This is a genomic window from Paraburkholderia atlantica (assembly GCF_000092885.1).
Classification (GTDB): Bacteria; Pseudomonadota; Gammaproteobacteria; order Burkholderiales; family Burkholderiaceae; genus Paraburkholderia; species Paraburkholderia atlantica.
Genome location: NC_014118.1, coordinates 227,152 through 283,553 on the forward strand (window position 1 = coordinate 227,152; position 56,402 = coordinate 283,553).

55 protein-coding genes and 2 pseudogenes (2 of these 57 only partly in view) are annotated in these 56,402 nt (G+C 64.4%); 37 read left to right on the forward strand and 20 right to left on the reverse strand.

Going from position 1 to position 56,402, the window contains the following annotated elements:
* From BC1002_RS17030 to hyfB, 7 genes are all read right to left on the reverse strand, one after another.
* On the reverse strand, positions 1-702 hold the 5' portion of the coding sequence (locus tag BC1002_RS17030) for a 2Fe-2S iron-sulfur cluster-binding protein (protein WP_041734892.1). Its footprint begins 15 nt before the window's first position; only the first 702 of its 717 coding nucleotides appear in the window; the start codon lies at positions 700-702; its stop codon lies beyond the left edge, outside the window.
* A 275-nt stretch (positions 703-977) separates the two neighbouring features.
* Entirely contained in the window at positions 978-1,487 is a 510-nt protein-coding gene (locus BC1002_RS17035) for an NADH-quinone oxidoreductase subunit B family protein (RefSeq protein ID WP_013091239.1), read from the reverse strand.
* Entirely contained in the window at positions 1,487-3,049 is a 1,563-nt protein-coding gene (locus BC1002_RS17040; RefSeq protein ID WP_013091240.1) for a hydrogenase large subunit, read from the reverse strand. Before BC1002_RS17040 ends, BC1002_RS17035 begins: the two co-directional genes overlap by 1 nt.
* A gap of 3 nt (positions 3,050-3,052) precedes the next feature.
* Positions 3,053-4,516 carry a hydrogenase 4 subunit F gene (locus tag BC1002_RS17045; RefSeq protein WP_013091241.1) on the reverse strand — a complete coding sequence of 488 codons (1,464 nt, stop codon included), beginning with the start codon at positions 4,514-4,516 and terminating at the stop codon, positions 3,053-3,055.
* The gene (locus tag BC1002_RS17050) at positions 4,509-5,168 is read right to left on the reverse strand and encodes a formate hydrogenlyase (RefSeq protein WP_013091242.1); all 660 of its coding nucleotides are present in this window, start codon (positions 5,166-5,168) and stop codon (positions 4,509-4,511) included. Before BC1002_RS17050 ends, BC1002_RS17045 begins: the two co-directional genes overlap by 8 nt.
* Positions 5,169-6,119, reverse strand: coding sequence for a respiratory chain complex I subunit 1 family protein (locus BC1002_RS17055; protein ID WP_013091243.1), 951 nt, complete (start codon positions 6,117-6,119; stop codon positions 5,169-5,171).
* Positions 6,113-8,119, reverse strand: a complete 2,007-nt coding sequence (gene hyfB, locus BC1002_RS17060) for a hydrogenase 4 subunit B (RefSeq protein ID WP_013091244.1) — start codon at positions 8,117-8,119, stop codon at positions 6,113-6,115. Before hyfB ends, BC1002_RS17055 begins: the two co-directional genes overlap by 7 nt.
* 189 nt (positions 8,120-8,308) lie before the next feature.
* On the opposite strand from hyfB, the gene BC1002_RS17065 reads away from it, so the two are divergent.
* Together BC1002_RS17065 and BC1002_RS17070 are read left to right on the forward strand one after the other, a co-directional pair.
* On the forward strand, positions 8,309-9,076 hold the full coding sequence (locus tag BC1002_RS17065; RefSeq protein ID WP_013091245.1) for a YoaK family protein: 768 nt from the start codon (positions 8,309-8,311) through the stop codon (positions 9,074-9,076).
* Positions 9,077-9,184: 108 nt separating this feature from the next.
* On the forward strand, positions 9,185-9,370 hold the full coding sequence (locus BC1002_RS17070; RefSeq protein ID WP_013091246.1) for a CopG family transcriptional regulator: 186 nt from the start codon (positions 9,185-9,187) through the stop codon (positions 9,368-9,370).
* A 23-nt stretch (positions 9,371-9,393) separates the two neighbouring features.
* Here BC1002_RS17070 and BC1002_RS17075 read toward each other — a convergent pair whose 3' ends face one another.
* Both BC1002_RS17075 and BC1002_RS17080 read right to left on the reverse strand, forming a co-directional pair.
* Positions 9,394-10,230, reverse strand: coding sequence for a spermine/spermidine synthase domain-containing protein (locus BC1002_RS17075; protein WP_013091247.1), 837 nt, complete (start codon positions 10,228-10,230; stop codon positions 9,394-9,396).
* A gap of 89 nt (positions 10,231-10,319) precedes the next feature.
* On the reverse strand, positions 10,320-10,664 hold the full coding sequence (locus BC1002_RS17080) for a zinc ribbon domain-containing protein YjdM (protein WP_013091248.1): 345 nt from the start codon (positions 10,662-10,664) through the stop codon (positions 10,320-10,322).
* 298 nt (positions 10,665-10,962) lie between these two features.
* Here BC1002_RS17080 and xth point away from each other — a divergent pair, with 298 nt between their 5' ends.
* Positions 10,963-11,772, forward strand: coding sequence for an exodeoxyribonuclease III (gene xth, locus BC1002_RS17085; RefSeq protein ID WP_013091249.1), 810 nt, complete (start codon positions 10,963-10,965; stop codon positions 11,770-11,772).
* A 98-nt stretch (positions 11,773-11,870) separates the two neighbouring features.
* Here the strand turns inward: xth and BC1002_RS17090 are convergent, their stop codons facing one another.
* The 4 genes and pseudogenes from BC1002_RS17090 to BC1002_RS36365 form a co-directional block, all read right to left on the reverse strand.
* Positions 11,871-12,137, reverse strand: coding sequence for a CsbD family protein (locus BC1002_RS17090; RefSeq protein WP_013091250.1), 267 nt, complete (start codon positions 12,135-12,137; stop codon positions 11,871-11,873).
* 181 nt (positions 12,138-12,318) lie between these two features.
* On the reverse strand, positions 12,319-13,002 hold the full coding sequence (locus BC1002_RS17095) for a Pr6Pr family membrane protein (protein WP_013091251.1): 684 nt from the start codon (positions 13,000-13,002) through the stop codon (positions 12,319-12,321).
* 76 nt (positions 13,003-13,078) lie between these two features.
* On the reverse strand, positions 13,079-14,113 hold the full coding sequence (gene motB, locus BC1002_RS17100; protein WP_013091252.1) for a flagellar motor protein MotB: 1,035 nt from the start codon (positions 14,111-14,113) through the stop codon (positions 13,079-13,081).
* Between the two features lie 14 nt (positions 14,114-14,127).
* Positions 14,128-14,510, reverse strand: a pseudogene (locus BC1002_RS36365) (MotA/TolQ/ExbB proton channel family protein); the annotation flags it as partial.
* Positions 14,511-14,832: 322 nt separating this feature from the next.
* Here BC1002_RS36365 and BC1002_RS38905 point away from each other — a divergent pair.
* A pseudogene (locus tag BC1002_RS38905) lies at positions 14,833-14,974 on the forward strand (DUF2252 domain-containing protein); the annotation flags it as partial.
* Between the two features lie 70 nt (positions 14,975-15,044).
* Here the strand turns inward: BC1002_RS38905 and BC1002_RS17120 are convergent.
* Entirely contained in the window at positions 15,045-15,878 is an 834-nt protein-coding gene (locus BC1002_RS17120) for a polysaccharide deacetylase family protein (RefSeq protein ID WP_013091253.1), read from the reverse strand.
* Positions 15,879-16,153: 275 nt separating this feature from the next.
* Here BC1002_RS17120 and BC1002_RS17125 point away from each other — a divergent pair, with 275 nt between their 5' ends.
* The 7 genes from BC1002_RS17125 (at position 16,154) to BC1002_RS17155 (ending at position 21,798) form a co-directional block, all read left to right on the forward strand.
* Complete coding sequence (locus BC1002_RS17125) at positions 16,154-16,918, forward strand: SDR family oxidoreductase (RefSeq protein ID WP_013091254.1); 765 nt, start codon at positions 16,154-16,156, stop codon at positions 16,916-16,918.
* A 94-nt stretch (positions 16,919-17,012) separates the two neighbouring features.
* The gene (locus BC1002_RS17130; protein ID WP_018437135.1) at positions 17,013-17,297 is read left to right on the forward strand and encodes an oxidoreductase-like domain-containing protein; all 285 of its coding nucleotides are present in this window, start codon (positions 17,013-17,015) and stop codon (positions 17,295-17,297) included.
* 28 nt (positions 17,298-17,325) lie between these two features.
* Positions 17,326-18,195, forward strand: a complete 870-nt coding sequence (locus tag BC1002_RS17135; RefSeq protein WP_013091256.1) for an NAD-dependent protein deacetylase — start codon at positions 17,326-17,328, stop codon at positions 18,193-18,195.
* Between the two features lie 46 nt (positions 18,196-18,241).
* Entirely contained in the window at positions 18,242-18,859 is a 618-nt protein-coding gene (locus BC1002_RS17140; protein ID WP_013091257.1) for a pyridoxamine 5'-phosphate oxidase family protein, read from the forward strand.
* Between the two features lie 34 nt (positions 18,860-18,893).
* Complete coding sequence (locus BC1002_RS17145; protein ID WP_013091258.1) at positions 18,894-19,502, forward strand: DUF938 domain-containing protein; 609 nt, start codon at positions 18,894-18,896, stop codon at positions 19,500-19,502.
* 276 nt (positions 19,503-19,778) lie between these two features.
* The gene (gndA, locus tag BC1002_RS17150) at positions 19,779-21,188 is read left to right on the forward strand and encodes an NADP-dependent phosphogluconate dehydrogenase (RefSeq protein WP_013091259.1); all 1,410 of its coding nucleotides are present in this window, start codon (positions 19,779-19,781) and stop codon (positions 21,186-21,188) included.
* Positions 21,189-21,462: 274 nt separating this feature from the next.
* Entirely contained in the window at positions 21,463-21,798 is a 336-nt protein-coding gene (locus BC1002_RS17155) for a DUF4148 domain-containing protein (protein ID WP_013091260.1), read from the forward strand.
* Positions 21,799-21,959: 161 nt separating this feature from the next.
* Here BC1002_RS17155 and BC1002_RS17160 read toward each other — a convergent pair whose 3' ends face one another.
* Positions 21,960-22,280 (reverse strand): hypothetical protein, encoded by a 321-nt coding sequence (locus tag BC1002_RS17160; protein WP_013091261.1) that lies wholly within the window; start codon positions 22,278-22,280, stop codon positions 21,960-21,962.
* A gap of 229 nt (positions 22,281-22,509) precedes the next feature.
* On the opposite strand from BC1002_RS17160, the gene BC1002_RS17165 reads away from it, so the two are divergent.
* The 3 genes from BC1002_RS17165 to ltaE all read left to right on the forward strand — a co-directional run bounded on the left by BC1002_RS17165 (position 22,510) and on the right by ltaE (position 25,000).
* Positions 22,510-22,821, forward strand: a complete 312-nt coding sequence (locus BC1002_RS17165) for a cupin domain-containing protein (protein ID WP_013091262.1) — start codon at positions 22,510-22,512, stop codon at positions 22,819-22,821.
* Positions 22,822-22,985: 164 nt separating this feature from the next.
* Positions 22,986-23,789, forward strand: coding sequence for a peptidoglycan DD-metalloendopeptidase family protein (locus BC1002_RS17170; RefSeq protein WP_013091263.1), 804 nt, complete (start codon positions 22,986-22,988; stop codon positions 23,787-23,789).
* Positions 23,790-23,992: 203 nt separating this feature from the next.
* Positions 23,993-25,000, forward strand: coding sequence for a low-specificity L-threonine aldolase (ltaE, locus tag BC1002_RS17175; protein WP_041734904.1), 1,008 nt, complete (start codon positions 23,993-23,995; stop codon positions 24,998-25,000).
* Between the two features lie 143 nt (positions 25,001-25,143).
* Here the strand turns inward: ltaE and BC1002_RS17180 are convergent, their stop codons facing one another.
* A complete protein-coding gene (locus BC1002_RS17180; RefSeq protein ID WP_193373056.1) occupies positions 25,144-26,514 on the reverse strand; it encodes an MFS transporter in 1,371 nt (456 codons plus the stop codon).
* A gap of 711 nt (positions 26,515-27,225) precedes the next feature.
* Here BC1002_RS17180 and BC1002_RS17190 point away from each other — a divergent pair.
* Positions 27,226-29,679, forward strand: coding sequence for a glycogen/starch/alpha-glucan phosphorylase (locus BC1002_RS17190; RefSeq protein WP_013091266.1), 2,454 nt, complete (start codon positions 27,226-27,228; stop codon positions 29,677-29,679).
* Positions 29,680-29,753: 74 nt separating this feature from the next.
* On the opposite strand, the gene BC1002_RS17195 is transcribed toward BC1002_RS17190, so the two are convergent.
* Positions 29,754-30,143 (reverse strand): DUF6232 family protein, encoded by a 390-nt coding sequence (locus BC1002_RS17195; protein WP_013091267.1) that lies wholly within the window; start codon positions 30,141-30,143, stop codon positions 29,754-29,756.
* Positions 30,144-30,298: 155 nt separating this feature from the next.
* Here BC1002_RS17195 and gltS point away from each other — a divergent pair, with 155 nt between their 5' ends.
* From gltS to phaC, 9 genes are all read left to right on the forward strand, one after another.
* Entirely contained in the window at positions 30,299-31,501 is a 1,203-nt protein-coding gene (gene gltS, locus BC1002_RS17200) for a sodium/glutamate symporter (protein WP_013091268.1), read from the forward strand.
* A 15-nt stretch (positions 31,502-31,516) separates the two neighbouring features.
* Positions 31,517-32,377 carry a class I SAM-dependent methyltransferase gene (locus BC1002_RS17205; RefSeq protein WP_013091269.1) on the forward strand — a complete coding sequence of 287 codons (861 nt, stop codon included), beginning with the start codon at positions 31,517-31,519 and terminating at the stop codon, positions 32,375-32,377.
* An 83-nt stretch (positions 32,378-32,460) separates the two neighbouring features.
* Positions 32,461-32,922, forward strand: coding sequence for a hypothetical protein (locus BC1002_RS17210; RefSeq protein ID WP_013091270.1), 462 nt, complete (start codon positions 32,461-32,463; stop codon positions 32,920-32,922).
* Between the two features lie 123 nt (positions 32,923-33,045).
* Entirely contained in the window at positions 33,046-34,050 is a 1,005-nt protein-coding gene (locus BC1002_RS17215) for an AraC family transcriptional regulator (RefSeq protein ID WP_013091271.1), read from the forward strand.
* Between the two features lie 212 nt (positions 34,051-34,262).
* A complete protein-coding gene (locus BC1002_RS17220) occupies positions 34,263-36,065 on the forward strand; it encodes an acyl-CoA dehydrogenase (protein ID WP_013091272.1) in 1,803 nt (600 codons plus the stop codon).
* A gap of 69 nt (positions 36,066-36,134) precedes the next feature.
* On the forward strand, positions 36,135-36,884 hold the full coding sequence (locus BC1002_RS17225) for an electron transfer flavoprotein subunit beta/FixA family protein (RefSeq protein WP_013091273.1): 750 nt from the start codon (positions 36,135-36,137) through the stop codon (positions 36,882-36,884).
* Between the two features lie 13 nt (positions 36,885-36,897).
* Positions 36,898-37,845 (forward strand): electron transfer flavoprotein subunit alpha/FixB family protein, encoded by a 948-nt coding sequence (locus BC1002_RS17230; protein ID WP_013091274.1) that lies wholly within the window; start codon positions 36,898-36,900, stop codon positions 37,843-37,845.
* Between the two features lie 24 nt (positions 37,846-37,869).
* The gene (locus BC1002_RS17235) at positions 37,870-38,340 is read left to right on the forward strand and encodes a MaoC family dehydratase (RefSeq protein WP_013091275.1); all 471 of its coding nucleotides are present in this window, start codon (positions 37,870-37,872) and stop codon (positions 38,338-38,340) included.
* A gap of 14 nt (positions 38,341-38,354) precedes the next feature.
* Positions 38,355-40,097 carry a class I poly(R)-hydroxyalkanoic acid synthase gene (gene phaC / locus BC1002_RS17240; protein ID WP_013091276.1) on the forward strand — a complete coding sequence of 581 codons (1,743 nt, stop codon included), beginning with the start codon at positions 38,355-38,357 and terminating at the stop codon, positions 40,095-40,097.
* 73 nt (positions 40,098-40,170) lie between these two features.
* Here the strand turns inward: phaC and BC1002_RS17245 are convergent, their stop codons facing one another.
* Positions 40,171-41,172 (reverse strand): AraC family transcriptional regulator, encoded by a 1,002-nt coding sequence (locus BC1002_RS17245; protein WP_013091277.1) that lies wholly within the window; start codon positions 41,170-41,172, stop codon positions 40,171-40,173.
* Positions 41,173-41,415: 243 nt separating this feature from the next.
* On the opposite strand from BC1002_RS17245, the gene BC1002_RS17250 reads away from it, so the two are divergent.
* The 9 genes from BC1002_RS17250 to BC1002_RS17290 all read left to right on the forward strand — a co-directional run bounded on the left by BC1002_RS17250 (position 41,416) and on the right by BC1002_RS17290 (position 50,237).
* Positions 41,416-42,471 (forward strand): beta-keto acid cleavage family enzyme, encoded by a 1,056-nt coding sequence (locus tag BC1002_RS17250; protein ID WP_013091278.1) that lies wholly within the window; start codon positions 41,416-41,418, stop codon positions 42,469-42,471.
* A gap of 153 nt (positions 42,472-42,624) precedes the next feature.
* Entirely contained in the window at positions 42,625-43,947 is a 1,323-nt protein-coding gene (locus BC1002_RS17255; RefSeq protein ID WP_013091279.1) for an MFS transporter, read from the forward strand.
* Between the two features lie 106 nt (positions 43,948-44,053).
* Complete coding sequence (locus tag BC1002_RS17260) at positions 44,054-45,034, forward strand: quinone oxidoreductase family protein (RefSeq protein WP_013091280.1); 981 nt, start codon at positions 44,054-44,056, stop codon at positions 45,032-45,034.
* 10 nt (positions 45,035-45,044) lie between these two features.
* Positions 45,045-45,893 carry a TauD/TfdA dioxygenase family protein gene (locus BC1002_RS17265; protein WP_013091281.1) on the forward strand — a complete coding sequence of 283 codons (849 nt, stop codon included), beginning with the start codon at positions 45,045-45,047 and terminating at the stop codon, positions 45,891-45,893.
* 18 nt (positions 45,894-45,911) lie between these two features.
* Positions 45,912-46,478: an RBBP9/YdeN family alpha/beta hydrolase gene (locus BC1002_RS17270; protein WP_013091282.1), complete on the forward strand. Its 567-nt coding sequence runs from the start codon at positions 45,912-45,914 to the stop codon at positions 46,476-46,478.
* A 32-nt stretch (positions 46,479-46,510) separates the two neighbouring features.
* Complete coding sequence (locus BC1002_RS17275) at positions 46,511-46,867, forward strand: Rieske (2Fe-2S) protein (protein WP_013091283.1); 357 nt, start codon at positions 46,511-46,513, stop codon at positions 46,865-46,867.
* A gap of 49 nt (positions 46,868-46,916) precedes the next feature.
* Positions 46,917-48,542 (forward strand): 3-(methylthio)propionyl-CoA ligase, encoded by a 1,626-nt coding sequence (locus BC1002_RS17280; protein ID WP_013091284.1) that lies wholly within the window; start codon positions 46,917-46,919, stop codon positions 48,540-48,542.
* A 138-nt stretch (positions 48,543-48,680) separates the two neighbouring features.
* A complete protein-coding gene (locus BC1002_RS17285) occupies positions 48,681-49,826 on the forward strand; it encodes a porin (protein WP_013091285.1) in 1,146 nt (381 codons plus the stop codon).
* Positions 49,827-49,856: 30 nt separating this feature from the next.
* Positions 49,857-50,237: a BON domain-containing protein gene (locus BC1002_RS17290; RefSeq protein WP_013091286.1), complete on the forward strand. Its 381-nt coding sequence runs from the start codon at positions 49,857-49,859 to the stop codon at positions 50,235-50,237.
* Between the two features lie 55 nt (positions 50,238-50,292).
* On the opposite strand, the gene BC1002_RS17295 is transcribed toward BC1002_RS17290, so the two are convergent.
* Entirely contained in the window at positions 50,293-50,736 is a 444-nt protein-coding gene (locus tag BC1002_RS17295) for a VOC family protein (RefSeq protein WP_013091287.1), read from the reverse strand.
* Positions 50,737-50,976: 240 nt separating this feature from the next.
* Between BC1002_RS17295 and BC1002_RS17300 the strand changes: the two genes are divergently transcribed.
* From BC1002_RS17300 to BC1002_RS17315, 4 genes are all read left to right on the forward strand, one after another.
* Positions 50,977-51,768 carry a DUF899 domain-containing protein gene (locus BC1002_RS17300; protein WP_013091288.1) on the forward strand — a complete coding sequence of 264 codons (792 nt, stop codon included), beginning with the start codon at positions 50,977-50,979 and terminating at the stop codon, positions 51,766-51,768.
* A gap of 146 nt (positions 51,769-51,914) precedes the next feature.
* Entirely contained in the window at positions 51,915-52,769 is an 855-nt protein-coding gene (locus BC1002_RS17305; RefSeq protein WP_013091289.1) for a CPBP family intramembrane glutamic endopeptidase, read from the forward strand.
* Positions 52,770-52,890: 121 nt separating this feature from the next.
* Entirely contained in the window at positions 52,891-53,316 is a 426-nt protein-coding gene (locus tag BC1002_RS17310) for a DUF1801 domain-containing protein (protein WP_013091290.1), read from the forward strand.
* Between the two features lie 225 nt (positions 53,317-53,541).
* Positions 53,542-55,275 carry an IlvD/Edd family dehydratase gene (locus BC1002_RS17315; protein WP_041734913.1) on the forward strand — a complete coding sequence of 578 codons (1,734 nt, stop codon included), beginning with the start codon at positions 53,542-53,544 and terminating at the stop codon, positions 55,273-55,275.
* 134 nt (positions 55,276-55,409) lie between these two features.
* Here BC1002_RS17315 and BC1002_RS17320 read toward each other — a convergent pair whose 3' ends face one another.
* Positions 55,410-56,402, reverse strand: partial view of a serine hydrolase domain-containing protein gene (locus BC1002_RS17320; protein WP_013091292.1) — the 3' portion only. 60 nt of this gene lie beyond the right edge of the window; the window shows 993 of its 1,053 coding nt (coding positions 61-1,053); its start codon lies off the right edge, out of view; the stop codon is at positions 55,410-55,412.

Sequence of the window (56,402 nt, forward strand, 5' to 3'; positions counted from 1 at the left end):
CGCGGCGCGCACCGCGGCAACGATGTTCACGTACGCGCCGCAGCGGCAGATGTTGCCGCTCATGCGCTCGCGGATTTCGTCGTCGGTGAGCGCGGCGGGACGCGCGCGCACATCGGCAGTCACGGTGCTCGCCGTGCCGTTGCGGAACTCGCCGAGCAGGGCGGTCGCCGAGCACAACTGCCCGGGCGTGCAGTAGCCGCACTGGAACGCATCGTGTTCGATGAACGCGGCCTGCACCGGACTCAACGTGCCGTTGCTCGCGAGTCCTTCGACGGTCGTGATGTTCTCGCCTTCATGCATCACGGCGAGCGTCAGACACGAGTTGATGCGGCGGCCATCGACGAGCACCGTGCAGGCGCCGCATTGACCACGGTCGCAGCCTTTCTTCGTGCCCATCAATCCCGCGTATTCGCGCAATGCGTCGAGCAGCGTCACCCGCGGTTCGAGCTGTAGCGCGTATGCGCGGCCGTTGACGGTCAATGTGACGGCGTGCGGCGGCACTACAGGGTTGCTTTGCGGCGCGGTTGAGGCGGGTGCCTGCTCTTGCGCGCGCAGATGCGGCGCCGCGCCGATCGTCGCGGCGGCCGCCGCCGATTGCAGGAAGCGGCGGCGCGACGGTTGGGAAGGAGTGGTGTTGGGCTCGGCGGTCGACTCCGAAGCGGGGGTGTCCCCGCAATGCTGACATTCTGTAGGCGTGGTCATGACGATCTGTTGACTCCACTGAAAGGTCAATGCAGGCTGACGACGCGTCGATGTCCAACGCATCGCGTTGACACAAAACCATTGAGCAGCAATTTAAGTGCCGTTGCAGGCGCAGCTACAACGGTATTAAAAACTCGCTGCAAGCGCAAAGCCGATCTGCGCAATAAAGGCAGGCCAATATGCGCAATGACCAGGAAGGAGCCGGGCTGGAGTCGCGCAAACACGTGCGAAATTGCAGGTTTTGCGCCTGGAAAAAAGCGAAATCGACCTGCGGCTCAACGCGCCCGGCAGGCTGTGAGGATGCCTCGCAGCAAATCGATCGGCGGCGGCGGACATCCGGGGATCGTCACGTCGACCGGCAAGATCGACGAAACCGGGCCGCACACCGCGTAACTATTGGCAAAAATGCCGCCCGTGCACGCGCATTCGCCGGCGGCAACGACGAGTTTCGGAGCGGGGGTCGCGTCGTACGCGGCGAGCAGGGCCGCGCGCATATTCAGCGTCACCGGCCCGGTCACGAGCAGCAGGTCCGCATGCCGCGGACTCGCGACGAATTTGATGCCGAGCCCTTCGATGTTGTAGTACGGGTTGTTCAGCGCGTGGATCTCCAGTTCACAACCATTGCATGAACCCGCATCGATCTGCCGGATGCATAGCGCCCGCCCGAGCAGATCGAGTATGTCCTCGCGAATGCGTCGCTCCTCGTGAAGCCACGCGTCTTCTGCCGCCGGCGCAGGTTCGCCGGGAAAATCGGTGCGCGCGAATTGCCGGATCAGTTGCCACATCAGAGATCGTGCCCCGCGTAGTTCAGGTTGAACGACTTGTTGATCAGCGGGAAATCAGGAACGATGTTGCCGATGATCGCGTGTTCGAGCGCCGGCCAGTTCTGCCATGACGGATCGTGGCAATGGCATCGGCCGATGACGTCGCCCGGGGCGAGATCGAGTGCGACGAATACGTCCCCCCGCCAACCTTCCACCCAGCCTACTCCTTGCGCGGGGGCCGTTGCAGGCCTCATGGCGACGACCGCGGGACCGTCATCGGGAAGATTGGTCAGCAGCGTGCGGATCAGGCGCAGCGATTCATCGATTTCGGCGAAGCGCACGGCGACGCGTGCGGCCACGTCGCCGCGCGCATCACCGATCGCATTGACCGCGATGTCGTCATACGGAGCAGCGCGCAGGTTCGCACGAACGTCGAAGATTCGGCCGCTGGCGCGGGCGGCCATGCCACGCACGCCGAAATGCTCGACGACAGCGGGCGTCAATCGGCCCGTGCCGAGGAATCGATCCTGCAGTCCGGACTGGTCCTCGTAGACTTTGCGCATCACGTGAACCTCGCGTTCGATGCGTTCGCATTGCCGCGTCAGCACCGCCGCGTCGTCGCCGCGAACGTCGACCGATACTCCGCCCGGTACGATCCGATCCATCAGGTAACGATGTCCGAACAGGCGGGCGTTCGTCCGTATCCAGTCCTCCTTTAGCCGCGAGAATTGCGCGAGTCCGAAGCCGAACCCGGCGTCATTGCCCAGCGCGCCGAGGTCGCCCAGGTGGTTGGCGACGCGTTCTCGTTCGAGCAGAAGCGCACGCAGATACAGTGCGCGCTTCGACAGTTGCGTGCCGCTGGCTTGCTCGAGCGCCATGCTAAAGGCCCACGCGAACGCGACGGTCGAGTCGCCCGCAATCCTGGCCGCAACCCGATGACCGTGCGACGCGGGAGTGCGTTCAAACAGACGCTCGACGCCGCGGTGCACATAGCCGAGACGTTCTTCGAGGCGCAACACCTTCTCGCCGACGACCGAGAAGCGGAAATGCCCCGGCTCGATAGTGCCGGCATGAATTGGCCCGACAGCGATCTCGTGCACGCCATCGCCCGCAACCTGCACGAATGGGTAATCCGCCTCGCTCGATTCGAAGGCTTCGACTCCGCTCGCCTGCCGTTGCAGCGGGAAATAATCGTCGGGCCAGTTGCCGTGATTGAGCCACGGGCGCGTGTCCTGGGCGCCACGCGCGCGCAGGCCGGTCAGATCGAAGATCGCCCGTTGCATGCGAGTCGCACACGGGAAAACAGTGGCGAGATCGGGATAGTCTCCACCGGCCTTCTGCTTACGCCCGATCGGCAGGCGCACCCACACTATGCCGTCATCGCATTCGTACGCGGCGTTCACCGAGAAACCCTCTTCGGCTGCTTCGCTGCCCCACATCGCAACGAGGCGCCCCTGCTCCGATCGCGCGGTGCGCGCAAGCCCGAGCCACGCTGATTCATCGGCGCTCACCACGGCTGCTGGAATCTGGCCCGCACGATGTGTGAGGCGAGTGGCGGCAAGTTGCATCGATTCGAGTCGCATCGGTCACCCCGCCAACATCGTTGCAGCCTGGCGATACCACGTCGCCAGGTACGGTGGCACATAGAGCCCCAGCATCAACCCCAGACCCAGATGCACGAAGACCGGCAGCGGCGCGGGACGATGCTCGAGCGGTTTTGCCGTCGTCGTCTCACCGAACACCATGCGCTGCACGCGCGCGAAGATCGCCGCGAATGCAACGGCGAGGCCGAGCAGCAACAGCGGCGCTGTCCACGGCAGCGTGTTCATCGCGGTCGTCAGGATCAGGAACTCGCTTGCAAACACGCCGAACGGCGGCAGGCCGAGAATCGCGAGCGCGCCGAGCATCATGCTCCAGCCGACGGTCGGGCTGACCTGCAGCAGCCCGCGAATGCCTTCGATCGCCTGCGTACCCGTCTTTTGCGCCGCGTGGCCCACCGCAAAAAAGATCGCCGACTTGACCAGAGAATGGACGGTCATATGCAGCAGACCGGCGAACGTCGCGACCGGGCCGCCGAGGCCGAACGCGAACGTCATCAGTCCCATGTGCTCGATCGACGAATACGAGAACAGCCGCTTGACGTCCTTCTGCCGAAACAGCGAGAACGACGCGATCAGCACCGACACGAGCCCGAACCCGACCAGCAATCGTCCCGGCAGGCCATTGCCGAGCGCGCCGTCCGCCAGCACCTTGCAGCGCAGCACCGCGTACAGCGCGACGTTCAGCAGCAGCCCGGACAGCACCGCTGAAATCGGTGTCGGGCCTTCGGCGTGCGCGTCCGGCAGCCAGTTGTGCATCGGCACGAGGCCGACTTTCGTGCCGTAGCCGACCAGCAGGAACACGAAGGCGATCGACACGATGGACGGGTCGAGGTGCGTCCTGACGGCGGCAAGGCTCGTCCACAGCAGCGCGTCGCCGTCGCTCAGTTGCCGGCTCGCGGCGAGGTACAGCAGAATCGTGCCGAACAAGGCCTGCGCGATGCCGACGCCGCACAGGATGAAGTACTTCCAGGCGGCCTCGAGGCTCGCGGCGGTCCGATAGACGCTGACGAGCAGCACGGTCGCGAGCGTGGCACCCTCCATCGCGACCCACAGCACGCCCAGGTTATTGGTCAGCAGCGCGAGCAGCATCGCGAACATGAACAACTGGTACATGCTGTGATAGAGGCGCATGCGCGGCGCGGTCATCCGCCCGCGCGCCTCTTCGATCTGCATGTACGGCCGCGAAAACAGCGACGTCGTCCAGCCGACGAAGGCAGTCAACGCGACGAGGTACACGTTCAGGGGATCGACGAAGAATGCACGGTCGAACGCGAACGACGGTCCGTGTTCGACGGTGCGCGCGGCGAGCACGAGCGTCGCCGCGAACGTCACGAAGCTGAAGCCGGCGTTCAGGTTGCGCGCCACCCCAGCAGGACGCACGGCCGCGAGAGACGCGGCCGCCACCAGCGGAATGCCCAGCACGGCGAGCACGACGTGGGCGTCATTCATCTTTGAGTTTCTCGAGGTGATGGATGTCCAGGCTGTCGAACTGCTCGCGAATCTGGAACATGAACACGCCCAGAATCAGAATCCCGACCAGCACGTCGAGCCCGATACCGAGTTCCACGATCATCGGCATGCCATTGGTGGCGGCCGTGGCGGCAAAGAACAGCCCGTTCTCCATCGACAGGAAGCCGATCACCTGGGGAACCGCCTTCGCGCGCGTGATCATCGCCATGAACGACAACAGCACGCACGCCAGTGCGATCCCGAGCGTGCCGCGCGCGGCCGACGTCGCAAGCTGGCTGATCGGCGACGCGACGTTGAACGCGATGATCACGAGCACGATGCCGATCAGCAGCGTCGTCGGAATGTTGATCAGCGGCTCGACGTCGGCCTGAATGTCGAGCCTGCGCACGAGCCGATACAGAATCCACGGAATCACGCCGACCTTCAGCACGAGCGTCAGTCCGGCCGACACGTACAGGTGCGCATCACCCGTCACGAATCCGAGGATCAGGATTGCCAGCACCAGCGCGACACCCTGCAACGTATAGAGATGAATCAGCGACAGGATGCGGCGCTGGCTCAGCATCGCGAACGACAGCATCAGCAGCACGGCCGCGAGGAAGTTGATCAGTTGCGTCGCGTAGGCGTGCATTCAGGCTCCCAGCAGCAGATGGACGAGCATGCCGATCACGGCGAGCAGGAAGGCGGTCGCAAGGAACTCCGGAACCCGGAAAATCCGCATCTTCGCGTTGGCGGTCTCGACCACGGCCAGCGCGGCGCCGCCCACCATCAGCTTGACGAACAGTGCCGGCACCGCGAACACCAGCGCGAGCGGATTACCCGCCGCGGCGATCCCCCACGGCATGAACAACGCAATACCGATGCACGAGTAGGCGAACAGTTTGAGACTGGCTGCCCATTCCATCAGCGCGAGGTGCCGCCCCGAATATTCGAGGATCAGCGCCTCGTGGATCATCGTCAGCTCGAGGTGGGTGGTCGGGTTGTCGACGGGCAGCCGCGCATTCTCGGCGAGCGACACCAGCGTGAACGCTATGCCGGCAAACGCCAGGCTCGGGTAGATCGTCAGCTCGCTGTGTCCGAGCGTCGCGACGATGCTCGTGAGCAGCGTCGACTGCGTGATCAGCGAGGCCGACAGCAGCACCATCAGCAAGGCCGGCTCCGCGAGGAAACCGACCAGCATCTCGCGGCGGGCGCCGAGCGTGCCGAACGCCGTGCCGACATCCATCGCCGCGAGCGATAGCGCGACGCGCGCGAACGCGAACAGGCCGACGAGCGCGATCGCATCCGCGGCGGGAGACAGCGGCAATTCGGTCGACAGCGTCGGCACGACTGCGCAGGCGAGCGTCATCGCTGCCCACACGACATAGGGCGCGCCACGGAACACCGGACTCGCGCCATGAGCGACGACCGACTCCTTGTTGAACAGCTTGTGGAGCATCCGGTACGGCTGCCAGATGCTGGGCGCGCGCCGGTTCTGCAGCCACGCGCGGCACTGGTTGACCCAGCCCGTGAGCAGTGGCGCGGCGGCAAGCGCCACGATGATCTCGAGGCTTTGCGATAGCACGCCGGATAGGGTCACCATCGTCTCACCAGCATCAGGAGCAGGATCAGCACGGCGAAGCTGTAGGTCAGGTACACGGCGATCCTGCCCGTCTGCAGCCGGCCGGCCCATTCCGCCGCACGTTGCGTGAGTGCCGCGATACGGTCATAGAGAATCGACCACGTGCGGTCGGCGACCGAGACCCGGTAGGCCGGCTGTGCGTCGAACGGCGACGGCAATTGCCGCTCGATGCGCAGCAGCGGCGCGAAGATCTCCCGGATCGGCTGCCCGAAGCCTTCCGCCGTGTCCTGCATCCGCGCGGTCGTGAACGGGAAGCCGCAACTCCACGGCGCGGCCCGTCGCAGCCGACCGTGGTAGAAGCGCCGTACCAGCACCCACGCAAGGCCGCAGCAGGCGACGAAAAACAGCATGAACACGACGGGCATATAGCTCGCCCGCGCGCTCGATACCGGCACGAAGATCAGCCAGCCATGATTCTCCGCGCCGATTCCGGCACCGACGAGCACGCGCGTGACCCGGTCCAGCACCTTGACGAACTGCGTGGGCATCAGTCCGAGCAGCACACCGGCCACCGCGAACCAGCAGAACGCGAGCCGTTCCCATCTGTTCGCGTCGTATGCGCGACTCAGTTTCGCTTCTCTCGGCTGCCCGAGGAAGACGATGCCGAAGAACTTGACCATCGTGTAGCCGGCCAGCGCTGCCGTCATCGCGACGAGCGCGGCCGCGATCGGCACCGTCATCGCCAGCACGGAGTTCTGCAGACCGGGCGTGAACAGGAAGCTTTGCAGCAGCAGCCATTCCGCAACGAAGCCGCTCATCGGAGGCAAGCCGGCGCTGGCCGCGACGCCTGTCAGCACGGCCCAGGCGGTCCACGGCATCACACGGATCAGGCCGCCGAGCTTGCCGAGATTGCGCTCTCCGGTGGCGTGCAGCACGGCCCCGGTGCCGAGGAACAGCAGGCTCTTGAAGGCCGCATGCGCGACGATCTGGTAGAGCATCGCGGTCAACGCCAGCGCGGACAGCTCCGTCATTCCGTACGCGCGAAACAGCACCGCGAGCCCGAGCGCAACGATCATCAGGCCGACGTTGTCGATCGACGAATACGCGAGCAGACGCTTCATGTCGACCTGGATCGTACTGAACACCACGCCGAGCAGCGCGGTGCCGATACCCAGCACGAGCAGCAGCGCGCCCCACCAGGCGATCGGCAGATGCAGCAGGTCGAACACGGTTCGGATCAGGCCATACAGACCGACCTTCAGCACGAACCCGCTGAGCAGCGCCGATACGGGGGATGGCGCCGCGGGATGGGCGTCCGGCAGCCACACGTGCAACGGGAACACGCCTGCCTTGGCGCCGAATCCGACCAGCGCGAACAGGAAGGCGAGCGAAGCCCAGAACGCGTCGGGCGACTGCGCGCGCAGGTTGGCAAACGTGTAGTCTCCGGTGCGCGCCTGCAGGATGCCGAAGCAAAGCAGCAGCGCGAGCGCGCCGACGTGGGAGATCAGGAAGTACAGGTAACCCGCGCGGCGGATCTCGGCGATCCGATGGTTGGTCATCACGAGGAACGTCGCGGATAGCGTCAGCGTTTCCCAGGCGACCATGAACCCATACGCGTCGTCGGCGATCAGCACGAGCGCGATGCTCGCGATGCAAACGTGGTACTCGAAACAGATCAGTCCGGGCGCCGACCCTTCGCCCTTGCGGAAATAACCGGCGGAGAAGGCGCCGATCCCCGCGCTGACGACACCGAGCACGAACAGGAAATAGCCGGATAGCGCATCGACGCGCAGATGGAACGGCAACCCGGGCAGGCCGATCGGCAGCACCGCGATGGTTGGTTCGGTGAAGATGCCGGCGAGTCCCGCCGCACCCAGCAGCAGCCCTCCCAGCGCGCCGAGCGGAAACAGCCCGTGTGCGACGAATCGCGTGCGATGCAGAACTCCGAGACCCAGCGTGCCGACCGCGAGCCAGGCGGCTGCGACCAGCAGGACGAAATGGACGACCGGGAAGGGTGCCATCCGGAATGTCTCCAGTACGCTCGGATTGGACGAGGAGCATGGAATGAGCTCCGGCTTGCCGGCCTCACTCGAAGCGCATTATGACATCAGAAACCAATCTGGATAACAGGATATGATAATGTAATTATCATGTGAGCCACATGTCCGCCACGTATTTGCTGTTGTTTCAAGCGATTGAGTGAAGATCCTATGCCTGCGCAGTACTTTCGAAGCCTGACGGGAAAACACCGCAGCACGAGCGCGAACCGTCAGCTCGGGTTTTCTCTTGCCTTCGTCGCCGGTGCCACCAATGCCGGCGGCTTCCTTGCGGTCAGGCAATACACGTCGCATATGAGCGGGATCGTGTCGGCGATCGCGGATCAGGCGGCGCTCGGGGACCTCCGGCTGGTGCTGGCCGGCATCGGTTCGCTGGCATCGTTTCTGGTCGGAGCGGGGTGCTCGGCCGTGCTCGTCAATTGGGGGCGCCGCCGCAGCCTGCAAAGCCAGTACGTGCTGCCGCTGGTGGTCGAGGCCGCGCTGCTGCTGCTGTTCGGTCTGCTCGGCAGCCACCTCGCGCTACGCGAAGCGTTCTTCGTCCCTCTGACCGTGATCCTGCTGTGCTTCATCATGGGGCTGCAGAATGCGATGATCACCAAGCTGTCGGGCGCGGAGATCCGGACGACGCACATGACCGGTATCGTCACGGACCTCGGTATCGAGTTGGGTAAGCTTTTTTACTGGAATCGGTCGGTGCTCGTCGACGACGAGCACGCGGTCATCGCAAACCGCGCGAAGCTGAGGATCCACGGCACGATGCTAGCGGCGTTCTTCGTGGGCGGCCTGCTCGGCGCAATAGGTTTCAAGCATGTGGGCTACGTGTCGACCGTGCCGCTCGCTGGCGTACTCGTCACGCTCGCGATCGTGCCCGTCGTCGATGATCTGCTGACCTATCTCTGCCGGTTCGAGCGCAGGCACTGAGCTCCCGCGAGGCGGGGAGAATGCTGGCCGGAAATGCCGGTTACCGTCGTGCCGTCGCAAGCAAATGCATTATAATTTGGTTAGCATATTTGCCGACCCGTCCTCGCAATGGAAACGAAAACCGCACGCCTGACCGTCCTGATCGACCCTGCCAAGAAAGAGGCATTTGAAATGCTCTGCTCGGCGCAGGATCTGACGCCGTCACAAGTCGTCCGCCAACTGATCCGCGAGTATCTCGAGCGTCACGGCGTGACCTACAAGACCAAGAGCCCGCTCGCCAAGCGTGGCCGCTGACGCCCGGGTTGACCTCGCGCCGGTCAACCGCCGATTTCCCAATGCCCTTGTCCTTGCTCACGCCAGACCAGCCGCTTCGGATCGAGGCGCTCGCCCTCTTTCAGATGGCGAGCAGTGGCGGACAGTTTGAGTTCGTCCGCAAAGGCAAACGAAAGGGCGCGCTCGAATAGCACTTGCCTGGGCGGCAAACGCTGCCCGCTTTTCCAGGCGAACGCGACGAAGTTGCTGTCGTCGCCGCACCGAGCGATCGCATAGCAAACGCCAAATACGGATCTCAGCCACTCGAGGTGCTGCGGTATGGCCGGATCGTCGTCCGTCAAGTTGATGACGAGGACGCCCGTTTCGGTCAAGCGCTCGCGACAGGCGGCGAAGAATGCGAGGTTCGCACAACGGCTCGCCATCCCTTCCGCGACAAACGCATCGAGCAGGATCACGTCCGTGCGAATGTCATCCTGCATCAGGTAGTCCGCGCCATCGGCGCAAATCACCTTGAAACGCGCGTCGTCCGCGGGAATCCTGAATACGTCACGCAGCGCGATCACCTCGGGGCTGATCTCGACTGCGTCGATCGCGACCTCAGGCAGGTGCCGATAGCAATATTTCGCCAGCGATCCCCCACCTAGTCCGATCATGCAGATGTGCGTGGGGGCGGGCCGCAGCAACAGAAATCCCATCATCGCGCGGGTATAGCCGAGCGTGAGCTTCTCCGGGTTCCTGAGCGACATGAAGCTCTGAGTGGCGAAGTGATCGAAGTGTAGCGACACCGCGTGCTGCGTCTCCAGCACGAACGGTTGCCCATCACTGATTGGCGTGGACATGAATTTGACGAACGCGTCGTACGAGGTTCGATCCTCAGCCATTCTCGGTATGCTCGGGTAGCCAACCAGTCGATTGAATCATGCAGTGCGGACTGCGCCTCGGAGCGGGGCCGCCAACGGCGAACGGCCCCTCAGACCTTCTTCAGAAAGCAGGCCTTGAGCATGAAGCTGCCGGCGTCGGTCTTGCAGTCGATTTCGTGATCGCCGCCGACGATCCGGATGCTCTTCACCTTGGTGCCCATCTTCAGCGTGATCGACGAACCCTTGACGCGCAAATCCTTGATCAGCACGACCGAATCACCGTCGGCCAGCACGTTGCCGTTCGCATCCTTGACGACGCTGCCCGTGGGTTCGTCGCTCGCGTCGGCACCAGCGTTCGCCGACCATTCGTGACCGCAGTCCGCGCACACGTACAGCGTGCCGTCAGGGTAGGTGTTTTCCATTGCGCATTGCGGGCATGCGGGGGCAGCGTTCATTGCAGCTTCCATTGAAACGGTTTCAAGTCAGTCAGTAAAAAAGGCGGGCAACCCGCCTCGCCGGAGTCGGCGTCGTGCCGGCGGCTCATCGGCGCACAAGATTATAATGCAATACACATGCCGTTACCGTCCGATTAGCAGCTGCTTTCGGCGCCATTGATCAGACGTGCTGGTAGCTTCGCAGCGGATGTCGACAGGTTCGAGCTGGATGGAAATTTGCGGGTGATAAATTTGGAACGGGCCAACCGGGCCAAAATGGGGTCGGTGCTCGCGGTGCCATAGCGACGGAGGGACGATCATGGCGAAGCTGCGCATTGCGACGTTCAATATCAACGGAATCCGCTCTCGGCAGGCGGCGCTATTGCAATGGCTCGAGCGCGAGGCGCCGGACGTCGTGTGTCTGCAGGAACTGAAGGCGGTGGATAGCGCGTTTCCCGTCGACGCATTGCGCGAAGCCGGCTATGGCTCCGTGTGGCAAGGCCAGAGCGCGTGGAACGGCGTGGCGATTCTGGCGAAAGGCGACGCGCCGCTCGAACGGCGGCGCGGTTTGCCCGGTTTCGAAGACGACACGCATAGCCGTTACATCGAGGCTGCGGTCGGCGGCGTGCTGATCGTGTGTCTGTATCTGCCGAACGGCAATCCGCAGCCGGGCCCCAAGTTCGACTACAAGCTCGCGTGGTTCGATCATCTAATCGCGCATGCGGCGCAACTCTACGAGAGCGGCCACCCGGTCGTGATCGCAGGCGACTTCAACGTCGTGCCGACCGACGAAGACATCTACAACCCGCGCTCGTGGCTAAAGGACGCGCTGTTGCAGCCGGAGAGCCGCGAGCGCTATCGCAAGCTGCTCGCGCAAGGCTGGACCGATGCGCTGCGCACGCATTTCGGCGACGAGCGCGTCTACACGTTCTGGGATTATTTCCGCCGTCATTGGGACACGAATTCGGGGCTGCGCATCGATCATTTGCTGCTGAGCGCCGATCTCGCGCCGCGTCTGCGCAACGCGGGTGTCGACCGCTGGGTGTGCGGCGAACCGCACGCCAGCGACCACGCGCCGACGTGGATCGAACTGGAGATGGGCGCCGGCCGCAAGAAGAAGAGCGGCTAGTAAAGCAGCGGGCGATCCGCTTGTAGCGGAGCGCCCGCTTGGGTGCGACTGCTTCGCACTGTCGATCGGCGTTTAAGATCCGGTGCGCCGTCCCTGCTTTAGTCGTAGTCGCGCCCGCCGCGCGACCACAGCGCGCCCATCACGAACCCGGCGAGTGCGACGACGGCTAGCGTCGTGAACGGGTTTTCGGCCGTCGTGTCGCGCACGAGGCTCGTCGTGTTCGCGCATAACTGCTGCGCTTTGCCGCTCAACTCGCGAGCCTTGCCCGCCACCTGCGCGCTGGTGTCGCCGACTGCGTCGCCGACCGCGCTTTGCACCTTGCCGGCGACTTCCTTTACCGCGCCTGCCGCTGAATTCGTGTCCATATGCATCGCTCCTGTAGTCATATTTACGTGCGGGCCCGCTGCAATTGCAACACGCCTGCACAAGGGCGCCGCGCAAGCCGCGCCAGTGCGGCGTCAGCCTGCGTCAGTGACGAAAGGGGTGCAAGAAGTGCGCCCGGCAACGCGGCGCAACGCATCCGGCCAGATGGAATGAGCTGGAACATCATCGTCGGCGCCTGGAATTGATGCCGACGAACACCGCCAGCAGCATCAGAAAACCGCCGAACAGCAGCGCGGAATTGACGAGCACCTGGCGCAGCCCGAGCGTTTCGACGTCGATGAACGGATACGGATAGAAATCCGACAGGCTGCCGCGCCAGAACGTGATGCCGAGATAGGCGAGCGGATAGACGAGCCATAGCAGGCAGTGGCGCAAGCGCAGATGGAAGCGCGGCACGAACAGCACCCAGTAGAGCGCGGCGAGCATCGGCAGCACGCTGTGCAGCGACTCGTTGAGCAGGAGCCGGTAGGGCGACAGCGGCCACAGTCCGCGCAACAGCACGTTGTATGCGATGCCGACGAACACCATGTACGCGACCACCGCGGTCACGACGGTCGGTTGCCGGAAAAAGCGCACGAGCGGCGAGCTGTGCTTCCACAGCGCGACGCAGGTGAAGCAGAATGCGCTGGCGAGCACGGTCAGATTGGTCAGGTAGCTGCTCATGCGCGCGAGCGCATCGAACACGGTAAGACCGCGCGCGAGCGTGCGATCGATCGTCAGGTCGGCCTGCGCGAGGATCGCCATCCACGCGATCAGCGCAATGACCGCCGCCAACATCAGCGACGACACACTAGGCGTATGCAGCGGCAGCTCGGACTCGCGCTGCGGAACGAGGGTAGGGCGCATGCGCTCGATTCTACGCGCGGTGCGCCCGCGGTCGCATATGCTTTCGCGCGCATGCGAGCCGGCGGTTGCGAAAATACTACGGGGTACTACGCGTGGCGATGACGGGTTGGACAGCAGGCTGCGAAGCGGGTTGTAAAGCGGGTCGCGAACCCGGTAGCAGCCGCGCCGACCGGGCCGGAAGCGCTGCGCCCACCGGCGACGATTCATCGAGCGTGGCGCGGCCGCCGTCGTGGAAGAACGCCTGCTCCGCGGCCTTGTTCAGCACGAGGATGCTGATGCGCCGGTTGGTCGGCTCGTCGGCGACGTGGCTGTTCAGCGGCAGCACGTCGGCGAGGCCGCGCATCTGCAGCAGCTTGTCGCCGTGCATGCCACCGGCAACCAGCGCGCGCCGCGCGGCATTCGCGCGCTCGGACGACAGCTCCCAGTTCGAGTAGCCTTCGGGGCCGGCTGTGTAGGGCACCGCGTCGGTGTGGCCCGCGATCGAAATGCGGTTGTCCACGTCGTTCAGCGCGGCGCCGATCTGCGTGAGGATCGTCACCGCGTACGGCTGCAGCTTCGAGCTGCCGGACGCGAACATCGGCCGGTTCTGCGAATCGACGATCTCGATGCGCAGGCCCTCGTTCGTGATCGAGATGCGAATCTGGTCCTTGAACGCGTTCAGCACGGAGCTCTGCTCGATCAGTGCGCTGAGTTTCGCCTTCAACTGCTGCAAGCGCTTCGCATCCATCGGCGTGACCGCGGGCATCGCGGCGCGCGGCGGCGTCGGCTCGGTCTGGCTCTTCGTGCCGACGCCGGGCCGCGTATCGGAGATGTCGCGCCCGCCGCCCTGCACGACGCTCGGCCGCGCCGCTGCGGTGCCTTCATTGCCGCCGAGCAGACTCGACAGCGGCGTGTTGAAGTAATCCTCGATGCCCTGCTTGTCGTATTTCGACGTCGAGCCGAGCAGCCACATCAGCAGGAAAAACGCCATCATCGCGGTGACGAAGTCGGCGTAGGCGATCTTCCATGCGCCGCCGTGATGCGCGCCGTGCTCGTCGCCCTTCCTCGAACGGCGCACGATTACCGGCGCGGGCGCTTCTACCTGCGCCGCGCGCGATCTTCTTTCTCTCACGTTGCCGCCCGGGGTCAGGCCGACTTCGGCATCTTCGTCGCGCGCACCGCGTCGTCGAGTTCCTGGAAGCTCGGGCGGTCGGCGGTGAACAGGACCTTGCGGCCGAATTCCACCGCGACCGGCGGCGCGTAGCCGGACAGCGATGCGAGCAACACCGCCTTCACGCATTGATATGGCTTGGCTTCGGCGCCATTTCGTGCACGTTGACGTTGCCGCCCGAGATCATGCGCAGATAATCGACGATGAAATCGAGCAGATGATGATCCTCCAGCACTTGCGAGTACTTCTGGAAAATCACGCTCTCTTCCGGGCTGGTGACGTCGCTTTCGAGCGCCATCATCCCTTCCTTGCGTGCCTTTTGCAGCAGTTGGTACAGCAGCGCGATCAGCTGCAGATACGCACGTTAGGGAACAGTGCGGAACGCGCCCTTTTTCAAGGGCTATCGTGCGTCGCCAAATCCTGCAGGGATGGGTATACGGCGCGCTTCGCGTTTGCTGAAGTGCATGGCGCGACGAACAACGAAATTTTCACCAGACGGTGAGTTCGGCCCAAAGAACCTCGGTAAGTTTGTCCGCTTTTGCGTGCGATTCCAGCCAGCGTGGTGCGGGAAAAGCGCCAGAACATTTTTACCGATGCGGTTTTTCGGACCCGTTATGAGCGCGCGTGCAGCTCTCGGTTTTAACGACGCCATGTGCGGCAAAGCAAAACGGAGAGAAAGCATGAAAGCCAGCACCATTGCCGAACGGGAAGCGCGCGGCCGCGCCGCGCGCGAGCATTCGAAACGCTCGTGCCATCGGGCGGTCGGCGAGTTGCACCGCGATCCGATCGAGTTGCTGAAGCAAAGCAGCGCGCAGCGCGTACGGACGAGGATATGGCGGCGGATTTTCGCGTGTAGCGTCGCATCCACGCGATGTCACTTCAAGGGCGTGGGTTACGCATCGACGCGCGCTTCACGCAGCGTGACGAACCGCAGATGCCGCTCGCGCGCCGCTTCGATCACGCTCGGCAGCACCGCGAGAATCAGCGGCTGTCCTTCGATCGTCAGCGCGGCGTTGCCATCGTGCAGCAACAGGATGTCGCGCGCGGCGAGGCCATCGAGCAGCCGCCGCGCGACCACGTGCGGGTTGCGCTCGCGCGTATCGTAGCCGCGCCGTGTCCACGCCGCGAGACGCAGATCGAGCTTGCGCAGCACCGGCTCCAGAAAGAGGTTGCGCAGCCCGGCGGGCGCGCGGAAGAACATCGGCCGAGCGCCGCTGACGGTTTCGAGCGTGCGTTGCGCGGCGGCTATCTCGCGCGTCAACGCGTGCGGGAACGTGACCGAAAACGTATGCACGTGCATCTGCGAATGATTTTCGAGCGCATGTCCGCGCGCGACGATCTCACGCGCGAGCTGCGGATAGCGCTCGACCTTCGAGCCGATGCAGAAGAACGTCGCGCGCACGTCGAACGCGTCGAGCAGATCGAGTACTTGCGGTGTGACGACGGGATCGGGGCCGTCGTCGATGGTCAGCGCGATCGCATCCGCGTTGCGCGGGCTCGCGGGCAGGCGGGTCCAGTTCGGTCCGAGCAGCGTCGTGCGGGGCAATAGTCCGGTGACCGTAAACAGCGCGTGGTTCGCGACGATCGCGGCGAGCCACCATGGCCACGCGGCCGGTGCGACGGCCACGCCGATCAACACGATCACGTGCCAACCGATCGTGCCGTTCAGCAGTGCGGAGTTGCGGCTACGCGGCCAGCGGCGCCGCGGGTTCGGGCATTCATTCATCAAACGTGCTTCCAGTACGCCTTCGTCCGTCCACGGAAGGCTGTGAATCTTGCGCGCGATGCGCAACCGCGAACGATACCACTGTTGCGCGCGCCGACGTGCCGCGTTCGGCGGCCACGTACCCGGTGAAAGGGGGCTCAAAGACGTGGGGCGGTTTGCGATCGCCGATTCACTGTTGTATGGTGCGGAGCGAAAAGAGCCGCGCGTGTGTAGGGCGATCGGAGCGATTGCCGCAAAAAGCGCGCACCGCAAGCGAACACAACAGGAGAAGCGCGATGTGGCAATCAGGAAACAGCAAAGTGGCGCTGGTGACGGGCGCGGGCAGCGGCATCGGCCGCGCGTGCGCCTTGACGCTTGCGAAGCACGGCTATAGCGTGGTGCTCGCCGGACGCCGCCAGGCCGCGCTCGATGCGGTCGCGCAGGAAGCGCGGGCGCAACACGGCGACGCGCTCGCGGTGTCGTGCGACGTGACCGAACCCGACAGCGTCGCCGCGCTGTTCGACACGATCCGGGCGCGCTTCGGCCGGCTCGACGTGCTGTTCAACAACGCGGGACGCAACGGCTCGCCCGTCGAGCTCGATGAAGTGAGCATCGACGAATGGCGCTCGATCGTCGACACCAACCTGAACGGCGTATTCCTTTGCACGCGCGCGGCGTTCGGGCTGATGAAGACGCAGAATCCGCGCGGTGGCCGCATCATCAACAACGGCTCGATTTCCGCGCATGCGCCGCGTCCGAACAGCGCCGCCTATACGGCGACCAAACACGCGATTACCGGGCTCACGAAAGCGGTGTCGCTCGACGGCCGCAAACACGACATCGTGTGCGGACAGATCGACATCGGCAACGCGGGAACCGAGATGGCCGCGCGGATGGCGCGCGGCGTGCCGCAAGCGAACGGTGAGATCGCGGTCGAGCCGCTGATGGACGTGCAGCACGTCGCCGACGCGGTGCTGCATATGGCGAGCCTGCCGCTGTCGGCGAACGTGCAGTTCATGACGATCATGGCGAGCAAGATGCCGTTCGTCGGGCGCGGCTGAGCGGCGCGCAGCACCATCTTGCAACCCGGAGCGGCGCGTGCGCGTTCAACTTATACTGGGCGCTCCGCCGTCTCTCCGAGCAAAGCCACGCGCCGTGCCCCGCGCCACACCCAGCGACGACCCGCCGCCGCAGCCGCCCGTGCGGCCCGATCTCGACGACTGCTGTCACAGCGGCTGCACGCAGTGCGTATTCGATCTCTACGACGAAGCACTGGAGCGCTACGAGATCGCGCTGGCTGCGTGGCACAAGCGGCAGGCGCACAAAGCGCGGCCGGCGCGGCGGCCGGAGGCGCAGGGCGCGCAGGGCGCGAAGTCGAAGCCGCAGGCGGACGCGCGTCGCTCGACAGCCAGGCGCGGCAAACCGAACTCACACCGCTGATGCGCGCAAGCAACTCCAGATCCCCGTCATGACCGACCTTCAGCTCACGCCGACCGAATCCCTCGCCGACCCGCACACGCTCGACGATCTGCATCGCTTCGTGCAGCGTCATCCCCGCCTGTTCGTGCTGACCGGCGCGGGCATCAGCACCGACTCCGGCATCCCCGGCTATCGCGACGACAACGGCGCATGGAAGCGCTCGCCGCCGATCACGCTGCAGGAGTTCCTCGGCACGCTGGCGATGCGTCAGCGCTACTGGGCGCGCAGCATGGTCGGCTGGCCGCTGGTCGCGCGCGCACGGCCCAATGCCGCGCACGTCGCGCTCGCGCGCCTCGAAGCGGCCGGTCACGTGCCGACGCTGGTCACGCAGAACGTCGACGGCTTGCATCAGCGCGCGGGCAGCCGCGACGTGATCGAGCTGCATGGCGGCATCGACGGCGTCAGTTGTCTCGACTGCGGCATGCAGCATTCGCGCGCGGCGATCCAGCAGACGCTCGAAGCCGACAACCCTGCACTGCTCGACGTCACGGCCGAAGCCGCCGCCGATGGCGACGCGCATCTCGAGTGGCACGATCTCGGCGGTTTTCGCGTGCCGGCATGCTCGAACTGCGGCGGGCTGCTGAAGCCGTCGGTGGTGTTCTTCGGCGAGAACGTGCCGAAGGCGCGCGTCGAAGCGGCGTCGCATGCGCTCGATGCGGCCGATGCGGTGCTGGTGGCCGGCTCGTCGCTGATGGTGTATTCGGGCTACCGCTTCTGCGTCTGGGCGCAGCGCCAGGGCAAGCCGGTCGCGGCGATCAATCTTGGCCGCACGCGCGCCGATCCACTGCTATCGCTGAAGGTGGCCGCGCCGTGCGGTGATACCTTGAGCGCGCTCGCCGGGTTGCTGGCGGGCGATTGAAAACGAGTACGTTCCGCGAATCACAACTAAAACCCGAGGACACTGCATGCTGACGACGATCGAACAACTCGAAGCTCTCTATGCACAGCCAGCCGAGCGCTCGCTGCGCAAAGAGATCCCATATGTCAACGACGACTATCGCGCGTTCGTCGCGGCCGCGCCGTTCGCGGTGCTCGCGACGAGCGGCCCGGATGGTCTCGACTGCTCGCCGCGCGGCGATGCACCGGGCTTCGTGCGCGTCGTCGACGAACGCACGCTCGCGCTGCCAGACCGCCCCGGCAACAACCGGCTCGACAGCTTGCGCAACGTCATCGCCGATCCGCGCCTCGCGCTGCTGTTCGTGATCCCCGGTGTCGGCGAGACGTTGCGCGTGAACGGCCGCGGCCGCATCTCGAACGACGCGGCGCTGCTGGACAGTTTCGCCGTCGACGGTAAAGTGCCGCGCACGGTGCTGCTGATCGACGTCGACGCCGTGTACTTTCATTGCTCGAAGGCGATCGTGCGCTCGCAGCTGTGGGACCCGGCGCGTCACATCGAGCGCTCGCAACTGCCTGGCACGGGCGAGATCCTGCAACACATCTTCGCCGCGAGCGACGGCGAACGATTCGACGCGGCCGCCTACGATCGCGAGCTTCCCGAACGCGTGCGCGCCACGCTGTACTAACCTGACACGCGAAACTAAAAATGCAAGGCCGACCATGACCGACGCCCGGCAACATTCGCCATCCGCCGAACGCAATCGCGAACCGATCCTCGCCGTGCTGCGCGATGCGCTGCCGGCCCGCGGGCGCGTGCTCGAAATCGCGAGCGGCACCGGTGAGCACGCGATCTGGTTCGCCGCCGCGCTGCCCGGTCTCGACTGGCAGCCGAGCGATGCCGACGAAGAAGCACGCGAGTCGATTGCCGCGTGGACCGCGCATGCGGGGCTCGCAAACGTGCGCGCGCCGCTTGCGCTCGACGTGCATCAGCCGGACTGGGGCGTCGATGCGCTCGACGCGGTGGTCTGCATCAACATGATCCACATCTCGCCGTGGAGCGCGGCGCGGGCACTCATCGACGGCGCGGGGCGGCGGCTCGTCGACGGCGGCGTGCTCTATCTGTACGGTCCTTACCGGCGCGGCGGCGCGCATACGGCGCCGAGCAACGAAGCGTTCGAGCAATGGCTGAAGAGTCGCGATCCCGAATGGGGCGTGCGCGATTTGGAAGCGGTCGTCGCGCTCGGCGACGCGGCGGGGCTCACGTGCGAACGCGTGGTCGCGATGCCGGCGAACAACTTCAGTCTGGTGTTCAGGAAGCGGGCGGGGTAGCGGGTAGATCGGCGGGCCGTGCATTCGTCATGCGGTCCGCCAAACCTCGGTCCGATCCCAAACCGGACCCGCCGCCCAAACCCGGACGCGCGCACAATATCTGTCGTTACGCCCAAGCTGGAGCACGGCAGGAGCACCGCAGCAGCACGAGCAACTGGCGTGCTTGCCCGCCATCAAGCGGCAAGCGCGCATTTCTTTTATCCTTTCACCCTCGACGCCGCACCGGTGTTTTTGCGCCGCGGCGCCACGACATTTATTGGACTCTGGAGAATTCAAATGAGCAAACAGGCAATCGGCGTGGTGGGGCTGGCGGTGATGGGCCGCAATCTGGCGCTCAACATCGAGAGCCGCGGCCACGCGGTGTCGGTCTACAACCGTAGCCGCGCGAAAACCGACGAACTCATCGCCGAATATCCGGACCGCAAACTGGTGCCGGCTTTCACGCTGGAAGAGTTCGTCGACTCGCTCGAAAAGCCGCGCCGCATTCTGATGATGGTCAAGGCCGGCGAGCCGACCGACGCGACCATTGCCTCGCTCAAGCCGCTGCTCGAAAAGGGCGACATCCTGATCGACGGCGGCAACACGCCTTTCACCGACACGATCCGCCGCAACCAGGAACTCGCGAAGGCGGGTCTGCATTTCATCGGCACCGGCGTGTCGGGCGGCGAGGAAGGCGCGCTCAAAGGCCCGTCGATCATGCCGGGCGGCCAACGCGACGCGTACGACCTCGTCGCGCCGATCCTCACCGAGATCGCCGCGAAGGCGCCGGACGGCGAACCCTGCGTCGCGTACATGGGACCGGACGGCGCGGGCCACTTCGTGAAGATGGTGCACAACGGCATCGAGTACGGCGACATGCAGCTGATCGCCGAAAGCTATGCGGTGTTGAAGCAGGTCGTCGGTCTGTCGAACGAGGAACTCGGCAAGGTCTATACCGAGTGGAACCAGGGCGAGCTCGACAGCTATCTGATCGAAATCACGTCGAAGATCTTCAGCAAGAAGGACGACGAAACCGGCAAGGACCTGGTCGACGTGATCCTCGACCGTGCCGCTCAGAAGGGCACCGGCAAGTGGACCAGCCAGAACGCGCTCGATCTCGGCGCGCCGCTGCCGCTGATCACCGAGGCGGTGTTCGCGCGCGTGCTGTCGTCGCTGAAGACGCAGCGCGTGGCCGCGAGCAAGGTGCTCGAAGGGCCGCAGGCCAAACCGCTCGAAGGCGCGAAAGAGGCGTTCATCGAATCGGTGCGTCGTGCGTTGTACTTCAGCAAGGTGATCTCGTACGCGCAGGGCTTCGCGCAGTTGCGTGCCGCGTCGGAAGAGTACAAGTGGGATCTCGACTACGGCACGATCGCGAAGATCTTCCGCGCGGGCTGCATCATCCGCGCGCGCTTTCTGCAGAAGATCACCGACGCCTACACGAAGGACAAGGCGCTCGCGAACCTGCTGCTCGATCCGTACTTCCGCGACATCGCGAAGAACTACCAGGCGGCGCTGCGCGAAGTCGTGGTAGCGGCAGTCAATGCGGGTGTGCCGGTACCGGCGTTCGCGTCGGCGATCGCGTATTTCGACGCGTACCGCTCAGAGCGGCTGCCTGCGAACCTCGTGCAGGCGCAGCGCGACTTCTTCGGCGCGCATACGTTCGAACGCATCGACAAGCCGGGCAGCTTCCACGCACAGTGGAGCTGATCGGTTGAGAAAACGGCCCGGCGCGCGAACGGTGACAGCGCGCCGGGCCGTTGTTCCATCTGGATCAGCAACCAGACACCGCATTATTACCAAATGTATCGTGGGTTAACTGTAAGCATTAAACAATGCGAAATGATTATTGCGATGGTAGCAATAGAGTTTCGCTTACTTAAGGGTTTACCCTAGATCGTGACGCCTCTAAACTTGTTTTCAATCGCTGAGGGAAAAGAGAAACCCCGAAGCGCACAACACAACAGTCGTTTGGAGGTTAATCATGAAGACCCTGATTTCCGCAGTTGCGATCGCCGCCGCCCTCGTTGTTCCGGTCGCTTCGTTCGCTCAAGCCAACCAGCCGGTGACCCGCGCTCAGGTTCGCGCTGAACTGGTTCAACTCGAAAAGGCCGGCTACAACCCGAACACCAGCGACGTCGACTATCCGGCCGACATCCAGGCAGCGCAAGCACGCGTCGATGCGCAGCGCGGCACGGCCGTCGCAGCCAACCGCGCGGACACCAGCGGCTACGGCGCTCCGGCTGTCGGCACGTCGCAAGCCGGCCACGCCGACCTTCCGGCGAAGGCCAACCGTAACTCGGTGTACTTCGGCAACTAATCGCAGTAGAAGTGTGCAGGTGCAGTTGTAGTTGGTAGCTGTAGTCCGCTGTAGACGCCGCTTCGTGGAGTAGCGCGAGCGCGGCGGGCAAGAAAAAACGCCATCCAGTTCGATCGGATGGCGTTTTGTCGTTTACCGCGCCGTGATTCGGCGGGTTCGCGTCAATGCAGCGTTCGCTGCCGCCGGCCGATGTCATCGAACAGCGCGCGGCTCGGCTCCAGCGCGAGCAACCACGATTCGTCGTAGCCGCTCAGATTGTCGAGCGCTTCGCGCAGCCGTTCGATCGCCACCGCGGGCAGCTCGACGCTCGCCTCGACCCCGCTCGACAGCCGCGCGACGCTCGCCAGTTGCACGAGCGCATCGGCGGCCTCGGCGACGTCGGCGGCGAAGATCAGATGCGTGTTCAGCAGTTCGACGAGGCCGGCAGACGCCGCCACATCGTCGACGTTGAGTTGCACGGCCAGAAAGGTGGCTTTGTTCATCCTCGATTCCTCCCAGAATCCCAACGTTGTCGTGAACTGCTCCGCGCGGCTTGACTGAGTATAGGCGATGGTCGATTGCCCGCAACGATCGGACGAACCGGCCGTGGCCGCTTGCTCGCCGAGACGCGCGGGCCATGCGACCTATAATAGGGCCAGCCGCGCAAGCGCCTTCGCCGTGGGCGGACGGCGCGCCCGCGGGGTTTGCGCGTTTGCCAATTGCTCATCCACCATGAAAATCATCCGCAGTAAAAGCTTTACCGCGCCGCGTGCCTGGGGTGCGCTCGACATCGCGAACATGAACGGCATCACCACACGTCTGCATTGGACCGACCAGCCTTACAAGTGGCACGTGAACGACGGCGAGGAAGTCTTCGCCGTGCTCGACGGGCGCGTCGAGATGCGCTATCGCGAAGACGGCGTCGAACGTTCGACGGTGCTCGAAACCGGCGACGTGTTCTACGCGGCGGTCGGCACCGAGCACGTCGCGCATCCGCTCGGCGCGGCACGCGTGCTCGTCGTCGAAACGCAGGGAAGCGTCTGAACAACACGGCAGTTTGACGGCGCGCGCCAGCGCGGCGTGCGTCTGGCGGTCGCGCATAATGTCCAGGCGGCAGCAGACTGCCGCGACCTTACGCAAGCGTGGCGGCACGGCAATTGCTATGGCGTCGATTGAATCGGAATGGGACACACGTCGAGGAAAATCAGATGACACAACAAGGGCAACCGACGACGATCCGCCTGCTGATGGCGGTGGCGCTCGGCGTGGCGATCGCCGGCTGCACGACGATGCCGTGGGAAAGCACGCCGTTCTACAACAACGCGCCGTCGGCCACGACCACCCTCGCGACCGTCCCGGTGCCCGCCGGCTACTATCGCGTCAATCCGGGCGACACGCTGGCCGGCATCGCTTCGGCTTATGGACGCAAGCCACAGGAAATCGCGGCTTGGAACGGCTTGCCGGTCAACGCAGCGGTCGCGCCAGGCCAGGTGCTGCGCGTTTCCCCGCCGATGGCCTCGGGCAGCGTGGTCACACCGCCGGCTGCGGTGGCACCGGGTGCGCCGGCCGCGCCGGGCGCGACGGCGAACGTGCCGCCGGGCGCGGTACCCGGTGCGCCGGCCCCAGCGGCCGGGCCGCAGCAGGGCGTGCTGCAATGGCCGTTGCACGGGCCGATCCTGCGTGCGTTCGCGCCGGGCAAATCCAACGGCATCGTGATCGGCGGGCAACCCGGCGATCCGGTCAAGGCCGCGGCGACCGGCCGCGTGGTCTACGCGGGCACCGGCATCGAAGCCTATGGCCCGCTCATCATCATCAAGCACAACGACTCGCTGATCACCGCGTATGGCCAGAACAGCCAGCTGCTCGTCAAGGAAGGCGACGCGGTCGCGCAAGGGCAGACGATCGGCGAGGTCGGGGTCGATAGCCGCGGTGCCGCGTCGATCCAGTTCGAAGTGCGCCAGAACGGCCAGCCGGTCGATCCGCTCCAGTGGCTGCCGAAGCCTGGCGGCTGAGCGTTCCCGTCGCGTCTACTGATTTAGCGTCTGTTAATTCCTCGCAGCCGGATCGGCGCGCCTTGCGGGGCCGTGCCGATTTTCAGCGTCGCCTGAATTGAATACACTGTATGGCTCGTTTGCCGGCGCGTACGCGTTCCTCCCCGAATGCATGCGCGGCCGGCTGCCGTAGGTTGTCATCCATGGACGCACAGGGACACACAATGATCGATTTGCGCAGCGATACCGTTACCCGCCCGACTCCGCCGATGCTCGCGGCGATGTCGGCGGCCGAAGTCGGCGACGACGTCTGGGGCGACGACCCCACCGTGCTGCGTCTGCAGGCCACGCTGGCCGAGCGCACCGGCAAGGAAGCGGGGCTGTTCTTCCCGAGCGGCACGCAAAGCAACCTCGCCGCATTGATGGCGCACTGCGCGCGCGGCGACGAATACATCGTCGGCCAACTCGCGCATACCTACAAATACGAGGGCGGTGGCGCGGCGGTGCTCGGCAGCATCCAGCCGCAACCGCTCGAAAACGCCGCCGACGGCTCGATCCCGCTCGACAAGATCGCCGCCGCGATCAAGCCGATCGACGATCACTTCGCGCGCACGCGGCTGCTCGCGCTGGAAAACACGATAGGCGGCAGAGTGCTGCCGGCTCGGTACGTCGCCGACGCGACGCAGCTCGCGCGCGAGCGCGGCCTTGCGACCCACCTCGACGGTGCGCGCGTATTCAACGCGGCGGTCGCGTCGCGTAAGCCGGTTGCGGCGCTCACCGAGCCGTTCGATTCGGTGTCGATCTGTTTTTCGAAGGGACTGGGCGCGCCGGTCGGCTCGGTGCTGGTCGGCAGCCGCGCGCTGATCGATGTCGCGCACCGCTGGCGCAAGGTGCTCGGCGGCGGCATGCGCCAGGCTGGCGTGCTCGCGGCGGCCTGCCTGTACGCGCTCGATCACAACGTCGAGCGTCTTGCCGACGACCATGCGAACGCCGCGCATCTGGCGGCGGGGCTGGAGACGATCGAGCAGGTGAAGGTGCAGTCGGTCGCGACGAACATGGTGTTCGCACAGTTTCCGCAGCAGCATTGCGCGCCGCTCGAGGCGTGGCTCAAGGAGCGCGGCATCCTCACGCAGATGCTGTATGCGTCGCGCTTCGTCACGCACAGGGATGTTTCGCGCGACGATATCGACACGTTCATTGGCGCGGTGAAGGACTACTTCGTGGCACGTTGATGGCGCCGCATTGGTCGTGAGCGAGGCGGCTCGCGTGGTTGCCGCCTCGTCTTTCCGTATCGGTTCCAACTGTCATGCGCGCTCGTTCGAGCCGCGTTTCATTCAGGCTTTATCCCCGTCTCACGCGCCGTCCGGCGCACCTCTCACTTGACCGCCGCCTTCGCCTGCACGCCTGCGCGATGCGACGGCGCGAGCAGCCGCAAGCCGCTCGCAAGGCTCGCCGCGCCGGCGAAGAAAGCGCCGAGGCCGAGCGCGAGCGTCGGTCCATGCTGGCGGCCGGCGATGCCGAAGCACAGCGCGACCAACGCCGCGCCGGTCGCCTGGCCGAGCAGCCGCGCGGTCGCGACGATGCCGCTCGCGCCGCCGCTGCGCTCCGGCGGCGCGCTCGCCATCAGCGCCTTCAGGTTCGGCGACTGGAAAAAGCCGAAGCCCGCGCCGCAAATCGCCATGCGGATGCCGATGTCGAGCACGTGCGGATGGGCGGGCAGCATCGCCAGCGAGGCCATCCCCGCCGACAGCACCGCGAGCCCGATCGCGCCGAGCAGCCCCGGCGGGTAGCGATCCGACAGACCGCCCGCGAGCGGCGCGGCAAGCGCGACCACGACAGGCCACGGCGTCATCAGGAAGCCGGTTTCGACCTGGCTGCGCAGCAGCACGTCCTCGAAATAGAACGGCAGCGACACGAACGCGAGGCCCTGCGCGGCGAACGAGCAGACGGCCGTCACCGCCGACAGCGCGAATACCGGCCGCTTGAACAGATCGACGGGCAGCATCGGCGCGGGGTGGCCCGCTTCGCGGCGGATCAGCAGCAGCCCGAACACGACTGCGATCGCCGTGGCGCTGAGCACGATCTGCATCGAGACGCGTTGCGCAGCCTCGCCGAGCGCGAAGATCAGCGCGGCGAACGTGACCACGTTGAGCAGCGCCGCCACCGGATCGAACTGATGCCGGCCCTGCGCGGTATGCGGCAGCGCAGGCATCGCGAAGCTCAGCGCGAGCACGCCGAGCGGCACGTTGACCGCGAACAGCCACGGCCACGTCGCGACCGACAGAATCAGCGACGCCACCGTCGGCCCGACCGCGAACGACACGCCGACGATCAGCGCATTGGTGCCGAGCCCTCGACCGAGCCGATGCGGCGGGTACAGATAGCGGATCAGCGCGGTGTTGACGCTCATGATCGCGCTGGCGCCCAAGCCCTGCACGATGCGCGCGGCGGTGAGCAGCGGCAGCGTCGGCGCCAGCGCGCAGCCGAGCGAACTCAGCGTGAACAGCGCAATGCCGCCGATATAGATGCGCCGATGCCCGACGATATCGCCGAGCGCGGCGAGCGGCAGCAGTGTCGCGACCATCGCGAGCTGGTACGCGTTGATGATCCAGACCGACGCGGCCGGCGCCGCGTGCAGGTCGCCGGCGATCGCGGGAAGCGCGGTATTGGCGATCGCGGTATCGAGCGTGGCGAGCGCGACGGCGAGCATGATCGCGGCCATCGCGCGGCGATTGGCGGCGGACATCGGGCCGTCGGCGGGGAGAGTCGGCGCGGGGACGCCGACGGTAGGGCTGAGCTTATCGGACAAGGCGTGGCTCGTCGGGTTGGGCATGCGGGCGTCGGCCGCTTCCGGAGAGGCGACGCGCGCACGGCGGTTTCGTTGTGGATGGAGTGGCGCGCTGTCCGGACCACCGCGGATGAGCGTGGCGGCTTGTGCGGCGCAACGTCGCGATTGTTGCAGAGACGGCACGATCGTGCAGGGAGGCGGGCAGGCGGACGCAACTAACCGTCAACTCCGCGCCGCGTCTCCAAATCGGCCCGGCGCGACGCGTCAAATGCGACACGCTTAAGCGCAAACCGCTCCGCAGGGCGGCCGGCCCGATGCGATCACGCAATTAGGGAATGCGCGGCTTCATTCCCCCGTCATGCATCGAAAAAATAATCGATGTGCGTTCCCCAAGCCGCTTTCGTCGAACGAATCACGCCCGCCGATGGACACCAAGAGTGCCTCCGCCACGCGGTTTTGCACCGCATCCGGGCGCCCGCCGCGCGCCATCGCGCGGCAACTGGCGAGTCCGCCGGGCATGGCGTATGCGTCACCGTCCGCTCGCGCAGCGATGTGCGCGATCCGCAAAATGTCCTACTCTGTTTTTTTAAACCGTTCCGACAGGCACGCGCCTCCCGTCCGTCTCCCGTGCGGTTCGCGTCTGCCATGTCGAACTTCCCGGAGGCTTCGATGACGACCGTCGATCTGGAATTCGACCAGCTCCACAGTACCGTCGACGCGCTACGGCGCTCAATTTCGAATCGCATGATGTACGGCGTCGGCAAGGACGCCATCACCGCTCACCCGCACGACTGGCTGCACGCGGCCGCGCTGGCCGTGCGCGACCGGCTCGTCGCGCGCTGGATGAAGACCACGCGCCTGCAATACGAGCAGGACGTGAAGCGGGTCTACTACCTGTCGATGGAGTTTCTGATCGGCAGGACCTTTACCAACGCGCTGCTCGCGCTCGGCATTCACGATCAGATGAAGGAGGCGCTCGCGAGCCTCGGCGTCGACATGGACGCGCTGATCGATATCGAACCCGACGCCGCGCTCGGCAACGGCGGCCTCGGCCGGCTCGCCGCGTGCTTTCTCGACTCGATGGCGACGCTAGGCATTCCTGGCTTCGGCTACGGTATTCGTTACCAGTACGGCATGTTCCGTCAGGAAATCGTCAACGGCGAGCAAGTCGAGGCACCCGACTATTGGCTGCGCGCCGGCAATCCGTGGGAATTTCCGCGGCCCGAAATCAAATACATGGTGCACTTCGGCGGCCGCACCGTGCAGCGCGGCGACAAGACCGAATGGATCGACACCGAGCACGTGAACGCGACCGCCTACGACACCGTGATCCCCGGCTACGCGACCGACGCGACCAACACGCTGCGCCTGTGGTCCGCGCGCGCAACCGAGGAACTCGACCTCGGCGCGTTCAATCGCGGTGACTACCGCAACGCGGTCGACACCAAGAACATGTCGGAGAACGTGTCACGGCTGCTCTATCCGGACGACTCGACGCCGGCCGGCCGCGAGTTGCGGCTGCGCCAGGAGTACTTCTTCGTATCGGCGACGATGCAGGATCTGATCCGCCGCTATCAGCGCACGCACAGCACGTTCGGACGCTTCTCGGAGAAGGTCGCGGTGCATCTGAACGACACGCACCCGGTGCTCGCGATTCCCGAGCTGATGCGCCTGCTCGTGGACGTCCACAATCTGCCGTGGGACAAGGCGTGGAAACACGTGACGCAGATCTTCTCGTACACGAATCACACGCTGATGCCCGAGGCGCTCGAAACATGGGATGTCGAAATGCTGTCGCGGCTGCTGCCGCGCCATCTCGAGATCATCTTCGAAATCAACGCGCAGTTTCTGAAGCATGTCAGCGAACAGTCGGGCCACGACGTCGAGATGATCCGCCGCATTTCGCTCGTCGACGAATATGGGCAGCGGCGCGTGCGCATGGCCTATCTGGCGATCGTCGCGAGCCACAAGGTGAACGGCGTGTCGAAGCTGCATTCGCAACTGATGACGCGCGACATCTTCTCCGACTTCGCGCGCCTCTATCCCGACCGCTTCACCAACGTGACCAACGGCATCACGCCGCGCCGCTGGCTCGCGCAGGCGAGTCCGTCGCTGTCGTCGCTGATCGATGCGCGCATCGGTACGCATTGGCGTAGCAATCTGTTCGAGCTCGAGCAACTGCGCAATCTGCGCAAGGACGACGAGTTCGTGGACGCGTTCCGTGAGGCCAAACGACAGGCCAAGCTGCGGCTCGTGCACCGGCTCGCGCAGCACACGAAGCTGCACTTCAATCCGAACGCGCTGTTCGATCTGCAGGTCAAGCGCATTCACGAATACAAGCGTCAGTTGCTGAACGTGCTGCACGTGATCGTGCGCTACAACGAGATTCGCGCGAATCCGGAGCGCGACTGGGTGCCGCGCGTCGTGCTGTTCGCGGGCAAGGCCGCGTCCGCGTACCGGATGGCCAAGACGATCATCAAGCTGATCGGCGACGTCAGCGAGAAAGTCAATCATGATCCGCTGATCGGCGACAGGCTGAAGGTCGTGTTCGTGCCGAACTATGGCGTGAGCGTCGCCGAGCTGATCATTCCGGCGGCCGATCTGTCCGAGCAGATCTCGATGGCCGGCACCGAGGCGTCGGGTACCGGCAATATGAAGCTCGCGCTCAATGGCGCATTGACGATCGGCACGATGGACGGCGCGAACATCGAAATCTGCGACGCGGTCGGACGAGAGAACATCTTCATCTTCGGCCACAGCGCCGACGAGGTGGACGATCTGCGCGCAAGCGGCTATCGGCCGCGGCAGATTTACGAGGAAAACGAAGCGTTACGCACCGCGCTCGATCAAATTCGCACGGGCTTCTTCTCGCCGGACGATCCGCTGCGCTTCTCGGATATCTTTCACACGCTGGTCGACTGGGGCGATCACTATATGGTGCTTGCCGATTTCGACGCGTTCGCGAAGGCGCAGAACGACGTGGATGCGCGTTTCGTCAACAGGCGCGCGTGGGCCGAAAGCGCGATCGAGAACGTCGCGGGAATGGGGCAGTTCTCGTCGGATCGCACGATCGGCGAGTATGCGCGCAATATCTGGCGCGTGAGTCCGCTCAGTCTGGACTGAGCTGGAGAGCAGCCGTGCGGGGCTGGCGTCGACCAGTCGCGCACGGCTCTTTCATGTCCGATCGATGCGCCGCGTCATGTCTTCGGCGCGGCCGCCGCAGCCTTCGCCCGATGCACGGCCTCGCCGACGCGTTCGACGAACTCGCGATCCGTGCTCATCAGCGCCTCGCGCTCGCCTTCGGCCGTCTTGACCATCAACCGATGCGTGACGTCCTGAGTCACCCAGGTCAGCCAGCCGACCACGACCAGCATCGCCCCGGATACGAGTCCCGAAGCCGAATGCAGCACACCGCCGACGATCGCGCCGATCAGCCCCGCCACCGAGATCACCAGCGGCACGACCTTGTTCTTCGGCACGGTCACGACCTGCACGTCGACGATATCGCGCAGCGGAAAGACCTGACCCGCGGCTGAAAGAGCGTTGCGCGTGACCGACACGCCGCGATCGTTGAAAGGGATATCCATCGTTTCAGTGCAAGGGTGGTGAAGCGCGCAGCGTAGCAGACTTCGTCGCGGGCAGTGGCGCGACGTCATGAGCCGATTGCATTGCGTCAAGGAAAATCATACTTTGCCTGGGCGGATTGGCTAAGATGTCGCAGGTTCGCGCTCGGAGGCCATTGATGACTGTCGGCGTATATGCCACGCTGGTCGCGACGTCGCTCGTGCTGCTGCTCGGCGAAAAGCTCGTGCAATGGATCGGCGTGCTACGGACCTATTCGATTCCGGCGCCGGTGGCAGGCGGGCTCATCGTCGCGATCTGCGTGCTGATCGCACGCATCACCACCCAGGTGCAAGTCAGGTTCGATTCGACGTTGCAGGCGCCGCTGATGCTCGCGTTCTTCTCGACGATCGGCCTGAATGCGCATCTGTCGAACTTGAAGGCGGGCGGGCCGGTGTTGATCCGCTTTCTCACGCTGGTCAGTGGGCTGCTGATCCTGCAGAACGTGATCGGCATCCTGCTCGCGTTCGCGCTCGGCGTCGATCCGCTGCTCGGCATTCTTGGCGGCTCGGTCACGATGTCGGGCGGGCACGGCACCGGCGCCGCGTGGAGCCAGGTCTTCACCGAACGTCATGGGCTCGAGTCGGCGACCGAGATCGCGATCGGCTGCGCGACGTTTGGACTCGTGATGGGCGGCGTGCTCGGCGGTCCGGTCGCACGGCTGCTGATGCGGCGGATCAGCGCCGACGAATTGCTGCGCGTGCAGCAGCTAGCGGACGAAACGCTGGTCTTCGAAGAGCCGAAGGCGGAGCAGGCCACCACGCCCGCCGCGATCATCACGACGCTCGCGCTGATCTCGATCTGCCTCGCGGGCGGCGAAGTGTTTGCCGACTGGATCGCGGATACCGTGTTCGAATTGCCGACGTTCGTCTGCACGCTGTTCATTGGCGTGATCCTGAACAACGTGCTCGCGCTCGTGCGTGTGCGGATCGACCAGCACGCGGTCGCGCTGGTCGGCAATGTCGCGCTCGCGCTATTTCTCGCGATGGCGCTGATGCGGCTCGACCTATGGGAGCTTGCCGCGCTCGCATTGCCGATCATCTCGATCCTCGCGGCGCAGACGCTGCTGATGGCGCTCTACGCGATCTTCATCACGTTCCCCGCGATGGGCCGCAACTACGACGCGGTCGTGTTGTGCGCGGCGCAATGCGGGCTCGGACTTGGCGCCACGCCGACCGCGATCGCGAACATGCAGGCAATCACGAACCGCTTCGGCCATTCCCATATCGCGTTCCTGATCGTGCCGATGACGGGCGCGTTTTTCATGGACATCGTTAACGCGATCGTGATCAAACTGTTTCTCACGCTGCCGTTTTTCCATTGAGCCCGCGCAAATACCATGAGCAATCAACCACACATCGCACCCGACAGCACCGCCGCGCGCGTCGCACTATGGCGTGCGCTGCACGTGCAGGCCGACGCGCCGCCGCACGTGCTCGAAGACGAAGTCGGCTTGCAGTTGCTCGCGCCCGCCGAAAACTGGCACAGCCGCGGTGACATGGACCCGAGGTACACGCGGCCGTTTCGCGCGTCGATCGTCGCGCGCGCACGTTTTATCGAGGATCTGGTCGTCGAGCAGGCCGGGCGCGGTGTGGATCAATACGTGATCCTGGGCGCCGGTCTCGATAGCTTCGCGCAACGCCGGCCCGATATCGCGTCGCGGCTAACCGTGTTCGAGGTCGATCCGCCGGGACCGCAAACGTGGAAGCGTCAGCGGCTCAGCGAGCTGGGTTACGGCCTGCCGGACTGGCTGCGTTTCGTGCCGGTCGACTTCGAAGCGGGCGACAGCTGGCGGCAGCGTCTCGTCGCCGAAGGCTTCGACGAAAGCAGGCCCGCCGTCGTCGTGTCGACCGGCGTCAGCATGTATCTGACCAGGGAGGCGAACGCGGCGACGCTGCGCGAAGTAGCCGGGCTCGCGCGCGGCTCGACGTTCGCGATGACGTTCCTGTTGCCGCTGGAGATGGCGGACCCGGACGTGCGCCCCGGACTCGAAATGGCGGAGAAGGGCGCGCGTGCGAGCGGGACACCGTTCATCAGCTTCTTCATGCCGCAGCAGATGATCGCCATGGCGCGTGAAGCGGGCTTTGACGACGCGCAGCATGTGTCCGCGGCCGATCTGACGCAGCGCTACTTCGCGGCTCGCACGGATGGGCTGCGCCCGCCGGACAATGCGGAAGAATTGCTGGTGGCGAACACCTAGGGGCCGCTGCGGTGTGTTGAATGCGAGATCGCGTTCCTCTCGCGGCTATAATCGCGCTCGAACATGGCCTCCGAAGTCTACTCATGAAAAAGATCGCAGCTTTTGCACTCGTCGCATGTGCACTCGCCGCCTGCTCGTCCACGGAAAAGCAGGCGCAGCGGGCCCAGCAGGAAATCCTTCATAGCGAGCCGAACCTTCTCGCCGCGCAACGCAACGCGGTGATCGATTGCACACCGGCCAATTGCGATGCCGCGTGGGCGGCGACGAAGCGCTATATCGAGCAGCACTCCGACACGCATGTGATCCGCTCGGACGCGATCGCGATCGATACCGACGTGCCCGACGATTCGGGCAAGGCCGCTTTTTCAGCGACCCGCGCGAACAAGAGCACGGGCGGCGCGACGCTGTCGCTGTTCGCGCAGTGCCGCGGCATGTATGGGCCCGATAGCGCGAAGGGCGACGACTATGACGAGTGCGCCGACAAGATCCTGAAGACCCAGAACGGCTACGTGCCGTATCTGCGCTCGCACGCATCGGCGCAATAGCCGATCAGCTGCCAGAACCGCGGGGGACCCAAACGTGGCACTAGCGTAGCGATTCGCCGAACCCTCGCCACGATGCGGCGGGAGGCGCTATGCTGATGCGTCATCGCCTCGCGGAACCCTGTCATGCAAGCTCCTGGCGCTACCGTACCGATCTCGCTCGTCAATGGGTTCCTCGGCAGCGTCGGGACACGGCCGGATATCGTCGACCGGCATCTGTCCGGCGCGAACATCCCGCGCGCGCTGCTGAACCAGCCTGGCGCGCGCGTCACCGAGGAACAGTTCTCGACGCTCTACCGCTCTCTCGCGATCGAACTCGACGATGAGATGCCCGGCGTCTTCTCGCGCCCGCTGCGTAGCGGCGCGCTCAAGTTTCTGTGCCTGAGCCTGCTGGATGCGCCGAATCTCGAAACCGCGATGCATCGGTTCGGCCAGTTCTTCCATCTGGTGCTCGACGACTTCCGTTTCGAGTCGCGCCGCGGCGACCTCGTCGCGACGCTGGCGCTGCATCCGGGAAGCACCGGAGCGCTACCCAGCATGCTGGCCCAGGAGCTGATGCTGAAGCTCGCGCATGGGATCGCGTCCTGGCTGATCGGTCAGCGGATCGCGTTGCTCCAGGTGCAGTTCTCCTTTCCCCGTCCCGCTCACGCGCTCGAGTATCTCTATCTGTTTCCCGGACCGGCGAAGTTCGACTGCAATCAGACCTCGATGCAGTTCAGCAGTAGCTATTTCGACCTGCCCGTGCGGCAGCGCAAGGCGAACCTGCGCAGGTTTCTCGCTCGCGCGCCGGAAGACTGGATCTTCGTTTCGTTCAACGAGCAGCTGTTCAGTCATCGCGTGCGGGAACATCTCGCGTCCCGGCTGCCCGACGTCCCATCCATCGAAGAGGCGGCGGAAGGCCTGCACTGTTCGGTCAGAACGCTATGCCGTCATCTTGCCGCCGAGGGCACGGCGTTCCAGGTGCTCAAGGACGAACTGCGCCGCGACATCGCGATCCAGCGCCTGACCGGCACGCACGAGCCCATCGCCATCATCGCGGGCGACGTCGGCTTCGGCGACCCCACCGCATTCCACCGAGCGTTCCGTCACTGGACCGGCAGCACCCCGGCGGCCTATCGCCGGGGTGGCTGATCTCGTCACAACAAAGCGTCAGCAGCGCCCTCAACGCACTTCCCACGGGGCGTTTACTTCCTCCGACGTGGCCAGAGATGTCAATAGATCGTCCGGTTTGGACAACCGGGCAGGGCCTGTCCGACGCTACGATTCAGCCATACGTTACCCCCGGCCGCATCGGTGCCAGACGGGTGACTTTCCCTACGGACTATCTGATCGGAAGAATGGTAATGAGCTACGTCGCGCCTCTCAAAGACATGGTGTTTGCAATCACGGAACTGGCCGGAATCGACCAACTGGCGGGCTTGCCCGGCTGCGAGGACGCGACCGCCGATACCGCTCGCGCGGTGCTCGAAGAGGCCGCGCGCCTGCACGAAGGCGTGCTCGCGCCGCTGAACGTCGACGGCGACCGCAACCCGAGCACGTGGAAGGACGGCGCGGTGACCGCCACGGCCGGTTTCAAGGACGCGTTTCGCCAGTTCGCCGAAGGCGGCTGGCAGGGTTTGCAACATCCGTCTGAATACGGCGGTCAGGACTTGCCCAAGCTGCTGTCGACGCCTTGCATCGAAATGCTCAACGCGGCCAATCTGTCGCTCGGGCTGTGCCCGCTGTTGACCGACGGCGCGATCGAAGCGCTGCTGACGGCGGGTAGCGAAGAGCTGAAGCAGCGCTACGTGCCGAAGATGATCTCCGGCGAGTGGACCGGCACGATGAATCTGACCGAGCCGCAAGCAGGCTCCGACCTGTCGCTGGTGCGTACCCGCGCCGAGCCGCAGGGCGACGGCTCGTATCGGATCTCCGGCACGAAGATTTTCATCACGTGGGGCGAGCACGACATGACGGAAAACATCGTGCATCTGGTGCTCGCACGTACGCCGAGCGCGCCTGAAGGCGTGAAAGGCATTTCGCTGTTCGTCGTGCCGAAGTTCCTCGTCAACGAAGACGGTTCGCTCGGCGAGCGCAATGACGTGCACTGCGTATCGATCGAACACAAGCTCGGCATCAAGGCGAGCCCGACCGCCGTGCTGCAGTTCGGCGATCACGGCGGCGCGATCGGCCAGCTCGTCGGCGAGGAGAACCGCGGTCTGGAATACATGTTCATCATGATGAATGCCGCGCGCTTCGCGGTGGGCGTGCAGGGCGTGGCGATCTCGGATCGCGCGTACCAGCAGGCCGTCGCGTATGCGAAGGAGCGCGTGCAGGGCCGTCCGGTGGATGGCTCCGCGAAGCAGTCGGTCGCGATCATCCAGCACCCCGACGTGCGCCGCATGCTGTCGACGATGCGCGCGCTGACCGAAGGCGCACGCGCACTGGCCTATGTGTCGGCGTCGCATTGCGATCTCGCGCATCGTCATCCGGACCGCGCGACGCGTGCGAATCATCAGGCGATCTACGAATACCTGGTGCCGATCGTGAAGGGCTGGAGCACGGAGATGTCGCTGGAGGTGACCAGTCTCGGCGTGCAGGTGCACGGCGGCATGGGCTTCATCGAGGAAACCGGCGCCGCGCAGTACTACCGCGACGCGCGCATTCTGCCGATCTACGAAGGCACGACGGCGATCCAGGCGAACGATCTCGTCGGCCGCAAGACCATGCGCGACAACGGCGAGGTGGCGGGGATGCTGCTCGCGCAGATCGACGCGACGCTGGCTGCAGTGCAAGGGCACCCCTCGTATGGATCGAACGCGGCTTTCCAGGCGATGCACCGTCATCTGTCCGCCGGCCGCAACGCATTGCACAGCGCGGTGCGCTACGTGGTCGAGAGCGTCAAGCGCGATCCGAATGCGGTGTTCGCGGGCAGTGTCTCTTATCTGATGCTCGCGGGCATCGTGCTCGCGGGTTGGCAAGTCGCCCGCTCGCTCGTGCTCGCCGCCGACAAGCGCGACGAAGATCCGGGCTTCTACGACGCGAAGATCGCGACCGCGCACACCTACGCGACGCAGGTGCTGCCCCGTGCAATCGCGCTCGAAGCGACGATTCGCGGCGCTCGCGATGGCGAAGGCGCGCTGGCGCTGCGTGAAGACCAGTTCTGATCGATCAACGGACGTAATGTCATTCAAAACGGTAGGGCTCGGCCCTATCGGTGTGGGAAGGAGAGAGTTGTGAGAGTTCTTGTAGCAGTCAAGCGAGTGGTCGACTACAACGTGAAGGTCCGCGCGAAGTCGGACGGTACGGGCGTCGATATCGCAAACGTGAAAATGTCGATGAATCCGTTCGACGAAATCGCGGTTGAAGAGGCCGTGCGTCTGAAGGAAGCGGGTGTGGCGACCGAAGTGATCGCCGTGTCGGCCGGTGTTGCGCAGTCGCAGGAAACGCTGCGCACCGCGCTCGCGATCGGTGCGGATCGCGCGATCCTGATCGAATCGAACGAAGAGCTGCAGCCGCTCGCAGTCGCGAAGCTGCTCAAGGCGCTGGTCGACAAGGAGCAACCGCAGCTGGTGATCCTCGGCAAGCAGGCCATCGACGACGACTCCAATCAGACCGGCCAGATGCTCGCCGCGCTGGCGAACCTGCCGCAGGCGACGTTCGCGTCGAAGGTGATTGTCGCGGACGGCAAGGCGACGGTGTCGCGTGAAGTGGATGGCGGCGCCGAAACGCTGTCGCTGACGCTGCCGGCCGTGGTGACGACCGATCTGCGCCTGAACGAGCCGCGTTACGTGACGCTGCCGAACATCATGAAGGCGAAGAAAAAGCCGCTGGAAACGATCAAGCCCGAAGATCTCGGTGTAGACGTCACGCCGCGTCTGAAGACGCTGAAAGTCGCCGAGCCTCCGAAGCGTTCCGCCGGTGTGAAGGTGCCGGACGTGAAGACGCTGGTCGAGAAGCTGAAGACCGAAGCCAAGGTGCTGTGAGGAGACGCAAGAAATGACGAATCTGGTAATTGCAGAACACGATAACGCGTCGATCAAGGCCGCGACGCTGAATACGATCGCAGCGGCACAGAAGATCGGCGGTGACATTCACGTGCTGGTCGCGGGTCACAACGCGCAGGCCGCGGCCGATGCGGCAGCGAAGATCGCCGGCGTCGCCAAGGTACTGCTGGCCGACGCGCCGCAACTCGAAGCGGGTCTCGCGGAAAACGTCGAAGCGACGGTGCTGACGCTTGTGCAAGATGCGGCGAAGAACTACACGCACATCCTCGCGCCGGCTACCGCGTACGGCAAGAACGTCGCGCCGCGTATCGCCGCGAAGCTCGACGTCGCGCAGATCAGCGACATCACCGCAGTGGATAGCGCCGACACGTTCGAGCGTCCGATCTATGCGGGCAACGCGATCGCGACGGTTCAATCGCAAGATGCGATCAAGGTCATCACGGTACGTTCGACCGGCTTCGACGCCGTCGCAGCCGAAGGCGGCAGCGCAGCGATCGAAAAGATCGAAGCCGCAGCCGACGCCGGCATCTCGCAGTTCGTGAGCCGCGAAGTGACGAAGCTCGATCGTCCGGAATTGACGAGCGCGAAGATCATCGTGTCGGGCGGCCGAGGTCTGGGCAATGGCGAGAACTACACGAAGGTTCTGGAACCACTGGCCGACAAACTCGGCGCGGCACTCGGCGCATCGCGCGCGGCCGTCGACGCGGGCTTCGTGCCGAACGACTACCAGGTAGGCCAGACCGGCAAGATCGTCGCGCCGCAACTGTACGTCGCGGTCGGCATCTCGGGTGCGATCCAGCACCTCGCCGGCATGAAGGACTCGAAAATCATCATCGCGATCAACAAGGACGAAGAAGCGCCGATCTTCGGCGTCGCCGATTACGGCCTCGTTGGCGATCTGTTCACCCTCGTGCCGGAACTCGAGCAGGCGCTCGGCTAACCGCCCCCAGCAAGCGGAATAATCATGAATGAGCTTAACGGATACGATTTCGAAGACCTGCGACCGGGCATGAGTGCCCGCTTCGCCAAGACCATCACGGAGGCGGACATTCTGTTCTTCGCGAGCGCGTCGGGAGATATCAACGCGATTCACATCAACGAGCAGTTTGCGCAAACCACACCCTTCAAGGGGCGCATCGCTCACGGCATGCTGACCGCCAGCATCATCTCCGCGGCGCTCGCGGGGCAGCTGCCCGGTCCGGGCACGATCTACCTCGGCCAGAACCTGCGCTTCAAGGCGCCGGTCCGGCCCGGCGAAACCGTGCAGGCCGAGGTGACAGTCAAGGAACTGATTCACGATAAGCGCCGCGTGGTGCTGTCCACCGTTTGCACGGTCGGCGGCAAGGTGGTGGTCGAAGGCGACGCGACGGTGATGCCGACATCGCGGCACGACCGTGTCGTCGCGGACGCGGCTTGCGCCGTCAGCGAAGCATGATAGCGAGCCCCGCCATGAGAATGCCATTCAGCATGCCACACGAGTTTTCGACGGGCTGGGTCAAGGCCGGCTTCGATTTCTGGCGTTTTTCGCCGCTCAAGGATGAATTCGATGCGTCGGTGCCTGACACCGGCGGCTCGGACTTCGATGTCGACGGGCCGTTCGCGCGAGGCTCCGTGACCCACACGAGCGCCCACTACCTGCAACAGCAGGCGCAACTGTGGAGCGACGCCGTCGCGGGATTGATCGGCGGGCGCACGGAATTGAAGGCGGTCGCCGCACCCGAGCAGGGAGACCGGCGCTTTCACGCGGACGACTGGTCCAGCAACGGCTGGTACAGCCTTCTGAAACAGAGCTATCTGATCAATGCCCGCGCGCTCGCGGATCTCGTCGAGGCGAGTACGCTCGATGAAAAGGGCAAGCACAAGCTGCGCTTTTTCATGCGCCAGTTCATCGACTTCGCCAGTCCCGCGAATTTCCTCGCGACGAATCCCGAGGTCCTCCGGGAGGCGGTGGAATCGGGCGGATCGAGCCTGCTCTCGGGCGTCACGCATCTGCTCGACGATCTGGGCAGCGGCTCGATTTCGATCACCGACCGAAGCGCGTTCGAAGTGGGTCGCAGCGTCGCCACGTCCAGCGGCGCGGTGGTCTATGAAAACGATCTGTTTCAGCTGATCCAGTACGAGCCGCTGACGCCGAAGGTCGCTGCGCGGCCGCTCGTGATCATTCCGCCGTGCATCAACAAGTTCTACATCCTGGATCTGCAGCCCGAGAATTCCTTCGTGCGTTTCGCCTCCGAGCAGGGCCTGACGGTGTTCGTCGTGTCGTGGCGCAACCCGCAGCAGGACATGGCGCAGACCACGTGGGACGCCTACCTCGAGGACGGCGTGATGCAGGCGCTCGAGGTGGCGCGTGAGATTAGCCGGGCCGACCAGGTCAATGCATTGGGCTGGTGCGTGGGCGGCACGATGCTGTCGTCGGCGCTGGCGGTCATGCGTGCGAACGGCGACGACTCCGTGGCGAGCCTGACACTGTTGACCGCATTGCTCGACTTCACCGATCCGGGCGATCTCGGCGTGTTCATCGACGAGCAGGGCGTGACGATGCGCGAGCATACGATCGGTCGCGGCGGCCTTTATCCGGGCCGCGAACTCGGCTTCGTGTTCCAGGCGCTGCGTGCCAACGATCTGATCTGGCCGTACGTCGTGAACAACTACCTGAAAGGCAAGACTCCGGCCGCGTTCGATCTGCTGTACTGGAACGCGGACACGACCAATCTGCCCGGCCCGATGTACAGCTTCTATCTGCGCAACATGTACCTCGAAAACAGTCTGCGCGTGCCGAACAAACTGACGTTTTGCAACACGCCGGTGGATCTCGGCAACATCGATATCCCAAGCTATCTGATGGCGGCAGAGGAAGATCACATCGTGCCGTGGCGATCCGCCTATCAGTCGACGCAATTACTGGGCGGACATACCGAGTTCGTGCTCGGGGCAAGCGGCCATATCGCGGGCGTGATCAATCCGGCGTCGAAGAACAAGCGCAGCTACCGGACCAACGATACCTGCAACGAAAACGCCGACGAGTGGCTCGCCACCTCGGTTCAGCAGCGCGGCAGCTGGTGGAATCACTGGATCGAGTGGGTCAAGCAGCATTCCGGCGAACAGGTCGACGCGCGTACGAAGCTCGGCAACAGGAAGTACAAGGCTATCGAGAGTGCACCGGGCCGCTATGTGAAGCTTCGCGCGGAATGAGCGGATCGCGATAGGGTGTGCGGCAACGACGGAGTGTGATGTCCAGTGCATCACACTCCGTTTTTTTTTGCGGTCACTTCGCATGGCTCGCGCGCCAGTCGCGCGGCGTCATGTGGAAGCGCGACACGAACCAGTTCGTGAACGATCCCTGTTGCGCGTAGCCGAGCAGCGCCGACACACGTCCGATCGGGTAGGTGGGATTGCTCATGTAGCGCACGGCGAGTTCGCCGCGCACTTCCTCGACCTGATCCGAGAAGCTGGTGCCGGCCGAATTCAACTGCCGTTGCATGGTGCGCACGCTCAGATGCAGATAACGTGCGACCAGCTCGGCGTTCGCCTGCTCGAGCGGCAGCAGCAGGTAGATCGCCTTACGCACTTCGAGCGCGGCCGATTCGGCGGCGCTCGCGTTCAGCGGAGAGGCGAGGCTCTCCGCATAGCGCACGAGTTCGGGATCGGCCAGCGGATTCGGGTAGTCGAGATCGGCGCTCGCGCAGACGAAGCCATTGAAGTCGCTGCCGAACTGCAGCGGACAGCCGAAGAAGCGTCGATGGAACGTCAGGTCCTTCGGTGCGGCGTGGGTGAAATGGAGCTCGCGCGGTTTCCAGAACTTGCCGAGCAGAGCACTGGAGTGCCGCGCGAGCACAGCGAGCGCCAGTTCGATCGCCTGCTTCGTCGGGGTACCCGGTTCGACGACGAGTTCCTCCCGAATGGTGACCGTTTTGTCCGCGTCCTCGACGTACACCGCCAGCGCTTCGTTGAGCAGATGACGGTATTCGGCCGCGGCCAGCAACACTTCGCGCAGCGTGCGTTTGTGCGCGAGCAGGACGTTGATCACGCCGCTGCCGAAGGTCTGCCGCGTTTCCGCCATTTGCAGCGCGAAGGTCGGGCACGACGCCTTTTGGGCCGTCATTTCCAGCAGCCGGCAACAGGCGGTGGCCGATACGCGATCGTCCGGATTCGCGAGCGCGCCGGCATCGATGCCGGCCTGTTTCGCGAGCTCGACCGGATTCAGTCCAAGCCGCCGCGTCACCTCGAAATAACCGCTCATGGCTACCGACGTCACCATCGTTTCCATCGTAGTTTCTCCGGACGATTCAAACGCTGAGTCTTTTTTCTAGTCATTAAACGCTTGCTTCGCGCAATTATTGGTGTTAACGCGCAGTGGCACGAATCGCTAAAAGGATGGCGTCCAATCATAAAAGTGTAGCGCTTGATTCCCGTATCGTGTGCACATGTCGTTCGATGTGTTCCAGCAGATTTTCATGCGACCTCGCGATAGCGGAACACAGTCACTTCACAACTGGATGGAGGCAATCAAATGCAATTTCTCGACGATTCGCTGCACCCTGAGAATCAGGACAAGGTAGTCATCACCACCGCCCCTTACGGCCCGGAATGGATGCCCGCGGACTTCCCGGAAGACATCCCGGTGACGATGGACCAGCAGATCCAGAAGGCCGTCGATTGCTACAACGCGGGCGCCACGGTTCTGCACCTGCACGTGCGTGAACTGGACGGCAAGGGCTCGAAGCGCCTGTCGAAGTTCAATGAACTGATCGCGGGTGTGCGCGCCGCTGTGCCCGACATGATCATTCAGGTCGGTGGCTCGATTTCGTTTGCACCGGAAGACGACGGACAGGCCGCGAAGTGGCTGTCCGACGATACGCGCCATATGCTGGCCGAGCTCGATCCGAAGCCGGACCAGGTGACGGTTGCGATCAATACCACCCAGATGAACATCATGGAGTTGCTCTATCCCGAGTATCTGGCGGGCACCTCGCTTTCCAACCCCGCGTTCATGGCCGCCTATAGCGAAATGACGGTTCCGGCCGGTCCCGCATGGGTCGAGGAGCATCTGCGCCGCCTGCAGGCTGCGGGCATCCAGCCGCACTTCCAGCTCACCGGCATTCACGCGCTCGAAACGCTCGAGCGCCTCGTGCGCAAGGGCGTCTACAAGGGCCCGCTGAACCTGACGTGGATCGGCATCGGTGGCGGCTTCGACGGCCCGAACCCGTTCAACTTCTTCAACTTCGTGCATCGCGCGCCGGATGGCTGCACGCTGACCGCCGAGTCGCTGCTGAAGAATGTGCTGCCGTTCAACATGATGGCGATGTCGATGGGCCTGCATCCGCGCTGCGGCATCGAGGACACGATCATCGATCAGCACGGTAAGCGCTTCACGTCGGTACAGCAGATCGAGCAGTGCGTGCGCGTCGCGCGCGAACTGGGCCGCGAAATTGCCAGTGGTAAAGAAGCCCGCGAGATCTATCGTATTGGTGTGCAGTACGAGACGGTCGAAGAAACGCTCAGCGCCAACGGTATGGCGCCGAACCGCCAGGCCGGCGTCAGGAACCTGCCGCTTCGCGCGGCGTGAATGCCAGAAGCCCGGGCCGAGGCGTTGGCCGAGGCGGGGCTTCTGGGTAACGCTCCCGCTGCATAGCGGGAGCAGATAGCTGAATCCATAACAGGTCGTCGGCCCACGCGGGCAAGGCGGCCGCCACGGAGTCAGCGTGGAAGGAGACTAAACATGCTCGTTCAGCATGCAGCGCCCACGGCGGGCGAAGTTTCGGTAGCAAAGACGGATGTGCGCGCTTATGCGTGGGTGGTGTTTGCGTTGACGGTCGGATTGCTGCTTTCCGACTATATGTCGCGGCAGGTTTTGAATGCGGTGTTTCCGCCGCTCAAGGCGGCATGGCATCTGTCCGATGCTCAGCTGGGTTCGCTCAGCAGCGTGGTCGCGCTGATGGTCGGTGTGCTCACGTTTCCGCTGTCGGTGCTGGCCGACCGCTGGGGCCGCGTGAAGAGCATCGTGCTGATGGCGGCGATGTGGAGTCTCGCGACGGTGGGCTGCGCAATCTCGGCGAACTATGGGCAGTTGCTGCTGGCGCGTGCCTTCGTCGGAATCGGTGAAGCGGCGTATGGCAGCGTCGGCATCGCAGTTGTGCTGAGCATCTTTCCGGTGCGGCTGCGCTCCACGCTGACCGGCACCTTCATGGCGGGCGGCGCGTTCGGCTCGGTGCTGGGCATGGCGCTCGGCGGCGCGGTGGCGGCTCACCTCGGCTGGCGCGCGGCATTCGGCGCGATGGCGGCGATGGGGATCGTGCTGGTCGTGATCTACCGCCTCGTCGTCACCGAAAAGCGTCTTGCGCCGCTGCAGCCGGCGAGCGTGACGAATCAGACGCAAACGCGCGGCATGCGCATGAGCCTGCGCGAGTTGATGAAGGGCTTGTTTTCGACGAAATCCGTGGTGTGCGCCTATGTGGGCAGCGGTCTGCATCTGATGGTTCCCGCCGCTGTGTGGGCGTGGATGCCGAGCTTCCTGAATCGCTACTACGGCATGGCCACCGGCAAGGCTGCGATGTGCGCGGCGGTGTTCGTGCTGGTGACCGGGGTGGGCATGGTGGTGTGCGGAAACCTCGCCGACCGGCTCAGCAAGAACGTGCGGGAACGCAAGTGGAGCGCTGCGATCGCCTACTGCCTCGCCTGTTTCGTCCTGCTCGCGATTGGCTTCCACATGCCGGCGGGGCCGTGGCAACTGATCGTGATCGGCGTCGGCATGTTCTTTTGCGCCGGTGCGAGCGGCCCGTCGGGTGCGATGGTGGCGAACCTCACGCCGCCGACCATTCATGCCTCGGCGTTTGCGACGCTGACGCTCGCGAACAACCTGCTGGGCCTCGCGCCGGCGGCTGTTCTGGCGGGAATCATCGCCGATCGGATCGGACTGCTGGGCGCGTTGCAACTGGTGCCGTTCGCACCGCTCGTCGCGGCCGCCGCATTCATGATCGGCAAGCGGAACTACTCGGGCGATCTGGATCGGCTGAACACGCTGCGCGAGCAGGCCACGCGCTGAGATCGGATGGTGCCGCGCGGACGGCGCGGAGAACGGAACCTGTAATGCGCCGCGAGCGCAACGAATTCTGCGAAGCGCAGATCAAGCAAAGAATTGGAGAGTCGACATGGCAAAAGCAGTGCGATTTCATGAAACCGGTGGTCCCGAGGTCCTGCGCTACGAGGACGTCGAAGTGGGCAACCCGGGTCCCGGCCAGGTTCGCCTGCGCCACCAGGCCGTGGGCCTGAACTTCGCCGATACCTACTTCCGTAGCGGCCTGTATCCGGTCCCGCTGCCCGCGGGGATGGGTGTGGAAGCCGCGGGCGTGGTCGAGGCCGTTGGCCCGGACGTCACGAACGTCGCGGTGGGGGATCGAGTGACCTACACGGGCTTCATCAACACGCTCGGCGCGTACAGCACCGAACGCCTGATTCCGGCCGCGCCGCTGATCCGGCTGCCCGATGCGATCGACTGCGAAACGGCTGCCGGCATGACCATGCGCGGCCTGACCGCCGCGTACCTGATGCGCCGCATTCACGACTTCAAGGCGGGCGACACGATCCTTCTGCATGCCGCCGCCGGCGGTGTCGGCCTGATCGTTTCGCAGTGGGCGAAGCTGCTGGGCCTGACCGTGATCGGCACGGTTTCGAGCGAGGCCAAGGGCGAGGTGGCGCGCGCGCATGGCTGCGATCACGTCATCAACTACAGCCGCGAAGACGTCGCCAGACGCGTACGCGAACTGACCGATGGCGTCGGCGTGAACGTCGTGTTCGACAGCGTCGGCAAGGACACCTTCGAGGCTTCGCTCGATTCGCTGAAGCGTCGCGGTCTGCTGGTTTGCGTCGGCACGGCCTCCGGTCCGATTCCGCCGTTCAATCCGCAACTGCTGGCAATGAAAGGCTCGCTGTATCTGACCCGCCCGGCTCTGGCTGATTACATCGCCGACCCGGCCGAGAAGGACGAGCTGGCCGGCGAAATCTTCGGCTTGATCGCCTCCGGACGCATCAAGATCGAGTTGAATCAGCGCTATGCGCTCGAGGATGCCGCGCAAGCGCATCGTGATCTGGAATCGCGCAAGACGACGGGTTCGTCGGTCTTCATTATTTAAGGAGCTAGCCATGCGAGTCGAACAACTAACGTACTCGATCGGCGCGGAACTGACCGGCGTGAATGTCGCTCACGCCATCCATGACGACGGCCTGTTTGCGGAGATCCGCTCGGCGCTGCTGAAGCACCGGGTGCTTTTCCTGCGCGACCAGGACATCACGCGCGCCGAACACGTGGCGTTCGCGCGCCGCTTCGGCGAACTGGAAGACCATCCAGTCGCGGGCAGCGATCCGGAAAATCCGGGCCTCGTGCGTATCTACAAGACTCCGGACCAGCCCAACGACCGGTATGAAAACGCGTGGCATGCCGACGCCACGTGGCGCGAAAAGCCGCAGTTCGGTGCCGTGCTGCGTTGCGTGGAATGTCCGCCCGTCGGTGGCGACACGATGTGGGCGAACATGGTCCTCGCCTACGAGAATCTGCCGGCGTACGTGAAGGCGCAGATCGCGGACCTGCGCGCGCGCCACAGCATCGAGGCGAGCTTCGGTGCCGCGATGCCGATCGAAAAGCGTCTGGCGCTGAAGGCGCAGTTTCCGGACGCGGAGCATCCGGTCGTGCGCACGCATCCGGAAACGGAGGAGAAGGTGCTGTTCGTGAGCGCTTTTACTAGCCATTTCACGAACTTCCATACGCCGGAGCGGGTGCGTTTCGGTCAGGACGCGAATCCGGGCGCGGGCGATCTGCTGCGCTATCTGATCAGCCAGGCGTACATCCCCGAGTACCAGGTGCGCTGGCGCTGGCAGAAGAACAGCATCGCGATCTGGGACAACCGCAGCACGCAGCACTACGCGGTGATGGACTACCCGCCGTGCCATCGCAAGATGGAACGCGCCGGCATTATCGGCGACAAGCCGTACTGAACCAGTAAGTAGCTTCCGATGAATTACGAATTGAAACCGACCATTCTGATGGTCCCGGGCTTGCGCGACCATGTCTCGGAGCATTGGCAAACCCTGTTGCAGCAACGGCTGCCGAAAGCGCTGTCGGTGCCGCCGCTCGAACACGACAAGCTCAGCTGCGCGGCACGGGTAGCGGCGCTCGATGCGGCGCTCGCGAAAATCGACGGCCCGGTGATTCTGGTCGCGCATAGCGCGGGCGTGATGATCACCGTGCATTGGGCGGCGCAGCACAAGCGCGAGATTCACGGTGCGCTGCTCGCGGCGCCCGCGGACCTCGAAACGCCGATGCCGGCGGGCTATCCGGAGCTGGATACGCTGGAGCAGAACGGCTGGCTGCCGATTCCGCGCAAGCGCCTGCCGTTCCCGAGCATCGTCGGCGCGAGCCGCAACGATCCGCTCGCACGGTTCGAGCGGGTGCAGGACATGGCGCAGGACTGGGGCAGCCGCCTCGTCGATCTCGGCGAAGTGGGGCACCTCAACCCCGCGTCGGGCTTTGGCGAATGGCCGATGGCGGAGACGTTGATTCGCCGCCTGGTGCTGATGTGACGCGGCTAGCGTCGGATCGGAAGGAGTAGGGGATGTCACGTCGGATCGTGGTGGGTGTCGCCGGCGAACTCGCGCCGGGCCAGCGCAAGCTGGCCTTCATCGATGGCCGCAGCATCGTGCTGTTCAACATCGCAGGCACGCTTCACGCCATCGACAACACCTGTCCGCACAACGGGGCCGCGCTTTCGAGCGGCCAGCTCGAAGGCTGCATGTTGCGCTGTCCGGCGCATGGTCTGCGCTTCGACGTGCGCACGGGCTGCATGGCGGGAGCAGGCGGATTGAGTGTAACGACCTTCCCGGTCGAAATAGTGGATTCAAAGGTGATGGTGAGTCTCGACGAACCGAACGCGACGCCCTCGCATCAGCGAGCGGGCAGCGCGGCAACGTAAGGCCGGGTGGCCAGGTTCGAGACGCCACAACCAATCAGGAGACGGAAAGATGCAAGGCTTGATGATGCAGCAGTCGCTGCTGGTTTCCGCGCTGCTCACGCACGCGGAGCGCCATCACGGCGAACAGGAAATCGTGTCGCGACGCGTGGAAGGAGACATCCATCGTTATTCGTATCGGCACCTCGCGCAGCGCGCGCGCCGCATGGCCAACGCGCTGGCAACGCTCGGCGTCGGCCAGGGCGAGCGCGTCGCGACGCTCGCGTGGAACGGCTATCGACACATGGAGCTGTATTTCGCGGTGTCGGGCTCCGGATCGGTGCTGCATACGCTGAACCCGCGACTGCACGTCGACCAGCTCGAATACATCATCGAGCATGCGGAAGATCGTGTGGTGTTTTTCGACCTGACGTTTCTGCCGCTGATCGAGAGCGTCGCGCCCCGCGTGAAGAGCCCGAAGGTATTCGTGGCGATGACCGATCGCGCGCACATGCCGCAAGCGAACGAACTGGGCGGCATGCTGATGTGCTACGAGGACCTGCTCGAGCTGCACGACGACGTGTTCGAATGGCCGCTGCTCGACGAAAACAGCGCGTCGTCGCTGTGCTACACGTCGGGCACTACCGGCAATCCGAAGGGCGTGCTGTATAGCCATCGCTCGACCGTGCTGCATACCTACGCGGCGGCGCTGCCGGATGCGCTGAACTGTTCCGCGCGCGACGTGATCCTGCCGGTCGTGCCGATGTTCCATGTGAACGCATGGGGACTGCCCTACATCGCCTGCATGGTCGGCGCGAAGCTGGTGTTTCCGGGGCCGGCGCTCGACGGCAAGTCGCTCTATGAACTGATCGAAACGGAACACGTGACGCTGTCGTCCGGTGTGCCGACCGTGTGGCAGGGACTCCTCACGCATGTCGATGCGATGGGCGGCACCTTCTCGTCGATGCGACGCACGGTGATCGGCGGCGCGCCGTGTCCGACCGCGATGACCGAGGCGTTCCAGAAGCGCCATCGGGTCGAGGTGCTGCACGCGTGGGGCATGACCGAATTGAGCCCGATCGGCACGGTCTGCAGCTTCAAGGCGCATCAGCAGTCGCTGCCGATGGACGAGCAGTATCAGGTGCAGGCCAAGCAGGGACGTGCGCTGTTCGGCATCGATATGCGGATCGTCGGCTCTCACGGCAATGAATTGCCGTGGGACGGCGAGAGCGCTGGCGATCTGCAGGTGCGCGGTCATTGGGTTACGCAGCAGTACTTCGGCGCCGGCGTCGAGTCGCCGCTGTGCGACGGCTGGTTTCCGACCGGCGACATCGCGACGATCGACCGCCACGGCTTCATGCAGATCACCGATCGCAGCAAGGACGTGATCAAGTCGGGCGGCGAATGGATCAGTTCGGCGGCCATCGAAAACGTCGCGTATCTGCATCCGGAAGTCTCGACCGCAGTGTGTATCGCTGCACGGCATCCGAAGTGGGACGAACGGCCGCTGCTGCTGGTCGTGAAAAAGCCGGGCAGCGAGCTGGCCAGCGACGAACTGCTGTCCTTCTTCAACGGCCGGGTCGCGCGCTGGTGGACCCCCGATGCGGTGGTGTTCGTCGACACGGTGCCTATCGGCGCAACGGGCAAGGTGCTGAAGAACCAGCTACGCGATCAATTCGGGAACTACTACCTGCCCTGACGCAAGGCTTGCGCAGCAACACAGTTCGATGCACGCAACAACGCGGCCGGGTACGCCCGGCGCAAACAAAATCACCAATCAATTGAAGCGACCGCAGCATGGGCTTTGGCGCCACCGCCGGTACGCGAAGGAGACACAATGAAGTTAAAAGCAAGCAGCGCTATCGCGTTGGCCATTTTCGCCACCGCAGCTCATGCGCAGTCGTCAGTGACGCTCTATGGCGTGATCGATACGGGCTTCCTGTATCAGAGCACTTCGGCGGCCACCTTCCTGCCGCACGCGCCGAACACCGGCAAGATTTATCAGCTGAAGGACGGCGGTATCTATGCGAGCTTCTGGGGTTTGAAAGGCAGCGAAGACATCGGCGGCGGCTACAAGGTCAATTTCAAGCTGCAGGGCGTATTCAACTCCACGAACGGCAAGTTCGGCCTGTCCGATACGCCGGGCACCACCGCGATCTTCAACCAGTTCGCGACGATCGGCGTGTCCGGGCCCTTCGGTACCTTCGACGCCGGCCGGCAGATCATTCCGATGATCTACGCGATGGCGGAAACCGACGTGCGCGGCGCGCAGTATTTCGGCAGTATTCTGACCGCGTGGCTGGGCATCAATCAGGCGGCCGGCTGGCCGGGTACGAGCACGAACGCGCCGATCGGCGCGCTGTACGACAGCAATGCGCTGGTCTATAACTCGCCGAAATTTTACGGCGCATCCCTCGCGCTCGAGTACGCGCCGGGCGGCGTCGCCGGTCATTTCCAGGGCGGTACGCGCGAGTCGGCCGTGGCCAAGTATTCGAACTACGGTCTGAATCTGTCCGCCGTGTATTACAACGGCCACGATACCAACCCGTTCCCGATCACGTACCCGGCGGCGCCGGCTATCCCTGCGACCGGGCTCGCGAACAACCGTTTCTACTATTTCGGTGCGATGTACACGATCGCCGGATTTTCGGTGTCGGCCTCGTATGGCGCCGGCAAGAACCCGGCGCATAGCAACACCGCGGACTTCGAAATGATTTCGGGGGGCCTTGGCTACCAGTTCAATCCGCGTTTCAAGGTCACGTCGGGGTACTACTACCTGAAAGACAAGAACAACTCGGCGAACCATTCGAGCGAATTCGCGGTGGGCGCGGAATACAACCTGTCCCAGCGCACCAAGGCTTACGCGCAGGTGGGTTATGTGGCCAACAAGGGGACCATGAACCAGACCATCATCTATGGCGCTCCGGTTGCGCCTGGCGTGTCCACCACGGCGGCCATGGTCGGCATCCGCCATACCTTCTGATTACGTCACCTATAACAACTGGAGTATTCGATGAAAAGCATTCAGGCACGCGTGTTGGCGATTGCCGCCACATTGATTCTGGCCACGTCGGGCAGCGCATGGGCGCAGTCGGGTCAGACGGCCAGCGCAGCTTCGGGCGCGCCCGCGATGTCGGGTAGCGCAGCCGCTCCCGCCAGCCCGAGGCAAGCCAATCGCGCACTGCGTCGGCAGGTGTATGCCGCGATCGGCAAGCACAAGGAGATCAGCGCCGGCAATATCAGCGTCATCGCAAAGGGCGGCGCGGTGACGCTGAGCGGCACGGTCACCGACGCCTCCCAGATCAATCAGGTCGCGGAGATTGCGAAAGGCGTTCCGGGGGTGACTTCGGTGACCAACAAGCTAACCGTGCAAAAGCCGTTCGGCGGACAGTAAAAAGAGCTCACGCATCGGGGGAATCAAAGCGCGAGGAGCTCACTACAACAACCGACTAGCTGTCGAACAGCGCCGTGTAACGGCGCTGCATCTCTTCAGGCGTAAGCGCTTCGATCTGCGCGCCGAGCTGCCATTCGTGGCCGAACGGATCGCGCACGGTCGCCGAGCGCTCGCCGTAAAAATGATCGGATAGCGGGAGGATCACGATTGCTCCCGCTTTGACCGCTTGTGCGAACAGCTGATCGACGTCGTCGCAGTGGATATGCAGCAGCACGCCCGGCCGGCTGTCGCCGCTCGGGCCGAGCATGTCGTGCTCGGGATATTCATCGGACAGCATCACGGTCGCGGGACCGATCTTCACTTCGGCATGACCGATGCGGCCGCCCGGCTCGGTCAGGCGAAACTGCTCGACGCCGCCGAATGCCTGCGCGTAGAACTCAATCGCCTGCGCGGCGTTGCGCACGCGCAGATAGGGGTAGACCTCGTGGATCGCGCTCATCGTCACCTCCAGGGTGTGGGGAGTGATTCGTGGGACGTCATGATCGTTGCGGCAGATTACATCAGAAATCGACAGCCGGGCTTCGCTGACCATGAAGCCGGAATCGCGTCACATTTGTCACTCCCATCGTTCGATGTCCAGCGGCCTAAACTAACCCATCCTCAACACCGAGCGATGCAAGGCGAGCAATTCGCCCTCTGACCCGAACACACAGGACATCGCTCTAACCCGGAGGTTGCGATGACGACGAACGAGTCACCTGAGAAGAGTGGGAAAGATGGACAGCCTGCGATGAAGACACCGCCGATTGTGTCGCGGCAAGAGTGGGAGGCCGCGCGCGAGCAATTGCTCGTCAAGGAGAAAGCCTTGACACGTGCTCGCGACGCGCTGGCTGCTGAGCGACGGCGGATGCCATGGCTTGCGGTGGAAAAAACGTATGCGTTCGACGGGCCGGAAGGCAGAGTAAGCCTGCTCGACCTGTTCGACGGCCGCCGTCAGCTGGTCATCTATCGCGCCTTTTTCGAGCCTGGCGTGCACGGGTGGCCAGAGCACGCGTGCATCGGCTGTTCCCTGGGGGCCGATCAGGTCTCGCACCTTGCGCATTTGCACGCTCGCGACACGACCCTCGTGTACGCGTCCCGCGCGCCGCAAGCCGATATCGCGCGGCTGAAGGCCCGGATGGGCTGGCAGATGATCCCCTGGTACACGATCACCGACAGTTTCGACGCCGACTTCGGCGTGGACCAATGGCACGGCCACAACGCGTTCATCCGGGATGGCGATCGTGTGTTCCGAACGTACTTCATTAACGGACGTGGCGACGAGGCGATGGGCACGGTCTGGAGCTACCTCGACATGACGGCGCTCGGGCGGCAGGAGACGTGGGAGGATTCGCCGGAGGGCTACCCACAGACCCGGCCGTACAAGTGGTGGAACTGGAACGACACCTACGTGCCCGGCGCGGCTCCCGATCCGAAGTGGGTTGAGGTGTCGGATGCCGGAGAGGCTGCGTTTCGCAAGCGCGACGACTAGCGCCTGACGAATCGTCACTCGGAGAAACAAACGACGTTCGCCGATGTACGGGGACGGCCTTTCTTGCGGTCCAGCGGTATTCGAATGCTACAGTCACGCTCGCACGCATCGACAGCAACCAGCGCAAGCCTGACTTCGAGCCTTCTATGTTCGCACTACCGTGGATCGCGATTTTCCTCGCCGCGCCGGCGACGTGGGCCAGCACGTTTCGCTGGCTTGGCGTCGGCCTGCTCGTGATCGGATACGGCACGGCGTTTGCGACCGGGCAGCTCGGCCCTTTGGCGAGCGTCGCCATTGCGCTGCTCGGCGTGGCCGCGTACGCGGTGTCGCCGGCTCACCGGCGCTACGTTCGATACGCGGGTCATTTGCTGTTCGTCGCGCTTGCGATCGCGCTCAGCCTGCATTGGCTGCCAGGCTTTCACAACCCGCGCGTGATGGGCCGCGTGCAGTTCACGCCGGATGCCGTGCCCTTCTCGATGTATCTCAATTTCGACAAGCCGCTGATCGGCTTCTGGCTGTTGCTCGCCTTGCCGTGGATTCGGCCGCCGCACGCGCTGCGGACGTGGTTACTCGCCGGCATCGCCGGTTGGCTGACCACGGTCGCGGTTTGCATGGCCGTGGCGTTGTCGCTGGGGGTCGTCGGATGGGCGCCGAACCGGCCTGCCGACAGCGTGCTGTGGTTGGTGAACAATCTCTTTCTCGTCACGCTGACCGAGGAAGCGTTGTTTCGCGGCTATCTGCAAGGCGGTCTCACGCGACTGTTCGCGCGCTGGAACAGGGCCGACCTGCTCGCGCTGTGCGTGGCGGCCGTGCTGTTCGGCCTCGCACATAGCGCGGGCGGATGGCAGTGGATCGTGCTCGGAAGTGTGGCGGGCATCGGCTATGGACTTGCGTATCGCTTCGGCGGATTGTGTGCGGCCGTGCTCGCACATTTCGGGCTGAACGTGATCCACTTTTTCTTCTTCACGTATCCGATGCTGCAGCCCGCGGGCAAACTGTGAAGCGGCGTGGATCGCCAGTGCGCCAGCCATGAATCCAGGCGAAGATTACCCATGACTGGATCGTTAGGGCATCCTGGCGGTTCAACCACTTCGTTTCTCCGCTTACGAGGTCCACACTCCGATGAACGCATCCGAACGTATCGACGAACTGATCGCAGGACTCACCGACTGGCGCGGCGCGACCTTCGCTCGCATCCGTCAATGCGTGCTGGCGGCGGACCCGGCGATCGTCGAGGAATTCAAGTGGATGGGTAGTCCGGTCTGGTCGCGCGACGGCATGATCGCTGTCGCCAACGCGCATAAAGGCAAGGTCAAGCTGACCTTCGCGCATGGGGCGGGTCTGGCCGACCCGGATGGCTTGTTCAACGCGGGCCTCGAAGGCAACGAACGGCGCGCGATCGACTTCTTCGAGAGCGACGACGTTGACGAGCGCGCATTGAAAGCGCTGATCCGCGCTGCGATCGACTATAACCAAAGTCATCTGAAGAAGAACACGCGCGGCGCACAACCGAAAGCCCGCCGTAAGCAGGCGGCCGGCGACGCCTGAAGCCGGCACGGTCTGCTCACCGGCCCCGCCGCGCTGCCAGTCCGCGCGGATCGATACCAGAACTGATATCGATATCGCCAAAAATATGATTGGAAAGATATCAACCCGCTCCGTACACTTCACCAACCCTGGACACTGAGCGGCAAGCTTGCGCCGTAGCGCCGGGTGGGCCGCTTCAGTCAAAAATGCCGGTGAGGGTCCCGGCGCATGCATCAAGGACCTAGCATGTCGGAAAAAAAGCGGAAATTGCGCTCGGCCGAATGGTTCGGCACGGCTGACAAGAACGGCTTCATGTATCGAAGCTGGATGAAGAATCAGGGCATCCCGGATCACGAGTTCGACGGGCGCCCCGTGATCGGTATCTGCAACACGTGGTCCGAGCTGACTCCGTGCAACGCGCACTTTCGCAAGCTCGCCGAGCACGTGAAGCGCGGCATCTACGAAGCGGGCGGCTTCCCGGTCGAGTTCCCGGTGTTTTCGAACGGCGAATCGAATCTGCGTCCGACCGCGATGCTCACGCGGAATCTCGCGGCGATGGACGTCGAGGAGGCGATCCGCGGCAATCCGATCGACGCGGTGGTGCTGCTGACCGGCTGCGACAAGACGACCCCCGCGCTGCTGATGGGCGCGGCGAGTTGCGACGTGCCGGCGATCGTCGTAACCGGCGGCCCGATGCTGAACGGCAAGCTCGACGGCAAGAACATCGGCTCGGGCACGGCGGTGTGGCAACTGCACGAATCGCTGAAGGCCGGTGAAATCGATCTGCATCAGTTTCTGTCGGCCGAGGCGGGCATGTCGCGCTCAGCGGGCACCTGCAACACGATGGGCACCGCGTCGACGATGGCCTGCATGGCCGAGGCGCTCGGCACGTCGCTGCCGCACAACGCGGCGATCCCCGCGGTCGACTCGCGACGCTACGTGCTGGCGCATATGTCAGGCATCCGCATCGTCGAAATGGCGCTCGAAGACCTGAAGCTGTCGAAGATCCTCACGCGCGAGGCGTTCATGAACGCGATCCGCGTCAATGCGGCGATCGGCGGCTCGACCAATGCGGTGATTCATCTGAAGGCGATCGCGGGGCGCATCGGTATCGATCTCGAACTCGACGACTGGGTGCACATCGGCCGCGACACGCCGACGATCGTCGACCTGATGCCGTCGGGCCGTTTCCTGATGGAAGAGTTTTATTACGCGGGCGGGTTGCCGGCCGTGCTGCGCCGGCTCGGCGAAGCGAATCTGCTGCCGCATCCGGACGCATTGACGGTCAACGGCAAGTCGCTGTGGGACAACGTGAAGGATGCGCCCAACACCAACGACGAAGTGATCCGTCCGCTCGACAAGCCGCTCGTCGCCGATGGCGGTATCCGCGTGCTGCGCGGCAATCTCGCGCCGCGCGGCGCGGTGCTGAAGCCGTCGGCGGCGACGCCCGAGTTGCTCAAGCATCGCGGACGCGCGGTCGTGTTCGAGAACTTCGAGCACTACAAGTCGCGCATCGTCGATGAAACGCTCGACGTCGATGCGAACTCGGTGCTGGTGATGAAGAACTGCGGGCCGAAGGGTTATCCGGGCATGGCGGAAGTCGGCAACATGGGCCTGCCGCCGAAGCTGCTGAAGCAGGGCGTGAAGGACATGGTGCGGATTTCCGATGCGCGCATGAGCGGTACCGCATACGGCACCGTGGTGCTGCACGTGACGCCGGAAGCGGCGGCCGGCGGGCCGCTCGCCGCGGTGCAGGACGGCGACTGGATCGAGCTCGATTGCGACGCGGGCACGCTGCACCTCGACGTCAGCGACGCGGAACTCGAGCGCCGTCTCGCGAAGCATGTGCCGCCCGAGCCGCCGGAAGGTGGCGGCTACCGGCGCCTGTATATCGATCACGTGCTGCAGGCCGACGAAGGTTGCGATCTCGACTTCCTCGTTGGGTGCCGGGGTTCCGCGGTGCCGCGGCATTCGCACTGACGCGCCGTTGCAACGGCAACGGCTCGACCCATGACGATGCGGGCGATGCATCCATGCATCGCCCGTATTTTTTGATGACCTGTAGTTGGCGTTCGCGGCACGATTGCCCGCATCGGGCGCACCGCTAACGGCTATCAGCGCAGCTTGTCGACCGCGTCGAGCACCAGCCCGAAAAACTCGTTCGCCGCGGCCGGGTTCAGCCAGCGCACGACCACCGTCATGCGCCGCTCTGGTTCGACCCACGTGAACGAACTGCCCGCACCCACGCCGAAATAGCTCGACTCCGGCACGTTCGGGAACACCTTGCGCCCGGTGTTGAGCCATACGAGGTAGCCATAGAACGGCGCGATCGCGCACGGCGTGCGCATGCGCGCGATCCATTCGGACGACAGCACGCGTCGGCCGTTCGCGACGCCGTCATCGAGCAGCATCTGCGCGACCTTCAACTGATCGTTCGCGCTGACCGACATACCGCCGCCCCAGTGCGTGCCGCCGGGCACCGACTGCATGCGTCGTCCGTCGATCTCGACCCATGCGTCGTCGTAGCCGAGCCATTGCCAGCTTTCACTCGCGCCAGAAGGCCGCATGATCGCTTCGCGAAACACCTCGGGCAGCGGCTGACGGAACAGATGCAGTAGCGCGAGCGAGAACTGGTTGATGCGGACGTCGTTGTATTCCCAGTAGCTGCCCGGCCGTTGCAGCGGACGCAGGTCGCCTTTGTTGCCATTGGGCGGCGCGGCGAAATTGACCGCGCGGTAGTGATCCGCCTGATCCGACAAACCGAAGTACGTGCCGCGCCATTCGCTGGTTTGCTGCAGCAGATGCGCCCAGGTGATCGGCGCGTTGTGTTCGTCGTCGAAGCCGATGTTGGGCACACGCACACGCACCGGTTCGTCGACGTCGGGCAACAGGCCGCGATCGTGCGCGACGCCGGCGAGCAGCGCGAGGTACATCTTCGCGACGCTGAAGGTCAGATCGGCGCGATCCGGTTCGCCCCAGCTCGTCAGCACGCGGCCGTCGACGGCGATCGCACCCGATACCGGCCCGCGATCATGCACGGGACCGAGCAGCCTGTTCCATGGCGGCGGGTCGTTCACGTGCACACCCCATGCGCCACCCACGTGACG

Bases quoted from the DNA above. Each gene is read 5' to 3' on its own strand.
- BC1002_RS17035 (WP_013091239.1), bottom strand. From the start codon at position 1,487: ATGTGGCAACTGATCCGGCAATTCGCGCGCACCGATTTTCCCGGCGAA.
- BC1002_RS17040 (WP_013091240.1), bottom strand. From the start codon at position 3,049: ATGCGACTCGAATCGATGCAACTTGCCGCCACTCGCCTCACACATCGT.
- BC1002_RS17045 (WP_013091241.1), bottom strand. From the start codon at position 4,516: ATGAATGACGCCCACGTCGTGCTCGCCGTGCTGGGCATTCCGCTGGTG.
- BC1002_RS17050 (WP_013091242.1), bottom strand. From the start codon at position 5,168: ATGCACGCCTACGCGACGCAACTGATCAACTTCCTCGCGGCCGTGCTG.
- BC1002_RS17055 (WP_013091243.1), bottom strand. From the start codon at position 6,119: ATGGTGACCCTATCCGGCGTGCTATCGCAAAGCCTCGAGATCATCGTG.
- hyfB (WP_013091244.1), bottom strand. From the start codon at position 8,119: ATGGCACCCTTCCCGGTCGTCCATTTCGTCCTGCTGGTCGCAGCCGCC.
- BC1002_RS17065 (WP_013091245.1), top strand. From the start codon at position 8,309: ATGCCTGCGCAGTACTTTCGAAGCCTGACGGGAAAACACCGCAGCACG.
- BC1002_RS17070 (WP_013091246.1), top strand. From the start codon at position 9,185: ATGGAAACGAAAACCGCACGCCTGACCGTCCTGATCGACCCTGCCAAG.
- BC1002_RS17075 (WP_013091247.1), bottom strand. From the start codon at position 10,230: ATGGCTGAGGATCGAACCTCGTACGACGCGTTCGTCAAATTCATGTCC.
- BC1002_RS17080 (WP_013091248.1), bottom strand. From the start codon at position 10,664: ATGAACGCTGCCCCCGCATGCCCGCAATGCGCAATGGAAAACACCTAC.
- xth (WP_013091249.1), top strand. From the start codon at position 10,963: ATGGCGAAGCTGCGCATTGCGACGTTCAATATCAACGGAATCCGCTCT.
- BC1002_RS17090 (WP_013091250.1), bottom strand. From the start codon at position 12,137: ATGGACACGAATTCAGCGGCAGGCGCGGTAAAGGAAGTCGCCGGCAAG.
- BC1002_RS17095 (WP_013091251.1), bottom strand. From the start codon at position 13,002: ATGCGCCCTACCCTCGTTCCGCAGCGCGAGTCCGAGCTGCCGCTGCAT.
- BC1002_RS17120 (WP_013091253.1), bottom strand. From the start codon at position 15,878: ATGAATGAATGCCCGAACCCGCGGCGCCGCTGGCCGCGTAGCCGCAAC.
- BC1002_RS17125 (WP_013091254.1), top strand. From the start codon at position 16,154: ATGTGGCAATCAGGAAACAGCAAAGTGGCGCTGGTGACGGGCGCGGGC.
- BC1002_RS17135 (WP_013091256.1), top strand. From the start codon at position 17,326: ATGACCGACCTTCAGCTCACGCCGACCGAATCCCTCGCCGACCCGCAC.
- BC1002_RS17140 (WP_013091257.1), top strand. From the start codon at position 18,242: ATGCTGACGACGATCGAACAACTCGAAGCTCTCTATGCACAGCCAGCC.
- BC1002_RS17145 (WP_013091258.1), top strand. From the start codon at position 18,894: ATGACCGACGCCCGGCAACATTCGCCATCCGCCGAACGCAATCGCGAA.
- gndA (WP_013091259.1), top strand. From the start codon at position 19,779: ATGAGCAAACAGGCAATCGGCGTGGTGGGGCTGGCGGTGATGGGCCGC.
- BC1002_RS17155 (WP_013091260.1), top strand. From the start codon at position 21,463: ATGAAGACCCTGATTTCCGCAGTTGCGATCGCCGCCGCCCTCGTTGTT.
- BC1002_RS17160 (WP_013091261.1), bottom strand. From the start codon at position 22,280: ATGAACAAAGCCACCTTTCTGGCCGTGCAACTCAACGTCGACGATGTG.
- BC1002_RS17165 (WP_013091262.1), top strand. From the start codon at position 22,510: ATGAAAATCATCCGCAGTAAAAGCTTTACCGCGCCGCGTGCCTGGGGT.
- BC1002_RS17170 (WP_013091263.1), top strand. From the start codon at position 22,986: ATGACACAACAAGGGCAACCGACGACGATCCGCCTGCTGATGGCGGTG.
- ltaE (WP_041734904.1), top strand. From the start codon at position 23,993: ATGATCGATTTGCGCAGCGATACCGTTACCCGCCCGACTCCGCCGATG.
- BC1002_RS17180 (WP_193373056.1), bottom strand. From the start codon at position 26,514: ATGTCCGCCGCCAATCGCCGCGCGATGGCCGCGATCATGCTCGCCGTC.
- BC1002_RS17190 (WP_013091266.1), top strand. From the start codon at position 27,226: ATGACGACCGTCGATCTGGAATTCGACCAGCTCCACAGTACCGTCGAC.
- BC1002_RS17195 (WP_013091267.1), bottom strand. From the start codon at position 30,143: ATGGATATCCCTTTCAACGATCGCGGCGTGTCGGTCACGCGCAACGCT.
- gltS (WP_013091268.1), top strand. From the start codon at position 30,299: ATGACTGTCGGCGTATATGCCACGCTGGTCGCGACGTCGCTCGTGCTG.
- BC1002_RS17205 (WP_013091269.1), top strand. From the start codon at position 31,517: ATGAGCAATCAACCACACATCGCACCCGACAGCACCGCCGCGCGCGTC.
- BC1002_RS17210 (WP_013091270.1), top strand. From the start codon at position 32,461: ATGAAAAAGATCGCAGCTTTTGCACTCGTCGCATGTGCACTCGCCGCC.
- BC1002_RS17215 (WP_013091271.1), top strand. From the start codon at position 33,046: ATGCAAGCTCCTGGCGCTACCGTACCGATCTCGCTCGTCAATGGGTTC.
- BC1002_RS17220 (WP_013091272.1), top strand. From the start codon at position 34,263: ATGAGCTACGTCGCGCCTCTCAAAGACATGGTGTTTGCAATCACGGAA.
- BC1002_RS17230 (WP_013091274.1), top strand. From the start codon at position 36,898: ATGACGAATCTGGTAATTGCAGAACACGATAACGCGTCGATCAAGGCC.
- BC1002_RS17235 (WP_013091275.1), top strand. From the start codon at position 37,870: ATGAATGAGCTTAACGGATACGATTTCGAAGACCTGCGACCGGGCATG.
- phaC (WP_013091276.1), top strand. From the start codon at position 38,355: ATGAGAATGCCATTCAGCATGCCACACGAGTTTTCGACGGGCTGGGTC.
- BC1002_RS17245 (WP_013091277.1), bottom strand. From the start codon at position 41,172: ATGGAAACGATGGTGACGTCGGTAGCCATGAGCGGTTATTTCGAGGTG.
- BC1002_RS17250 (WP_013091278.1), top strand. From the start codon at position 41,416: ATGCAATTTCTCGACGATTCGCTGCACCCTGAGAATCAGGACAAGGTA.
- BC1002_RS17255 (WP_013091279.1), top strand. From the start codon at position 42,625: ATGCTCGTTCAGCATGCAGCGCCCACGGCGGGCGAAGTTTCGGTAGCA.
- BC1002_RS17260 (WP_013091280.1), top strand. From the start codon at position 44,054: ATGGCAAAAGCAGTGCGATTTCATGAAACCGGTGGTCCCGAGGTCCTG.
- BC1002_RS17265 (WP_013091281.1), top strand. From the start codon at position 45,045: ATGCGAGTCGAACAACTAACGTACTCGATCGGCGCGGAACTGACCGGC.
- BC1002_RS17270 (WP_013091282.1), top strand. From the start codon at position 45,912: ATGAATTACGAATTGAAACCGACCATTCTGATGGTCCCGGGCTTGCGC.
- BC1002_RS17275 (WP_013091283.1), top strand. From the start codon at position 46,511: ATGTCACGTCGGATCGTGGTGGGTGTCGCCGGCGAACTCGCGCCGGGC.
- BC1002_RS17280 (WP_013091284.1), top strand. From the start codon at position 46,917: ATGCAAGGCTTGATGATGCAGCAGTCGCTGCTGGTTTCCGCGCTGCTC.
- BC1002_RS17285 (WP_013091285.1), top strand. From the start codon at position 48,681: ATGAAGTTAAAAGCAAGCAGCGCTATCGCGTTGGCCATTTTCGCCACC.
- BC1002_RS17290 (WP_013091286.1), top strand. From the start codon at position 49,857: ATGAAAAGCATTCAGGCACGCGTGTTGGCGATTGCCGCCACATTGATT.
- BC1002_RS17295 (WP_013091287.1), bottom strand. From the start codon at position 50,736: ATGAGCGCGATCCACGAGGTCTACCCCTATCTGCGCGTGCGCAACGCC.
- BC1002_RS17300 (WP_013091288.1), top strand. From the start codon at position 50,977: ATGACGACGAACGAGTCACCTGAGAAGAGTGGGAAAGATGGACAGCCT.
- BC1002_RS17305 (WP_013091289.1), top strand. From the start codon at position 51,915: ATGTTCGCACTACCGTGGATCGCGATTTTCCTCGCCGCGCCGGCGACG.
- BC1002_RS17310 (WP_013091290.1), top strand. From the start codon at position 52,891: ATGAACGCATCCGAACGTATCGACGAACTGATCGCAGGACTCACCGAC.
- BC1002_RS17315 (WP_041734913.1), top strand. From the start codon at position 53,542: ATGTCGGAAAAAAAGCGGAAATTGCGCTCGGCCGAATGGTTCGGCACG.